General features: G+C 50.1%; 50 protein-coding genes (1 of these 50 running past the window's edge). 11 read left to right on the top strand and 39 right to left on the bottom strand.

Annotated elements, in window-relative coordinates:
• The 4 genes from NYE33_RS36380 to NYE33_RS36365 form a co-directional block, all read right to left on the bottom strand.
• A protein-coding gene (locus NYE33_RS36380) for an AAA domain-containing protein (protein ID WP_341070135.1) crosses the window boundary here: on the bottom strand, nt 1–678 show its start. It extends 4,359 nt beyond the left edge of the window; 678 of the gene's 5,037 nt are visible here — the first part of the coding sequence; it begins with the start codon at nt 676–678; its stop codon lies off the left edge, out of view.
• A gap of 334 nt (nt 679–1,012) precedes the next feature.
• The gene (locus tag NYE33_RS36375; protein WP_042133628.1) at nt 1,013–1,354 is read right to left on the bottom strand and encodes a cupin domain-containing protein; all 342 of its coding nucleotides are present in this window, start codon (nt 1,352–1,354) and stop codon (nt 1,013–1,015) included.
• 57 nt (nt 1,355–1,411) lie between these two features.
• A complete protein-coding gene (locus NYE33_RS36370; RefSeq protein WP_256704025.1) occupies nt 1,412–2,653 on the bottom strand; it encodes a PTS ascorbate transporter subunit IIC in 1,242 nt (413 codons plus the stop codon).
• A gap of 441 nt (nt 2,654–3,094) precedes the next feature.
• Entirely contained in the window at nt 3,095–4,117 is a 1,023-nt protein-coding gene (locus tag NYE33_RS36365) for a LacI family DNA-binding transcriptional regulator (RefSeq protein WP_042133626.1), read from the bottom strand.
• A gap of 281 nt (nt 4,118–4,398) precedes the next feature.
• On the opposite strand from NYE33_RS36365, the gene NYE33_RS36360 reads away from it, so the two are divergent.
• Nucleotides 4,399–4,530, top strand: a complete 132-nt coding sequence (locus NYE33_RS36360; protein ID WP_269323229.1) for a hypothetical protein — start codon at nt 4,399–4,401, stop codon at nt 4,528–4,530.
• A gap of 57 nt (nt 4,531–4,587) precedes the next feature.
• On the opposite strand, the gene NYE33_RS36355 is transcribed toward NYE33_RS36360, so the two are convergent.
• Nucleotides 4,588–5,043, bottom strand: coding sequence for a putative immunity protein (locus NYE33_RS36355; RefSeq protein WP_231575283.1), 456 nt, complete (start codon nt 5,041–5,043; stop codon nt 4,588–4,590).
• Nucleotides 5,044–5,113: 70 nt separating this feature from the next.
• Nucleotides 5,114–7,501 carry a GH36-type glycosyl hydrolase domain-containing protein gene (locus NYE33_RS36350; RefSeq protein ID WP_042133623.1) on the bottom strand — a complete coding sequence of 796 codons (2,388 nt, stop codon included), beginning with the start codon at nt 7,499–7,501 and terminating at the stop codon, nt 5,114–5,116.
• Between the two features lie 170 nt (nt 7,502–7,671).
• Between NYE33_RS36350 and NYE33_RS36345 the strand changes: the two genes are divergently transcribed.
• On the top strand, nt 7,672–8,658 hold the full coding sequence (locus NYE33_RS36345) for a DUF4003 family protein (protein ID WP_042133621.1): 987 nt from the start codon (nt 7,672–7,674) through the stop codon (nt 8,656–8,658).
• Between the two features lie 354 nt (nt 8,659–9,012).
• On the opposite strand, the gene NYE33_RS36340 is transcribed toward NYE33_RS36345, so the two are convergent.
• Nucleotides 9,013–10,392, bottom strand: a complete 1,380-nt coding sequence (locus tag NYE33_RS36340; RefSeq protein ID WP_042133619.1) for an amino acid permease — start codon at nt 10,390–10,392, stop codon at nt 9,013–9,015.
• A 233-nt stretch (nt 10,393–10,625) separates the two neighbouring features.
• On the opposite strand from NYE33_RS36340, the gene NYE33_RS36335 reads away from it, so the two are divergent.
• Together NYE33_RS36335 and NYE33_RS36330 are read left to right on the top strand one after the other, a co-directional pair.
• The gene (locus tag NYE33_RS36335) at nt 10,626–12,401 is read left to right on the top strand and encodes an ABC transporter ATP-binding protein (protein ID WP_042133617.1); all 1,776 of its coding nucleotides are present in this window, start codon (nt 10,626–10,628) and stop codon (nt 12,399–12,401) included.
• On the top strand, nt 12,388–14,163 hold the full coding sequence (locus tag NYE33_RS36330; RefSeq protein WP_042133615.1) for an ABC transporter ATP-binding protein: 1,776 nt from the start codon (nt 12,388–12,390) through the stop codon (nt 14,161–14,163). Before NYE33_RS36335 ends, NYE33_RS36330 begins: the two co-directional genes overlap by 14 nt.
• 78 nt (nt 14,164–14,241) lie before the next feature.
• Here the strand turns inward: NYE33_RS36330 and NYE33_RS36325 are convergent, their stop codons facing one another.
• On the bottom strand, nt 14,242–14,814 hold the full coding sequence (locus NYE33_RS36325; protein ID WP_341070130.1) for a GNAT family N-acetyltransferase: 573 nt from the start codon (nt 14,812–14,814) through the stop codon (nt 14,242–14,244).
• A 24-nt stretch (nt 14,815–14,838) separates the two neighbouring features.
• Nucleotides 14,839–15,756 (bottom strand): AraC family transcriptional regulator, encoded by a 918-nt coding sequence (locus NYE33_RS36320; RefSeq protein WP_341070128.1) that lies wholly within the window; start codon nt 15,754–15,756, stop codon nt 14,839–14,841.
• Between the two features lie 66 nt (nt 15,757–15,822).
• Here NYE33_RS36320 and NYE33_RS36315 point away from each other — a divergent pair, with 66 nt between their 5' ends.
• Entirely contained in the window at nt 15,823–16,383 is a 561-nt protein-coding gene (locus NYE33_RS36315) for a histidine phosphatase family protein (protein ID WP_042133609.1), read from the top strand.
• 67 nt (nt 16,384–16,450) lie between these two features.
• Nucleotides 16,451–16,978: a ClbS/DfsB family four-helix bundle protein gene (locus tag NYE33_RS36310; protein ID WP_042133608.1), complete on the top strand. Its 528-nt coding sequence runs from the start codon at nt 16,451–16,453 to the stop codon at nt 16,976–16,978.
• A 39-nt stretch (nt 16,979–17,017) separates the two neighbouring features.
• Here the strand turns inward: NYE33_RS36310 and NYE33_RS36305 are convergent, their stop codons facing one another.
• Both NYE33_RS36305 and NYE33_RS36300 read right to left on the bottom strand, forming a co-directional pair.
• Nucleotides 17,018–17,290 (bottom strand): hypothetical protein, encoded by a 273-nt coding sequence (locus NYE33_RS36305; RefSeq protein WP_341070127.1) that lies wholly within the window; start codon nt 17,288–17,290, stop codon nt 17,018–17,020.
• Complete coding sequence (locus NYE33_RS36300; RefSeq protein ID WP_341070125.1) at nt 17,277–18,848, bottom strand: glycosyltransferase family 39 protein; 1,572 nt, start codon at nt 18,846–18,848, stop codon at nt 17,277–17,279. The genes NYE33_RS36305 and NYE33_RS36300 overlap by 14 nt, the downstream gene beginning before the upstream one ends.
• A 489-nt stretch (nt 18,849–19,337) precedes the next feature.
• On the opposite strand from NYE33_RS36300, the gene NYE33_RS36295 reads away from it, so the two are divergent.
• Entirely contained in the window at nt 19,338–19,754 is a 417-nt protein-coding gene (locus NYE33_RS36295) for a VOC family protein (protein WP_341070123.1), read from the top strand.
• 236 nt (nt 19,755–19,990) lie between these two features.
• On the opposite strand, the gene NYE33_RS36290 is transcribed toward NYE33_RS36295, so the two are convergent.
• The 12 genes from NYE33_RS36290 to NYE33_RS36235 form a co-directional block, all read right to left on the bottom strand.
• Nucleotides 19,991–21,664 carry an ABC transporter substrate-binding protein gene (locus NYE33_RS36290; protein ID WP_341070121.1) on the bottom strand — a complete coding sequence of 558 codons (1,674 nt, stop codon included), beginning with the start codon at nt 21,662–21,664 and terminating at the stop codon, nt 19,991–19,993.
• A 70-nt stretch (nt 21,665–21,734) separates the two neighbouring features.
• The gene (locus NYE33_RS36285) at nt 21,735–22,607 is read right to left on the bottom strand and encodes a carbohydrate ABC transporter permease (protein WP_042210579.1); all 873 of its coding nucleotides are present in this window, start codon (nt 22,605–22,607) and stop codon (nt 21,735–21,737) included.
• Between the two features lie 15 nt (nt 22,608–22,622).
• The gene (locus tag NYE33_RS36280) at nt 22,623–23,582 is read right to left on the bottom strand and encodes an ABC transporter permease (RefSeq protein ID WP_083442369.1); all 960 of its coding nucleotides are present in this window, start codon (nt 23,580–23,582) and stop codon (nt 22,623–22,625) included.
• A gap of 299 nt (nt 23,583–23,881) precedes the next feature.
• Nucleotides 23,882–26,164 (bottom strand): helix-turn-helix domain-containing protein, encoded by a 2,283-nt coding sequence (locus NYE33_RS36275; protein WP_336103119.1) that lies wholly within the window; start codon nt 26,162–26,164, stop codon nt 23,882–23,884.
• Between the two features lie 111 nt (nt 26,165–26,275).
• Nucleotides 26,276–27,115, bottom strand: a complete 840-nt coding sequence (locus NYE33_RS36270) for a formylglycine-generating enzyme family protein (RefSeq protein ID WP_042133594.1) — start codon at nt 27,113–27,115, stop codon at nt 26,276–26,278.
• A gap of 214 nt (nt 27,116–27,329) precedes the next feature.
• Complete coding sequence (locus NYE33_RS36265) at nt 27,330–27,965, bottom strand: glycoside hydrolase family 11 protein (protein ID WP_042133591.1); 636 nt, start codon at nt 27,963–27,965, stop codon at nt 27,330–27,332.
• A 287-nt stretch (nt 27,966–28,252) separates the two neighbouring features.
• Nucleotides 28,253–29,293 carry an NAD(P)-dependent alcohol dehydrogenase gene (locus NYE33_RS36260; protein WP_336103120.1) on the bottom strand — a complete coding sequence of 347 codons (1,041 nt, stop codon included), beginning with the start codon at nt 29,291–29,293 and terminating at the stop codon, nt 28,253–28,255.
• 47 nt (nt 29,294–29,340) lie between these two features.
• Complete coding sequence (locus NYE33_RS36255; RefSeq protein WP_336103121.1) at nt 29,341–30,342, bottom strand: sugar ABC transporter substrate-binding protein; 1,002 nt, start codon at nt 30,340–30,342, stop codon at nt 29,341–29,343.
• A 78-nt stretch (nt 30,343–30,420) separates the two neighbouring features.
• Nucleotides 30,421–31,455, bottom strand: coding sequence for an ABC transporter permease (locus NYE33_RS36250; protein ID WP_341070141.1), 1,035 nt, complete (start codon nt 31,453–31,455; stop codon nt 30,421–30,423).
• A gap of 10 nt (nt 31,456–31,465) precedes the next feature.
• On the bottom strand, nt 31,466–32,977 hold the full coding sequence (locus NYE33_RS36245) for a sugar ABC transporter ATP-binding protein (RefSeq protein WP_042133586.1): 1,512 nt from the start codon (nt 32,975–32,977) through the stop codon (nt 31,466–31,468).
• A gap of 268 nt (nt 32,978–33,245) precedes the next feature.
• On the bottom strand, nt 33,246–34,373 hold the full coding sequence (locus NYE33_RS36240; protein WP_341070120.1) for an ROK family transcriptional regulator: 1,128 nt from the start codon (nt 34,371–34,373) through the stop codon (nt 33,246–33,248).
• A 481-nt stretch (nt 34,374–34,854) separates the two neighbouring features.
• Nucleotides 34,855–34,977, bottom strand: a complete 123-nt coding sequence (locus NYE33_RS36235; RefSeq protein ID WP_269323228.1) for a hypothetical protein — start codon at nt 34,975–34,977, stop codon at nt 34,855–34,857.
• 95 nt (nt 34,978–35,072) lie between these two features.
• Between NYE33_RS36235 and NYE33_RS36230 the strand changes: the two genes are divergently transcribed.
• Nucleotides 35,073–35,522: an acetyltransferase gene (locus NYE33_RS36230; protein WP_042133582.1), complete on the top strand. Its 450-nt coding sequence runs from the start codon at nt 35,073–35,075 to the stop codon at nt 35,520–35,522.
• Here NYE33_RS36230 and pcp read toward each other — a convergent pair.
• The 7 genes from pcp to NYE33_RS36195 form a co-directional block, all read right to left on the bottom strand.
• Nucleotides 35,491–36,102 (bottom strand): pyroglutamyl-peptidase I, encoded by a 612-nt coding sequence (pcp, locus tag NYE33_RS36225; RefSeq protein ID WP_042133580.1) that lies wholly within the window; start codon nt 36,100–36,102, stop codon nt 35,491–35,493. The two genes, NYE33_RS36230 and pcp, sit on opposite strands and share 32 nt — an antisense overlap.
• A 43-nt stretch (nt 36,103–36,145) precedes the next feature.
• Complete coding sequence (locus NYE33_RS36220) at nt 36,146–39,508, bottom strand: hypothetical protein (protein WP_042133578.1); 3,363 nt, start codon at nt 39,506–39,508, stop codon at nt 36,146–36,148.
• A 200-nt stretch (nt 39,509–39,708) separates the two neighbouring features.
• Entirely contained in the window at nt 39,709–40,479 is a 771-nt protein-coding gene (gene yaaA / locus NYE33_RS36215) for a peroxide stress protein YaaA (protein ID WP_042133576.1), read from the bottom strand.
• 250 nt (nt 40,480–40,729) lie between these two features.
• Entirely contained in the window at nt 40,730–41,896 is a 1,167-nt protein-coding gene (locus tag NYE33_RS36210) for a GyrI-like domain-containing protein (protein WP_341070118.1), read from the bottom strand.
• A 54-nt stretch (nt 41,897–41,950) separates the two neighbouring features.
• A complete protein-coding gene (locus NYE33_RS36205; protein WP_042133573.1) occupies nt 41,951–43,219 on the bottom strand; it encodes a helix-turn-helix domain-containing protein in 1,269 nt (422 codons plus the stop codon).
• Between the two features lie 555 nt (nt 43,220–43,774).
• Nucleotides 43,775–45,937, bottom strand: a complete 2,163-nt coding sequence (gene gnpA / locus NYE33_RS36200) for a 1,3-beta-galactosyl-N-acetylhexosamine phosphorylase (protein WP_341070116.1) — start codon at nt 45,935–45,937, stop codon at nt 43,775–43,777.
• Between the two features lie 12 nt (nt 45,938–45,949).
• Nucleotides 45,950–46,969 (bottom strand): glycoside hydrolase family 88/105 protein, encoded by a 1,020-nt coding sequence (locus NYE33_RS36195; protein ID WP_076247897.1) that lies wholly within the window; start codon nt 46,967–46,969, stop codon nt 45,950–45,952.
• Nucleotides 46,970–47,145: 176 nt separating this feature from the next.
• Between NYE33_RS36195 and NYE33_RS36190 the strand changes: the two genes are divergently transcribed.
• Genes NYE33_RS36190 through NYE33_RS36620 form a run of 3 tightly spaced genes read left to right on the top strand, consistent with a single transcriptional unit; the run spans nt 47,146 to nt 48,545 of the window.
• Nucleotides 47,146–48,087, top strand: a complete 942-nt coding sequence (locus tag NYE33_RS36190; RefSeq protein WP_039292517.1) for a helix-turn-helix domain-containing protein — start codon at nt 47,146–47,148, stop codon at nt 48,085–48,087.
• Between the two features lie 2 nt (nt 48,088–48,089).
• The gene (locus NYE33_RS36185; RefSeq protein WP_269323227.1) at nt 48,090–48,224 is read left to right on the top strand and encodes a hypothetical protein; all 135 of its coding nucleotides are present in this window, start codon (nt 48,090–48,092) and stop codon (nt 48,222–48,224) included.
• A 9-nt stretch (nt 48,225–48,233) separates the two neighbouring features.
• Nucleotides 48,234–48,545, top strand: a complete 312-nt coding sequence (locus tag NYE33_RS36620) for an IS3 family transposase (protein WP_081970402.1) — start codon at nt 48,234–48,236, stop codon at nt 48,543–48,545.
• A gap of 24 nt (nt 48,546–48,569) precedes the next feature.
• Here NYE33_RS36620 and NYE33_RS36180 read toward each other — a convergent pair whose 3' ends face one another.
• The 9 genes from NYE33_RS36180 to NYE33_RS36140 form a co-directional block, all read right to left on the bottom strand.
• A complete protein-coding gene (locus NYE33_RS36180) occupies nt 48,570–48,713 on the bottom strand; it encodes a hypothetical protein (protein WP_231575282.1) in 144 nt (47 codons plus the stop codon).
• 254 nt (nt 48,714–48,967) lie between these two features.
• The gene (locus tag NYE33_RS36175; RefSeq protein WP_341070139.1) at nt 48,968–49,033 is read right to left on the bottom strand and encodes a universal stress protein; all 66 of its coding nucleotides are present in this window, start codon (nt 49,031–49,033) and stop codon (nt 48,968–48,970) included.
• A gap of 7 nt (nt 49,034–49,040) precedes the next feature.
• Nucleotides 49,041–49,436, bottom strand: a complete 396-nt coding sequence (locus NYE33_RS36170; protein ID WP_341070115.1) for a universal stress protein — start codon at nt 49,434–49,436, stop codon at nt 49,041–49,043.
• A gap of 48 nt (nt 49,437–49,484) precedes the next feature.
• Complete coding sequence (locus tag NYE33_RS36165; protein WP_038596501.1) at nt 49,485–49,724, bottom strand: NifU family protein; 240 nt, start codon at nt 49,722–49,724, stop codon at nt 49,485–49,487.
• A gap of 286 nt (nt 49,725–50,010) precedes the next feature.
• Entirely contained in the window at nt 50,011–51,408 is a 1,398-nt protein-coding gene (gene sufB, locus NYE33_RS36160) for a Fe-S cluster assembly protein SufB (protein WP_042133564.1), read from the bottom strand.
• A gap of 53 nt (nt 51,409–51,461) precedes the next feature.
• Entirely contained in the window at nt 51,462–52,769 is a 1,308-nt protein-coding gene (gene sufD, locus NYE33_RS36155) for a Fe-S cluster assembly protein SufD (protein ID WP_341070113.1), read from the bottom strand.
• Nucleotides 52,770–52,792: 23 nt separating this feature from the next.
• Complete coding sequence (gene sufC / locus NYE33_RS36150; protein ID WP_076247889.1) at nt 52,793–53,572, bottom strand: Fe-S cluster assembly ATPase SufC; 780 nt, start codon at nt 53,570–53,572, stop codon at nt 52,793–52,795.
• Complete coding sequence (locus NYE33_RS36145; RefSeq protein ID WP_042133557.1) at nt 53,553–54,074, bottom strand: MarR family transcriptional regulator; 522 nt, start codon at nt 54,072–54,074, stop codon at nt 53,553–53,555. The genes sufC and NYE33_RS36145 overlap by 20 nt, the downstream gene beginning before the upstream one ends.
• Before the next feature lie 248 nt (nt 54,075–54,322).
• Nucleotides 54,323–57,671: S-layer homology domain-containing protein (locus NYE33_RS36140; RefSeq protein WP_341070111.1), on the bottom strand; the 3,349-nt coding region annotated here is incomplete at its 5' end.

Below are 57,671 nucleotides of genomic sequence, written 5' to 3'. Positions count from 1 at the left end.
TATAACTGTAAATTCGGGTCCCTCCGGATCGAATACAAGCTCGATCCTCTGTAGCAGCACCGGATGGTGAATCGTCTCCGGTGTAAGCTCCCAGTGCAGAATCCCATCGCCGATCATCAGCTCCACAGCGTCCCGCTCCCGCTCAATCCACGAATAGAGCATGTACAAATCCTCGAACAACTTAATCGTTCTGCGGACAGGCCACTCCCGCTCCTGCCAGGCCTCACGCTCCTGAGTCCAATTCTCCCAGAGCCGCACTCTCTCTTCGTCCTGATCGAAACGTTCAACATAAGCCTCATATTCCCCGGAATCCGCAGCTTCCCGGTAGCTGTCCATGCTCTCCAGCCGTTCCGGGCGGGTATGAATTTTCTCCCAATCCGGCTTCAGCCAGCGCTGCAGCAGCTCCGGCGGCTTCGGACAGGCGGTCCGGTCAGGCCGCTTCACGCGCAGCAGAACCTCAGGCATCTCCTCGTCTATACGTTCAGAGGGACTTATCCCCTCTGTGAAATCACAGGTCACATTAGAATGAACCGGCAGATCCGCAAGGGACTGCGACCATAACTGCCCGGATATATGCTTGATTATCGGCTGCTTCAGCTGGTGCAGAGCCTGCAGATAGGTGAATACCTGAATAAGCTTCTGTTTCGCTGCGATTCGCAGATCTTCACTAATTCCCATACAAAGCCCTTCTTCTCTGTCTTTTTGCGACAAAGATCCTGTTTTTTGAACTAATTATAATATAATCGGCCAGGTTACAATACCAGTATTTTCATACCAAGTAGAAACGGTACCGTCTTTAAAGGACGGTACCGTTTCAGCGAGAAATAGAAGGATAATTTATCATGTGAAACATATAAATTCTTATATTTTCAAATACCCCCGCAAGGTGTGGCTTTAACTGCGATGTTTAATCAGGTATTTTGTGTAGACCCCATATTATAATTATTTCCAAAAAAAGAGACGCGGATTCCCCGCGCCCCTCATCAGCTTTATCTGCTTTTCAATTACTCTTCTAGAGAAAATCCGCCCGTGCCGGTGTAAAAGCATCTAACAGAACGCCGTCATCCTCCAGCGGGATACAGCCGTGAAGCACATTGGACGGGAAGTGGATACTGTCGCCAGCCTTGACGGTCTGTACATCCTGCGTTTCACCGTCATCGATCATGAACTGAAAGCTGCCCTGCAGCACATAGGTAACCTGTTCATGCACATGCTTGTGCAGCGGGATTTCTCCTTCCTGGGCTTGGGCGAACATCACCTTCGTATACATAATCTGGTCGCTGTGAGCGAGCACCTTACGGGTAGTATTGCTGTCTACAGTTACAGCCTGAATCTCTTGATCGTGATAAAACATAAAATAATACCTCCTATTCAATAGTCACTAAATCGATTTAGTTAGTGTGCAAAAAAATTAATGGAACCAGCGGAAAATCCCCCATAGGATAACCGACAAAGAAGTGAAGTCCGGATCAGCGAATGTTACCCCTTCAGCTCCCAGGTAGGAGAACAGCGGCAACGTAAGAGCAGGCAGCAGACACAGCAGGAAACCGTTCAGACAGCTGGAAATGACAGCCCCTCTGAAGCCTCCGCTGGAATTCCCAAAGATCGCAGCAGCACCGCCGGCCAGGAAGCAGGCCATAATTCCAGGAACAATTACCGGCAATCCAACGAGCGGGAACAGGAACACGCAGGCCACACCCGTAAAGAAGCTGACCAGGAATCCGACCAAAGCGGAATTCGGCGATTTGTCGAACAGGACCAGGACATCCACACCTGGGATTGCGCCCGGAGCGAACACTTGGGAGAAGCCTTTGAAGGCAGGGACGATTTCTGTAGTAAACAGCTTAACACCGGCTTTGGCGATATACAACCCGGCGGCGAAAATTGCAGCCTGCTCCAGAATGAAGACGATATATTCCTTGCCATCCGATAATTCGTTAACAAAATCAGCACCGGCGACGAGTCCTGACACCAGCAGCAGCACCAGCATCGTTAAGGTAGTAGCCACATTGGGATCGCGCAAAAAGCTGATCCGGTCGTTAATCTTAATGTTCTCCGTATCATTCTCACGGTTGCCGAACACTTTGCCCAGGTACGTACCGATGATGTAGGAGGTCATGGAAGCATGAGCGATGGTATATTCATCCGACTTGATGATGTTCCGGCTGGCATTGCGCAGCAGATAAGGAAATACCGCCATGTAACTGCCTATGGCCAGGGAACCGACAATAACAGTCACTACTGAGCTTAGCCCCAGACCTTTCATAACCGCAGTAGCGGCGAAGCTCATGAACAGAACAAGGTGCAGAGACAGATAGATGTATTTGAACTTCGTTACCCGTGCAAGCACAATGTTCAGAATCATGGAGAACAGCAGGATCAGCGCAGCGTCTGCACCAATCTGATCAATGGTCAGCGCCATGATCGCTTCGTTACTCGGCACAACACCCTTGAGGTGGAAGGCATATGAGAACATTTTGCTGAAGTTGGTGAGCACGCCGCCCAGGATACCGCCGCCTACTTTGATCATGGTGAAGCCCATGAAGGAAAGGGTTGTGCCCGTAATAATTTCAGGAATCTTCTTACGCTGGAAGATGAGGCCGAGAAGCGTCACAATGGCAATAATAATTGATGGCTCTTTGATAATACTCATAAACATATGCATGGCGGGTCTCCAACTTCTTTCTCAAAGTTATAGTTTTAAACTCGTTACTAAATCGATTTAGTAGAATTCCAAAAAAATTTGGTCTTCCCGTAAACCATGAAACAACATGCCTTAACATTGTGCAATAAAACTACTCCGTTTGTTTGTGAACAAAATCACAACCAGAATCAAACACTTCACTCATTAACCGCCATCCGGTTCCCCCTCTTCAAAAGAACACGCTATCATTGTTAAAAACAGGAACAATCAGGAATGCAAGGGTATTCATTACTCGAATCATACGATCATTATAACGTGATATCTGCTTTTTGCAACAGAAAAAATAAAACCGTTTCCAAAGCAAAAAAAGACTTACTCTCCTTCTCCGGTTCTGTCTCCGGTCCAAAAGAAAGTAAGCTACGCGAAGCAATAATCTATGCTACTAATCATTCAATCCAGCGTGCGGACCGATTCCCTATGGTTAATCTTAGGGTTCAAACGGACCAGCTCGGGCCGCCCTGCCTGCTCCTCTTCCTTCTGGTCAATTAGATCCAGCAGCAGCCGGGCGCTCCTCTTCCCCATTTCAAAGCTTGGCTGGGATATGGTCGTAATCGGCGGATTGTAGAAGGACGCAAAGGATACATCATCGATCCCGATCAGGGAGAAATCCTCCGGTATGCTTAAGCGGTTATTCTTGGCGTAGATCAGCACCTGCTCCAGAATCATGTCATTGGTGGCGATGATAGCAGTAGGCGGATTGTCCATATGGAACAGCTGCCCGATCAGCGCCGGCATTTCGTCCAGCCTGCCGCTTTTGATATAGCTCTCATTCACCGGAAGACCATGCTTCTCCAGCGTATTTCTGTAACCGGACAAGCGCTCAACCCGCGTGGTAATTGCCTTTTTGCCAAGCGGGAAGGTGATGATTCCTATTTGGGTATGGTTATGAAGGACGAAGGCTTCGACTGCCAGCTCGCTGGCTTTTTCGTTATTGAGCAGTACGGTGTCCACGCTGATATCATCTATTTTACGGTCAACAAATACAAATGGATAACCATTCTTAACCAGCGAGGAATACATCTTCTTATTCTCTTCCGTCGGAAAAATAATCAGGCCGTCCACCTGCCGCGCAATCATCGACTGAACGTATTTCTTCTCCTTGAGCGGGTCATCATCAGTGTTGCAGACGATCACCTGCACCCCCTTCAGCTGGCATTCATCCTCGATGGCACGCACAACCTCCGTAGTGAATTTTGATAGAATGGTTGAGGAAATCACACCTACAATGAACGTCTTCTTATGCTTGAGACTGCGGGCCACCTCATTGGGAATATAGTTAAGCTCTTCAATGGCCTCTTCAATCTTCTTCTTCGTATCCACACTCATATAGTTGAATCTCTTGTTCAGAAATTGCGAAACCGTACTTTTGGATACCCCTGCAAGTTCGGCAACTTCCTTCATCGTAACTGCCATGATCCAGCCCCCTACAACACTTTCCCTTATGCAAAAAGACACTTCGCCCGTGTGCCAAAGTGTTTTCACGACGCATGTGAGTTCTACTGTATTATATACTTTCTTGGGCGGGTAGGAAATCAGGCATAAATTTGCCCAGGCGGGAACGACACAGTTTGTTCAGAGTTCATTCTTTAAACGAATCGCGGGATCTTTTGCAGCCGGCAAAGCAATAAATCATAAATGTTGTACGTTTTGCAACTTTGATTCAATCATATTTGGGTGTTTGGGAGAATTGTTGTATGAAATACAAGAATTCTACCGCTAAGCCGCCTGCAAGAGGAGAAATGTTGCCTTTTGTACAACAATTTCTGATTACGGTCGATTTAATCAAGGAATTGTTGTATTTAGTGCAGGATTTCAAGTCAGTGTAACTGACTGCCGCCAAAAGGATCGCAGGAGGACTTCTACCAGTCCTCCCCCTCAACTAATCAGTCCTCGTTAAGCTGGGCCAGATGCCGGTACTGCCATTCACGCTCCTGCGTGACGGCGAGTTCCGCTCCGTCAGGGGCCGCCGCGGCATGAACAGCCTTGACGGCATAGGTTGCGGCATGCACTGCATGGGCGGCGACATGCGCAGTTGCCGCAGCATGTCCGGCTGCGCGGGCTGCAGCGCAAGCCTCTGCCGGACCGGCGTCACGTGCCGCTGAATGAGCGGCAAACGCTGCCTGGCGGGCTGCGGCCATCTTAAGCTCACCGCGCACCCAGGCCCGCGCGGCTTCAACCGCTTGCCGGGGCCGGTTGTCTTCCGGGCATGCTGCCTCCAGATAAGGCAGCACGCGCTCGGCGCAGTCGGCAGCCCAGAGCGCTAACACTTGATGATTACTTGTGCCTGCAAGCGCGGCGATGGACTTATCCAGTCCGCCCGCGGCCAGTTTCGCTCTCACTATATTCCTCCCTTGGAAGAAGGCCGGAATCTTCCTGAGATTCCGGCCCTTCGGTTAGTATTCATTTCTATCAGGCATTGTCAGGCGGAAGCTTGACCAGCACAGTATACTCCATACCTGGTTCCAGATCCTTAAGAATACCACCCTCCGCTAACTGGCCGTCCAGATAGACTTCTGTCGCCTTAACCCCCGCTTCACGCTGCATCTTGATATGCAGCCCGGCACCTCTGAAGTTACGCTTAACCGTAACCTCCGGCCAATCGGAAGGGAGCTGCGGCTTCACCTGCAGTCCTTCGCGCATGCCCTGGAGTCCAAACAGGCCATCTATCAGGCAGCGGTATACCCACGGAACGGTGCCAGTATTAAACAGATGGCTGGAGCGTCCGGCAGTCTTCGGGAATTGCTTGTAAGCACCGCGGTAATAGTTGGGGATGAAGACAGGCAGTTGGCCCCGTCTGATGATATCCCCGATGTCAGGTCCCGGGAGCATTTTGCGCAGCAGGCGGTACGCCTGATCCTGCTCTCCTACCGCATACAGGCCATAGATATAGAACGCTGCAGCATGATTATAGACTGCCCCGTTCTCGGCAGTGCCCGGATGCTTCTGCGTGACCCGGCCTACATCCTCCCGCATGGCGGTATAGGAGGGTGCCAGCTTTTCCACTCCGTAGGGTGTCTCCAGCTGCTCCGTGACCGACTTCATCAGCTTCTCCCGCTTCTCTTCATCGGCCGCACCGCTGAGCAGCGCCCAGCCTTGCGGATTAATGAAGATCCGCCCTTCCTTATCCTCACTAATTCCGAACACGACATTGTCATCGGTGATTCCCCGTGCGTACCACTCACCATCCCAGAAATACTGATTGACGACCGCATTCGTCTCATCCGCCGCAAGGCGGAATGCCTTGCCAGCCTCCAGCCGGCCGCTGTGATCACAGATATCCGCCCAGATCATGCAGGCATAAGCCGTAGCTATCGTCAGCCATCCGGATACTCCCTTGCCCCGGTAGCCTACCATATTCATCGGGTCACACCAGTCACCCTGATTGATATAGTTCAGACCCCGTTCATCCCGCTCATGAATCAGCCAGTGCATCGCCCGGTCAATATGCTCGAAGACTGATCCGGTTTCCTCACTCCCCGCATAAGGGACAACCTCTTCCAGAATGCTGTAATCATCCGTCTCATCCAGATAGGTACTGAGGCAAATGGGCAGCCAGACACAATGGTCCGTGTGCGGGACCTGATTAATATATTTCAGTTCAGCAGCCTCATGCAAAATAATGCCATCCGGCATGGCTCCGCTTACCGCCTGCTGGCTTAGAGCAGTCAGAAAAGCCTGCCTGGCTATCTGCGGCTTAATATAACTCATGCCCATATTATCCTGCAGATAATTACGGGTCTGGGGGTCTGTCGTCAGGCGGTTCGTCTGCCCGTGATAGTACATCTGCCGGGGCAGCCAGTGGTTGACCAGATTATCAAGATCCGCATCCGGAGTCGTGATCTCAATGCAGCCTCTGCCTTCGCGGATGTATTCCGCATATTCACGTTCTGCAAGCTCGAATCCGTCTTCGCCGTCGGCATCAGCATTCTGGAACATCCGCTGGCGGATATCAGCGATCTCCTGCTCTGTCTGAGCCGGACCGAAGATGAACCGGTATTCGCGCTCTTCACTTGGCTCGAGGCCGAGCCGATATTGCAGAACTGCAACCGGCGATTCGTAACGGGATTCTCCCCGGGATAGCAGACTGCTTCTCAGCGCTGACGGCGAGCTGATCCCGCCTTCCCCTTCGAATGCTTCCTGGTTCACCTCCCAGGATGCCGGAGCGTGATCAGCCAGCAGGAAGGTCTTGTCCTTCAGGTGTTTGATTCTGTCGTATTCCTGATATTTCTGGTAAGGAGTAACGGCTGTAGCGACGATTCCCTGCAAAGCTTCCTTATACTCGCCGGACTGGTTCATCCATGACATGTAGCCGATGGTGAAGTAGGGATAGATACTTATTTTCCGTGGAGCAGAAGACAGATTGGTTACCTTCACCCGCCACAGCTCCATCGGCTCATCCTTGGGCAGGCTCAGCGTCATCTCGATGGCGATACCGCTCTTCTCTATTTTCCACACAATATTATGTTTGCCTACTGCAAAGGTATAGTGATCAGGGGGCATACGTACGGGTTCATACGGGGCAGAGAATAGCTCACCGCTCTCCTCATCCTTCACATAGACAAACCGGCCGGGATGGTGGGCATAATAGGGCTGCTCCGGCTGCATGAAGGTCTTGGCTTCCAGATTCGGGGCATAGGAGTACTTGGCAGGCTCGGGCTGCATGAACTGGGCTACCGCATACCCGCGGCAATTCATATGAATCATCATCTGCTCATTCCATAGAAATCCTGAAGCCTTGGGCAGAATTGTCGGGCTCGACAACTCATAATACTCGTTATCTTCAGATGCTCTTATCATTCTCATGCCTCTCTTCCAGGTTTATAATGCGCTGATGTACCTTCTCTATGTTCAAGAATACGCTCTCATAGGTTACACGGCAAGTCTATGAGATTAGATTCATTTTCATCATTTGGGTTTGTATAGTAGAATTAGCCCAAGTGTCCAAGTATAAATGAGAGGTGTACCCGATGAAGGAACAATACCTGGCAAGACTTGAATTGTTCGCTGAAAATGCACAGAGAATCAAGAAAGAATTCTCCTGGCAAAATGTTCAGGTGAACCGCCTGGCGGCATTGCTCTACACCGTGGAGAACAAAACAGCCGATCCTGAAGCGATCCGTGCGCACCATGCGCTGATCAAGGAGAACACCCGGATGTTCTCTTCCTTCCGCGGGACTTCCGCCATCAGTATTGCCACCCTGCTCTCTCTTTCTGCTAAACCGGAGCAGCAGCTTGCCGAAACGTTAGCCGTGTATGAGCTGATGAAGGATGTCAAATTCAGGGCTTCTGACTATCTCGTTATTGCCGCCTATCAGATTGCTGCCCACACTACATCCGAGCAATATATCCAGGTGATCGAACGCACGAAGGCATTCTTCGATGGTATGAGAGCGAAGCACCCTTTCCTGACTGGACAGGATGACTATATCTTCGCTGCCATGCTCGGAATTTCCAATATCGGAATCGAGCACGGAGTAGAGCGCCTGGAACAGCTCTATGTAGCTCTGAAGCCTGAGTTTTTCTCCGGCAACAGCGTTCAGGCTCTGACACAGGTAATGCTGCTTGGGGAGGAAGATGGCGGATCTGTAGAACGGGTGCTCAGCCTGCGTGAGGCCTTCCGTGCACAGGACATCCGGATGGACAAGGAATATACCCTTCCTTCGCTTGGCATCCTGTCGCTGCTCCCTTATGAACAGAAAGAGCTGGTAAGCGATGTCTCGGAGACGTATGAGTTACTGCGCACCCGGAAGGGCTTCGGAAATTGGTCGATTAACAAGCAGGAGCTGCTCCTGCTGTCTGCTGCACTGGTGTCCTATACGTATGTAGACGACGTGAAAAGCGGCATTATCACTTCCGCGTTATCTACCAGCCTTACCAACATCATCATTGCCCAGCAGACGGCAATTGCGGTTGCAGCCGCATCTGCTGCGGCAGCCTCGTCTGCTTCGAATTAGATTTATAGGCCTGCCGTGTGTGGCAGAGACCGGTTATGTGATGGAATTCTTGCATCAAATACAACATTTTCTTCGAAAAATCGGCCGTAAACCAGAATTGTTGCACAAAATGAAACATTTCTTCAGTTTCAGGCAGTATGACGGGAAAATTCTTGTATTATGTACAACAATACTCTCAAACACACGGGTAACTATGAGCCAAAGTCAGTTGCATTACGTACAACATTAGGCCGATACAGTGTTTACCTAAAAGTCTCAATTCTGCCGGGATGTATTCCGGCGACATTTCTATAAAAGTGGTTCCAGAAAAAGAGCCCGTCCCCAGTTTATTGGAGACAGGCTCTTTATTATCATCTAAGCTTCCCCCGCCTCCTCCGGACGCTCACGCTTGCCAATGCCGAAGGCATAATAGCCGGCAACAACAATGGCCAGGAACGAAGCCCCCACAATCAGCGACAGGTGTGTGTCCGGGTTGAACCACATGCCGACGATCACGAGCGACAGGAAGATAATGATAATGTAGTTGCTTATCGGGAACAGGCGCGACTTGAACGGATGATCTGCCATTTCGCCCTTCCACTTGTCCCGGAACCGGAACTGGCTGAAGGCCAGAGCGAACCAAGGAATCATTCCCGGAAGCACACTGGCGCTGTAAATATAGAGAAACAGCTTGGAATCCGGCATAAGGTAGTTGAACAGCACCCCGACCAGCAGCAGGGAGATGGTTGTAATAATACTGTTTCTGGGCACCCCGCTTGCCGAGACCTTCCCGAAGAACTTCGGAGCCTGCCCGTTCTGGGCTAAGGTGTACAGCATTCTGCCCGCACTGTAGATTCCGCTGTTGCAGCCCGACATGGCCGCTGTCAGCACGACAAAGTTGATGATGCCCGCAGCGCCGACAATTCCCACCTTGGCAAAGGTCATCACGAATGGACTGCCGATTCCGCCAATTTCGTTCCATGGATAGATTGTTACAATGATGAAGATTGCCCCCACATAGAAAATCAGGATACGCCAGATGATATTTTTGATCGCTTTTCGTAGCGTTTGCTTAGGATCCTCGGCTTCCCCTGCGGTAATGCCCACCAGCTCAATCCCCTGATAGGCGGCCGTGACAATACAGAGCGCAAACAGGAAGCCCTTCAGTCCTCCCGCAAAAAAGCCTCCATGGCTGTACAGGTTCGACAAGCCGAGCGGCTGTCCGCCGTTCCCCAGACCAAAGAAGATTACTCCCGTTCCAATCACCAGCATCACGACAATGGCGACCACCTTGATCATCGCGAACCAGAATTCAAACTCCCCGTACAATTTCACAGCTGCCAGATTGGCTGCCGCAATAATACCTACACCAATCAGAGCCGGAATCCACTGCGGTATGTCCGGGAACCAATATCCCACGTAAATCCCGATTGCCGTAACCTCCGCCATGCCTACAGTCACCCAGAGGAACCAATAGCTCCAGGCAGTGAGAAATCCGGCCAGCGGACTGATGTATTTGTGGGCAAAGGTGGCGAAGGAGCCGGTGACCGGTTCGAGCACCAGCATCTCCCCCATAATCCGCATCACAAAAAACATGATTATTCCCGCCAAAAGATAGGCCAGCAGCACCGACGGCCCCGCCCATTTAATCGTACTTGCAGAGCCCATGAACAACCCTACACCAATCGTACCGCCGAGTGCGATCAGCTCGATATGGCGCGGCTTAAGCCCTCTTGTTAACTGTTTCGTTTCCAAAAAAATGCTCCCCCTCATATATGTTCCTTGCCTATGTAGAACGCAAAACTATCATAGTATGTCAGAATCATTGTAAGCTGTGACATACATTAACGCAATGCAGAATTACTCCACCAAAAGTTCGGTCGATTGTAACAAGAAAATTAGCTGTAAACCTATACATTTTGTTTCATAGTGTTATAATCACTTTGATTTATTCACACGAAATAAGAAAAACAGAAGCAGGTGATCAGATGTTTGAACTTAAATGGCTGTGGCAAAACCTGGAGGGCAACCGGGCACGGTATATCGTGGCACTTTGTCTCTCGGTAGTGGGCTCAAGTCTAACGATTGTGAACCCTTACCTCAGCCAGCGTATCGTCGATACGTTTATAGCCGGCGACCATGCAGGGCAGAATCTTGCTACAGAGAGGGGTCTGCTCATCGCGCTCTGCCTGGGCATGATTGGCTTTTCCCTGCTCCGTACAGGTCTGGCTTATCTAACGACCATGCAGTACGAAATATCCTCCCAGAATATGATGTACAACATCCGCATTTATTTGTACAACAAGATTCAGGGGCAGGACCGGGAGTATTATGACCGCAACCGTACCGGTGATCTTATGACCAAGATGACAGGCGATCTGGATATGGTCCGGCATTCGATGGCGTGGATTTTCAAGACGATCATTGAATCGCTGACGATTTTTCTGGCGGCCGTTATTTATTTCCTTACGATCGATGTCCAGCTGACGCTGTGGATGCTGATCCTGTCGCCACCGATTTTTGTCGTGGCCTTTATCTTCGCCAAACGTGTCCGTCCCATGTACATTGATCTGCGCGAGCGGCTGTCCCAGCTTAACACGACGACCCAGGAGAACATTTCAGGCAACCGTGTAGTCAAAGCTTTCGCCCGTGAAGAGTTTGAGATTGCCAAATTCACGGAGAAGAACGTCAACTACTCTGTGGCGAACAAGAAGGCGGCCCTCGTCTGGCTCGATTACTTTCCTTATCTGGAGTCCTTCGCCCAAGCCTTCAACGTCATCCTGATGCTGGCCGGTGGTTACTTCCTGATGCACGGCCGGATCACCTTTGGTGAATTCGCAGCCTTCTCTTCGCTTATCTGGGCGGTATCCAACCCTATGCGCAATATCGGGATTATTATCAATGATATCCAGCGCTTTTTTGCCAGCTTATCCAAAATCGTTGATATCTATTATGCCCGCCCCGCTATTGTGAACGAGCACAATGTCACAGAGAGCCGCCGCTATGAGGGCCGGATTGAGTTCGAGCATGTCCGGTTCAAATATGACAGCGCTACCGTGCTGGATGATCTGAGCTTCACGATTGAACCCGGCGAAACGATCGCCATTATGGGCGCAACAGGCTCAGGCAAGACATCGCTGATCAACCTGATCCCCCGGTTCTACGATGTGGCCGGAGGCCGCGTGCTGGTAGACGGCAGAGATGTCCGTGAGCTTGAGCTTGATGAACTGCGCGGGAATATCGGGATGGCTACGCAGGACGTCCTCCTGTTCTCCGATACGATCGACGGCAACATCGCTTATGGCGACCCTGAGCTTACGGAAGAAGAAGCGCAGGCCTATGCCGGCCTCGCAGCAGCCCATGACTTCATCGTCAAAATGCCGGAAGGCTATGACACGGTAGTCGGCGAACGCGGTGTCGGCTTGTCCGGGGGACAGAAGCAGCGTATTGCGCTTGCCCGCGCGCTGGCAGTCCGCCGTCCAATCCTGATCCTGGATGATACGACGTCTGCGGTCGATCTGGAGACGGAGGAGCATATTCAGCGGAGTCTGCGTGAGCTGGAGTATCCCTGCACGAAGATTATCATTGCACAGCGGGTATCCACTACCGCCCAGGCAGACCGCATCCTGATCTTAGAGGGCGGCCGTCTGATTGAGGAAGGCACCCACGCCGAGCTGCTGGCCAAGCGGGGGTATTACTACGATGTATTCATGCTGCAGAACGAGGGCATTGGAAGGCAGGTGACCGAGAGTGGCCAGGAATAAATTCGATGTCGATGAGAATCTGGAATCGCCGTTTAATATTAAGCATTTCCGGCGGGCTATGGTCTATATCAGACGCAAGAAGAAACCGATGATTCTCGCATTCGTGCTTAGCGCACTGTCAGCGGCTATCGCCCTATCCGCCCCGCTGATTATGCAGCATGTGGTAGACGTAACCATTCCCGCCAAAGATATGGGCGCGCTGGTCGGCTGGTCCGCGCTGATGCTGGCGACCATTGTGGTCAGCGTAATTCTGGCTACTATCCGCTCACGGATTATGACCAGTGTCGGGCAGGATATTATCTTCGATATCCGTACCGATCTGTTCAAGCATCTGCAGGATTTGCCGTTCAAATATTACGATGACCGGCCGCAGGGCAAGATCCTGATCCGGGTTGTAAACTACGTTAATGCGGTATCCGACGTATTGTCGAACGGAATTATTAACTTTATCCTGGAAATCGTGAATCTGATTTTCATCGCTGCCTTCATGTTCGCCGTTGATGTCCGGCTCTCCTTCGTCATCCTTGCCGGATTGCCTGTATTCCTCGGTGTCATGCTGCTCATCAAAACCCGGCAGCGCCGGGCATGGCAGGCGGTATCGAACAAAAGCTCCAATCTGAACGCCTATCTGCAGGAAAGTATCAGCGGTATCGGTGTAACCCAGATGTTCTCCCGGGAACAGCGCAATGAGGGCGTCTTTACGCGCCTGGCCGGTAATTTCCGCACGGAATGGATGCGGGCGCTGCGTTACAACACGCTTATTCCGTTTACTGTCGATAACTTGTCTACCATGGTTACGGCAATGATTTTCCTGGTCGGCCTGCTGACTCTGAACCCGCAGAGCATGACGCTTGGTGTCATTCTCGCGATGAGCAGTTATGCCGCCCGCTTCTGGCAGCCGATTCTGAATCTATCCCAGCTGTACAATAACTTCATCAATGCGGTAGCCTATCTAGAGCGTATCTTCGAAACGCTGGATGAGCCGGTTACCGTCAGCGATATTCCCGGGGCGAAGGAGCTGCCGCCCGTTCAGGGCCGGGTTACCTTCGACGATGTAACCTTCGCCTACGATCCGGGGCTGAACATCCTGGAGAACATCTCCTTCGATGTCGCAGCCGGAGAGAGCATCGCCCTGGTCGGTCCGACCGGTGCAGGTAAAACTACGGTCGTCAATCTGATCTCGCGCTTCTATAACCTTACCGGCGGCAGAATCCTGATCGACGGGCAGGATATTGCCGGGATCACGCTGAAATCGCTGCGCAGCCAGATGGGGATTATGCTGCAGGACAGCTTCATCTTCTCGGGAACGATTCTGGATAATATCCGCTACGGCAGACCGGATGCCACCGAGCAAGAGGTCATCGCCGCTGCGAAGGCTGTCTGCGCCGATGATTTCATCCGTGAATTTGACCAGGGCTACCTGACGGAGGTTAATGAGCGCGGCTCCAAGCTGTCCCAGGGACAGCGGCAGCTCATCTCGTTCGCCAGAACCCTGCTGGCCAATCCGCGCATTCTCATTCTGGATGAAGCCACTTCTTCCATTGACGCGCAGACCGAGCGTCTGCTCCAGAAGGGTCTGAATGAGCTGCTTAAGGGACGTACCTCGTTCATCATCGCGCACCGGCTGTCCACCGTGAAGAACTGCGACCGCATCATGTATGTCTCGAATAAGGGCATTGCGGAAAGCGGCTCGCATGATGAGCTGATCGCCCGCCGCGGCCTCTACCACCGGCTCTATACGGCGCAGAAGATGGAAGCATAAGCCTCCCCCGCAAATTTAGTTCTTAACGCATCAAAAAGCTCAAGCCTATTAACGGGCCTGAGCTTTTTTTTCTTATTTTCACACCTGAATATAATCTTCCCTAAGCATACTGTATATCTCCAGATCGACAATTCCTTTGCCTGACCACAAGGCGGCTTGCCGCAGCATCCCCTCCTTGATGAAGCCGGTCTTCAGGAGCACCTTCTTGGACGGTTCATTCATCAGCATGACTTCGGCCTGAATTCTGTTCACCTGAACCTCCCTGAAGATATAATCCAGCAGGATTTCAACAGCCTTAGAGGCAATGCCTTGCCCCCAATGGGCTTCCGCCAGGAAGTAGCCGATCGTCACCATATTCACCTTCTGATTGAAATCACAGGCTTCAATAATTCCGAGCAGACGACCCTCCTCACCACTGGCAAAGATGCCCCACTTGATCCTTGATCTTTTGGCGTAGTCCCGTTCAAAATGTCCTATCATATTGCTGACTGTAGCCTTGTTATGCTTCGGGATGATCCCGCAATATTCAAAAACTCTATCGTTGCTGTAAATATCAAACAGCTCGTCCAGATGAGTCTCCTCAATTCTGTTCAATACAAGTTCATCTGATCTTAGTACAGGAAAACGTTCAAATACAACCTCCACATTCATTCCCGCCACTCCATTCTCCGATACTTATACGCGCTGCTTAATGGGAATATACAAATCAACCTTACACTTGCCTTCCTGATCCTTCATGGGATCATTCAGACAGAATTCGAGGCAGGGCCTGTCGTCCGCTTCATATCCGCTGCGGGGTAACCACACGCTGAACATGCTGTCATACGCGAGGACAAATTTGTCTACCGTATCGTAGTATGAATACACCGCATACATGCCGCCGGATACTGTCTTGAATTGTACCTGCGGCCGGTGTGCTTCCTGCTCAAACCCTTCCGGAAGGGTGACACAGGCATCATACCGGCACGCAGACTCCTCTACGAGATCCCCGTCATCCAACGATATTCCGATAAACTGCTGATTCCCTCCATGAATACCCCGCTGGTATGCCCAGCGGCTTAGCTTGTCCCATGCGCTATACGTATCCAGGTAACTTCCAATATGCCTGATATAAGCAACTTCAACCTCAGGGATCTGCCTGATTTCTACCATACTATCCCAAGCCCTCCTTAACAGCGGATTACTTCTTGCTCTATTGTAATCTGCCAGGGAAGCTGATTCTGCCTGCATATTGCTGAGGGATGATGCGAAATTGCTATTTCTCCGGCTGCTGTTCCTGATACTGCCCGGTGTACAGCCATAATACCGTTTGAAATGGGCATTAAAGACCGATACCGATTCGAAACCGCTTTGACCTGCAACCTCCAGAATAGTCTTATTCGTTTCGGTCAGCAGCACCAGTGAGTGCTGTATACGCTTCCTGTTTACAAAGGCCATGGGAGTCACACCGACCATAGCTGTGAATATTCTGCTGAAATGATATTTGGAGAAATGGGAGATCTCCGCCAGCGTATCGAGCTTAAGCGGCTGACTGCTGTGTTCCTCTATGTAGGCAATGACCTTATCGATCCGCTCTCTATAATCAAGATTCATCGCTGAATTCCCCGCTTCATTCATGATACAATGCATTACAAATATTAGCAGATGAGGTGATAAATAATGGTTACAAATTTGTATTTGGTAAGGCATGCGCACTCGGCTTATTCTGCCGATGAATTAAACAGACCTTTATCTGAACGCGGACAGGCAGATGCGCGGAAGGTCAGCGGACTGCTCATCCAAGAGAATATTCATGTCCTGATCTCCAGTCCCTATAAACGGGCAATACAGACCATTGAAGGACTGGCCGGCCCCCTGGGCCTTGAACCTGTAATCGAAGAGGATTTCAGAGAACGATTATTGTCCGGCGGACCCGTCAGTGACTTCGGCCAGGCCGTTGCGAAGGTATGGGAGAATCCCTCTTTTGCCTGGGAAGGCGGAGAATCTAACCTGATTGCCCAGGACAGGGGAGTTCAGGCACTCCACAAAGTATTGCAGCAATACCAAGGCAGTAACGCCGTCATCGGGACTCACGGTAACATTATGGTCTTAATCATGAATGCGCTGGATAAGCGTTATGATTACGGCTTCTGGAAGCAGCTGGATATGCCGGATATCTATAAGCTAAGCTTCAATGGAGACACACTTACCGGCGTGCAGCGGATTTGGAATAGGACCTGACTCTGGTTAAACTGGACAGACTGCTGTCACAGCTCTATGGTATAACCAATGTAAAGGAGTGAGCGCTATGGCAAGCTATGAATATTCGTCCAAACAGGAGCTGATGGAAACGATCCATACCCTCTACCTGCTCTTGGACGCCGAGTATGACGGTATTGACGATAAGTATAAGGATACGCGAATTCCTGAAGTGGATAAAACCCCCGCCGAGATCATCGCCTATCAGCTGGGATGGCTGGAGCTGGTGAGGAGCTGGGATCAGAAAGAGCTGGAAGGACAGGCCTTCCTAATGCCCGCCCAGGATTATAAGTGGAATGAGCTGGGCGGATTATATCAGTCCTTTTACAGCACATATTCTGAGTATTCACTGACTGAACTGCGCAGCCTATTCCGGCAATCAGAGCAGCAGTGGCTGGACTGGGTCAGCACATTAACGGAAGAAGAGCTGTTCATCCAGGGCTCACGTAAATGGACCGGAACCAAGGACAACTGGCCCATGGCCCGGTGGATTCACATCAACTCAGCAGCTCCGTTCAAATCCTTCCGGGGGAAGATCAGAAAGTGGAAAAAGCATTTCCCCGCCACGCTGGCATAACCTCCACTACCCGGCCGGCTCATTGCTGGCTATTGCTCTCTATTGCTGGCTGCTGCCCGTTCCCCTATCCGTCCCCTGACTGCCGCCTCTGCGCGTGCCTCCCCGATCCATCCCCCGGCCGCCGCCATTGAAATTCGTGCCGCCGTTCATGCCGGGGAACCCGCCCGACCTGGAGTTGAAATCGTCACTTGAGATCTTCTGGGCAGTAATTGCCTCACAAGAGGTGAGCACCAGCGAACAGCTAAGCACAGCAATGAGTAAGGTGATGCGAATTCTCTTAGTCTGTATCTTTAGCCGCCTATTGAACTGCATGTTCAAGCCCCCTTTTCGTGGTCAGAAGTTCATAGACATCTTTAAAGCCCATATAGGATAAAACAATCAGCAGCGGATATACCGGATAGATATACCGGGCCTTGATCTCCCAGAGCAGATAGAAGCCGATGAAGCCCAGAATCACCAGCACAAGCGGGGTTTCCGCAAACCGCCTAGCCCGTATCCCGCTGATCAGCCGGAAGAGAATGAAGCCGTACATCAGGAAATTCTGGACATACACCACCCATTGCAGTCCGCTCCGGTAATCTGAATCTCCCTTAAGCAGCTTAGATGCAGAGGTGGAATAGATATACCGGTCCATCACCAAGCCGTTTCGCCCCCCGCCGCCTATAGAGGTTCCATCATTCCCGATCCCGTACCGTTCAACCTGATACGTTCCTTCGGTCCAGATCCATACGAGCTTTTTATAATACATTCCGGCAAGCTCCCCTAGAGTAGCCTCAGAGAGCTTATTGCTGATGGACGCTTTGAACAGCTCCACGCTCTCCGCTTTATTGTAGCCGGCATCCTGCTGATAGATATTATAGCTCTCCAGGTTATCCCAGAAGCCGAGCGTCTCCAGATTGATCCCCATATTCAGCCACATATAGACCGGCGCAGCATTGCTGGACGGCGATTCGTCCACGATACCTGTGGCCTGGAGCGCAGCGTTCTGCGTCCAGCCCGGAATGTTAAATATCAGCAGTGTTATGGCTATGGAGGCGATAGCTTTTTTCAGCCCAAGATGACGCAGGTTAACTAGCAGGCAGATGAGCACGGCAATCAGAAAGATCATGCCGGTACTCCGGAAATAGTTGCCGATGGCCAGCAGGATGGCCGCGAACACGATATCCTTCATGGATCTTCTGCGGATGAACGTAACGGCAAAGTACAAAGCGCTGGTCAGCAGAGCGGTTGCAATCACATCATTATAGATAAAGTTGCTCATAAACAAGGATGGAATATAGGTCGCGGCAAATACCAGGACACCATAGTCATTCGATCGGGACTTGGTATTCAGCTCTTTGTAGAGCAGGTAGATCATTAGCGTGGTGACCAGCGAGAACAGGATATTGAAGCTTTTGATGACCAGATAATTGTCCGGGAACAGGAACAGCAGCGTCTTCAGGTACAGAACGATTGAGAAATTGAATGGGAACATATACAGATATCCGCCCTGCTGGAAGGATGAATAATCCTTGTTGTACAGCATATCCCACGCCAGCGACAGCACCGTTTGCGAATCGTCCGTCGGCATGCGGGTGAACAGGAAGATGATCACGAGTTGAATGGCGGCAGATAATAACAGGACCGCAGGGATGACTATTTGCCTGCTATATTTATTAAGCTTCAGACAGAGCCTGTACAGCACATAGCTCAGTCCCAGAACGGCTGCGATCAGCAGGATAAAGAGCAAGAGATTCTGTTTCCCCAGCACTGTTGTATCACCATAGATTGCATAGTTATATTTCGCCCTGATAAAGAAGGAGGAAGCAATAAACAGCCCTATGAAAAAGGCAAGCAGGACGTATAAAATTCGCTGGATTCCTTTTACCATGTTAACCTCCTCTACGGCAGCGTCCGTTCTCCATCCGCACATGCCTTGATTTATAAAAGTAGTATAAACACCGAACCTGAATAACAGATGAAGATGGGGTTAAGGTGGATTTCAGATGCGCCAATATACATGGATAAAGCTGAATAGCACGCTCCCCCGCCCAGCAGCAGAGTAAATCCCACAATTTCACCCTCAGAAAATAATAATGTTGTACGTATTACAACTTTGAGTCGTAGATAACCGGGTGTTTGGGAGAATTGTTGTACAAAATACAAGAATCCCCCCGCTGAACTGCCAGTAGGAGGAGAAATGTTGCATTCTGTACAACAATTTTGAAATTCGGCCAATTTATTGAGGAAAATGTTGTATTTGGTGCAGGATTATATATTACTAATCCTTCAGGTTGCCTCCTGGATCTGTTTTTCTTTTACGATTTATGATGTTAAAATATGTATAATAAAACAATTCTCTTACCAGGAGATGACCCCGATGCCAATTACCCCCACCCTGCAATTTAACGGGCAATGTGAAGAGGCGATCGCTTTATACACGCAGGCTTTTGACTTAAGAACAAACTATATCCTGCACTACTCTGACGCAGACAAACGGGACTGGGATATCCCTCTCACCAGCGAACAGCTCAGCTATGTATATCATTCAGAGGCTTATATTGGTGAGCAGCGCCTGATGCTGGCAGATGAGCTTGAACTGCAATCTGCCGGAAGCCGCTCATTCTTTCTCACGGTTACTTTTGAAGCTGAGGCTCAGGTAAAGCTGGCTTACGAGGTTCTAACGAGGGAGGGGAGTATCCTTCAGCCCTTACGCAGCACAACCTATAGTTCCTGCATGGCTTCCGTCATAGACAAATTCGGATTTCGCTGGGGGCTTATGACGGAGCAGGCATAGCCGTGCACCCTAACGACAATAATCAGCAATAACTGATCAGGAAAGTGCAATCTTTTGCCAAATATGTTGTGCTACTATGACAGCATCAATAGAGAATGGATGCTGACGATTAGGAATACACATAGAAATCCCCTCCAAGCCCTCTCCAGCCACCGCATCCTAAGATGCTGCTGCCGGAAAGTCTGCCTGAAGGGGATCTGCCGTACTTGAATCTATTTACTTAAGCGAGTTAATCATTAATACCCTAACAGACTCTTTGTCTTCGCAAAAATGTCATTGGCCATCTCCGTATACCGCGTGCTGCCGTTCGCTTCAACCTGGGCCGTATACTGGTCCCAGTTGTCCAGCTTTTCCTGGCCGGTCACGAACTTGAGCGTCATGGTCTTGACGTAATCCATCAGCGGCGTCGAGATCAGCTTCATCTGCTCATTCTCTTCAGGAGTAGCCATGATCGGCGGTGCCAGCTTGCGGGTATCCCGTGTCGACTGGACGCGGCTCACGAAGTCTTTTTCCCCATCGGTCATCTTGGACAGCTTCAGCTTCTCAGAGCCGCCGTAGGCGAACATCCCGCCGGCGAAGCCGTAATCCACATTCAGCTGCTTAGCAGCACCTTCATTAATTCCGTTATAATAGATATCCGGATTCAGCACTACATTTCCGTCTGCATCCAGGGTATACGTCTCCCCTTCTACGCCCCATAAGCTGAGCATCTGACCTTCATTAGAGTACCAGAACCAGTCGACGAAGCGGAGCATCTTAATGAACTCTTCTTCGCCCAGGTCATCCAGCGCATTCTGGCTGATCATGATTCCGTTCTCCAGACGGGAGGTTTCGACCTGCAGCTTCCCTTTCGGCCCGCCCGGCTGGGTGATCATGTAGAGCTCGCTATCCGGAACCTGCATCTTGCTCTTGAAATCGGCCATAACCTGATAGATTCCGCTGATCACGTAGGTGTCACCCTTGAAGAACTTGGCTTGTGCCGCATCATCTTCCTGAGTGAAGGATTCAGGGTCCATAATGCCTTCATTGACCAACTTGTTGAAGTAACCCAGATAGTCCTTGAAGTCATCGGAGGCATCGGCAAAAACAAACTGCTGCTTATCCTGGTCAAAGACCAGACCGTTGGATAATCCCCAGCCGGCAGTAACGCCATATTGAACCGCAGCAATGTTCAGTGCGGAATCTCCCTTGAACTGATCAGAGATGACATAATCGCTGCCTGTGAAGTCCTTGACCTTCTTCATCGCTTCATAGAAGTCTTCATAGGTCCAGTTGCCCTGCTGGCCTTCAACATCCACTCCCGCAGCCTCAAACACATCCTTGCGGATAATGTAGGAATAACCGCCGCCGGCAATCTCCCACATGCCTGGAAGCACGTAATATTTGCCGTCCTCCTTGAGCTTAGCCTTCAGATCCTCTTCCATTCCCCAATCCTTCACGGCCTTCATATAGTTCGGCATGTACTGCACCCAGTCACTGACAGGTATAATCTGGCCTGTGGCCACGAAAGCGGATTCATCATAAGTCTTAGGAATAATATAAGGAGCATCTCCGCTGTTCACGAGCAGGGATTTCTGGTTCTCATATTCGGTTCTTGCCGTAATGGCCAGATCGAAGTTTACATTCGTTTTCTCCTGGATCGCACTCCACAGCCGCCAGTCTTTATTATATGGATAATTCTCATGGTCGCTGTACATCATGGAGTAGGTTACCGGTTCATTCGAGTGGAAGGTCTGATCTGCGCCAAAGGTATAATCTTCCGCCCCGGCTGTTGCAGGTGCATTCGTACCCGCAGCATTCGGTGCTGTGGAATTACTGGTGCCTGAAGCCTCTTTATTTCCGGATGAACAAGCTGTCATAGACAACATCAACGCCAGCGATGCCATTGCAAGTGGTTTACTGAATCTCATTGTTTGCCTCCCTTTTTGTGTATAGAGCTATATATAACAGAGAGGGCCATAACCCCTCCGGTTATACCGTTTATCCTTTGACCGCGCCGATCATCATGCCCTGTACGAAATACTTCTGCACGAAAGGATACACGCAGATGATAGGCAGTGAGGTTAACACCATGGCCGTCGATTTGATGCTTGCCGCAATCTGGCTCGTCTGATCGGAGGATGCCCCGATTTCGGTCGGACTGACCGCATTGTCGATGATTTGCTTCAGATACAGGGCGACCGGCCATTTCTCTTTCGACTGCAGATAGAGTGACGGTCCGAACCAGTTATTCCACATGCCGACCATCACGAACAGCATAATGGTAACCAGAATCGGCTTTGACAAGGGCAGAATGATTTTGGTGAAAATCCCGAATACCCCCAGGCCGTCCACCCGTCCCGCTTCTTCCAGTTCATAAGGCAGGCTGGCAAAAAACGTCTTCATCAGGATGACATTGAAGGCGCTGATCGCCCCCGGAATGACAATCGCCCAGATTGTATCCCGCATGTCTAACGTCTTGGCCACCAGAATATAGTTCGGGATGAGTCCGCCTCCGAAATACATTGTGAACAGGACAAACGGAATGAAAAATTTGTTGAGCCGCAGTTTATCTTTGGATAGCGGATAAGAGATTACTGCTGTTGCCGTCACGGCGATTAAAGTGCCTGTTACGGAATATACAATGGTGTTCCAGTAGTAATGGAAGAAATCCGGTTTGCTCAAGATAACTTCATACGTCTTGGTCGTAAACTCCACCGGGAATAAGGTTACCTTGCCTGCATAGATAGCGGCTTCCGAACTGAAGGACTGGGCCACCAGATAGACGAAAGGATATAAGGTGAAGATGACAATCAGAATCATGAATATACTGTTCAAAATGTTAAACAAGTTAAAGGTTGAGGTTCGCTTCACGGGTTCGGCTCCTTTCTACCACAGGCTTGATTTCGTAGTTCTTTTGGATACGGTATTGGCAATCGTCACCAGGATCAGTCCAATAATCCCTTCAAACAAGCCTACCGCTGTCGCATAGCTGAAGTTCCCTCCGGTGATCCCCATCCGGTACACATAGGTAGAGATAACATCAGCGGTTTCGTAGGTGAGCGGATTGTACAGCAGCAGGATTTTCTCGAAATTGGAGCCCAGGATGCTGCCGATATCCAGAATCAGGAGCACCATAATCGTCGGCAGAATGCCGGGAATGGTCACATGCTTCGCCAGCTTGAAGCGGTTAGCGCCATCCATCTTCGCTGCCTCATACAGCGATGGATCGATGCCGGTCATCGCGGCCAGATAGAGAATCGTTCCCCAGCCCAGGCTCTGCCAGACGCCGGAGGCAACATAGATCACCGGAAACCACTGCGGCAGGGAGATGAAGGAGATTTTCTCCAGTCCAAAGGATGTCAGAACGCTATTCAGGGGGCCCGTTAAAGAAACCACCTCTTTAATCATCCCTGCGACGATAACCATGGAGATGAAATGCGGAAGATAGGATACCGTCTGGACGAATTTCTTCCATTTGATCCTCCGTATTTCGTTAAGCAGGAGCGCAAATGACAAAGTAACAGGGAATTTCACCAGGAGATAACTGACACTTAAGGTAAGATCATTGAAAAAAGCCCGCCAAAATGTCGGATCCTTCATAAACATCTCGAAGTACGTAAACCCGACCCATTCGGTACCCAGGATATTAGGCCCGCCTCTGTACTTCCGGAAAGCAATAATGTTCCCCAGCATCGGCGCATACTTGAAAATAATGAAGTAGATTACCGGGATGACCAGAAACGAATATAGCTTCCATTCTTGTTTAACATGCTTCCATAAGGGAATTCTGTCCGCCTTCTTGCGTGGAATCATGCCTGCTGTCTTGGCTTTAGCAGGAACTGCCATGTCATCATCACTTCCTCACGAATAATTCACTCTAGCAGGGACGGCTGCCTGACGCTTGCGGGCGGGTTCGCGGCCGTCCGGATGTAATCGCTTTCTGCTCCATCAATGTACTTGCTAACCCGGCGGCTCATCAATGTTCAATACCGGAAATGATGTACGTTAACCTGCAAATGGCGGTTGACATCTTGAAACGGATAGACGGTTTCGCGTATTTCCGCTCTGGAAACCAAAAAAGATGACCTCCGGCAACCGGAGATCATCTGTCACTCTGCTTCACTATCCTGTTTCACTATCCTGTTTCACTGGATCGCCTTGTATTTCCCCGGCGTAATCCCTTCATACTTCTTAAATACCCGGATAAACGCATGGCTACTGGCGAATCCAACCTTCTCGGCGGTATCGTCGATGCTGGCCCCTTCGAGCAGCAGAACCTTGGCTGCTTCAACCCGGCTCTGGCTGATATAATCACGCAGTCCGACCTGCCCTGTCTGTTCGCGGAACAACCGGGATACATACTGCGGCGTCAATCCGAAATGATCGCCGATCTGTGACACACTCAGGTTCTTGTCGCTGTAGTTCTCCTGCACAAACGCTGTAACCTTCTCGCCGATACCGGCACTCGTCTGCAGATTAGGCTTACTGCGGAGCACCGTGCATACCCGCTCAAAGATATCGAGCAGCTCCTGCTCGAATTCAGGCTTCGTGGTGCAGGACAGCAGCCGCTTGAGCGGCCGCCATTCATCCCAGGCGATGCTGGCCTGCTCTTGATCAGGAATGGCCTTAATCATCGTAGCCGCTACATCAAGCAGGATGCATTTCGAAATTTCATGCGACCTCTCTCTTTGGAACGCTTGCTGTAAGATACTATTAATCATCTCGTTGGCCTTATCAAATTCATCGGCCTTCAGGAAGTTGATCAGCATCATCTGGTCATTCACCGTGAAGAAATAACTGCCGGCGCTTGGCTTGATGCTTCCATACCAGATCAGCATCTCATCTCCGAGCACGCTGCGGTATTCCTGGGCTTCCAGGGCTTGAAGGAACGCGAGATTCACGCCGTTCAGACCTGTCTGCAGCTCACTGCCCACTGTGGTGAAGCGGAGCTTGTACCGGAGAGTAATGAATTCGTAGGCTTGGGCCAGATCATCCTCGATATCATCCTTCCAGTGCTCTGCACGCTCCGGAGCTACGTTCACGACCGCCGCCAGCATGCCGTCCATATCTGTGAAATTGATCGTCCAATGATTGCTGACCAGGTCGGCAACAATATTGGATACAATAAATTGGGATAACGCGAGATCCTGTATCCCATCGTCATCGCTATCGATATAGAACAGCAGCACTGCGAAATGATCAGTCGTCCAATTCAGCTTATACATCTTCGCCAGCTCCGTGAACGGGACGTTACGGTCGGCCTGACCTTTCAGGAGCCTCCCTAAATAGTAATTCTGCAGCACGCGCAGCTGTTGATCATGCTTATTGTTCGTATCATCCCGTTCCCTGATCGTCTCCAGAACATTCCTGCGGATGAAGGTATATTCATCCAGGTATTCACCGGTGCCCTGCGCCGGATTGCGGTTGAATACGCTGACCAGCTCTTTGATCGGATCATAGTTTTTGCGGGCGAAATAATAGATAACCGCACTGCCTACCGCAAAGCACAGCAATAATCCGTACATGTTCATCGTCCGCATTCCCCCGATATGCTCCCAGAAGACATCGGTCGGAAACACGCTGATATACTTCCAGCCTGTCGTATCGGACGACTCGATGGTGATCATCGATTTAACTCCCTGAAAGGTGCTCGTAAAGGTGCCGGTGCCGCGGTCATTCCATTCCTGATAAGCCGAAGGTTCGATCAGCGTATCTCCAGCATTCTGAATCATAATCCGGCCGTTTGTGTCCATAATAAATACCCGGCCCCGCTCTACCCAGTCGATATTCGCGAGCATCGTCATCATCTTCTCCACATTAAGCGGTATGATGAGTGCGCCTGTTAGTTCGGCAGTCGCCTGAATCGGCAACGAACGGATATAGAACGGGGTATACGTAACTTTTTTATCCGGATTCTTGAGCGGAAGCAGCACGTATTCACCCGAATGATGCTGGCCCATAAGCTGCTGCCAATCATCGTAAGCGAACGTATCCGTCTGAAGCTTCATCTCATAAAAAGATTGTTCTTCTATATAGGTCTCACTGGAAAGCACCGACTGCAGCGGTTTCGAATATAAGTTAATCTCCTTAATGAAGTTGTTGGCAGATAACATTTTGCCCAGCTCCTGCTTCAGCCCGTATATTTTGTAAGCGTTATCAGGTGTGGATGAAGACAGAAAGCCTTTCACTTCGGAATGAACGGCCAGCTGCGTAGCAAGGCTCTCTGTCTGCAGCAGCTCCCCGTCCACAATATATCTTACCTGCTGAAGCATCGCTCTGCTTGCCAGCTTAATCTCATTTTTCACAACTTCTCTCGTCTGACCATAGATGATCACACTAAGAATGACAGGTATGCACAGAATCACCGCATACGAGACAATTAACCGGAAAACTACACTTTGTGTGAAGTGACCCCTTTCCAAATTCAATTGCAATCCCCCTAATTCCCTTTTTTGTACATTTCAATCATAAATGAAATTGGGGTAAGCTTCATATGTACAATTTGAAATCTGATGTACAGTTTAAGCAGGTTTGGCTATTTACTCACTGCGGATCACACGAAAACCCTGGTCATTTCCCCTGCTGCTCCCCTCAAACTTGCCCCGAAAAGATACCTCTGTATTGTTAACGCCGCCGATCCACCCGCCGCCCTTCACCAGTCTGAGGGAGCCGCTGTTGCTGTCCGGGCCTTCGTACCAGTTCCAGCACCATTCCCTCACGTTACCTGACATGTCGTAAAGCCCCAGCTCATTGGGTTTCTTGAGGCCGCTAATTTTCGTCTGGTTATGGTTATTCTCGATCGCCGGCCAGTTCCAATCCCCGGTTAAGAATTGATCCCCGGAATTCCTCCAATACCAGGCTACCTCATCAGCCTTGCTGCTTCCGCTATAGCTGCTGCTCTTGCTCATCTGTCCTCCGCCTGCTGCATATTCCCACTCCGCTTCAGTCGGCAAACGGTAGCCGTTCACTCCTGCATTGACCGTTACGGTCCATTTCATGAAATCTCTGTCGCTTGTATTATTCGGATCAACAGTGTTCTTGTCTATATTGTAATAGGGCTTCAGGCCCTCTTTCATACTCCGTTGATTGCAGTACTCCACAGCATCATACCAGGTTACACTCTCTACGGGCAGATTATCCCCCTGAAACTGGGAAGGGTTATTCCCCATCACCTCCAGCCATTCTTGTTGAGTCACCTCATACTTACTGATATAAAAATCAGGGAGGGTCACATCTGTTCCGTAATAATTGGATTTTGTGTCTACAAAGGCACCGCCCTCGACCCATACAAGACGTTCTTCCCTGGCAGGCTTCTCCTGCGAGCAGGCAGCGGCAATACCCGTTAACGCTATTAAAAAGACAATCGATAGTTTTCGCATGGATATATCTCCTTTGAACCGATTGGGAAAGGTACGGACCTGCTGATAGCCTCTATATAGGAAGCACAGTAGTTATAGAGATTTCATGTGGAGTTCAGCCTATATAGCTGGCTTATTAAGGCCGCCGGCTGTGTGACCGGCAGGCCTCAGTCCTATCAATGATCAGCCGTCTTTCTGAATAGCCGGAACCCGGTTAGTGCCTGTCAGCCGCCTGTTACCACACCGTTACGTTAGAGCTGCCGCTGCTCTGATAGCCTTCTGTTGCAAGCACCTGATAGGACCAGCTGCTTCCCAGATTCATCCCTTTGCTCTTCCATGCGTTAACATGGTTACTGAAAGTGATAGCAGAATTGCTTCCCGTCGCTCTCTTCGACTGTCTTACACTCCAGTATTGAGGGAATGTGGCATTACCATCAATGGAAGGCGCGTCGTAGCGCATAGTGGTATAGATATCATAGGTGCCCCCGTCACTGGTCACGGTGCCCTTATACGTTCCGGTAGGTCTATAAGTACCCCAGCTGTCAACAACGTAATATTCGATGAGTGAATTTCTTGTCCAGCCGTACAGGGTTAAATACCCGTTGCCGGACGGCGCCCAGACGCCTGCATTGTAGTTGATTGTTCGTGTTGGCGATCCAACGTTCCAGCCTTTGCCGACCACGAAATTGCCGGTATTGGACCAGTTCACACTGTAATTCCCGCCTGTTCCGTTCGTAGCATTGACTGTACCTCCGCCATCAGTCCAGTTCTGCCAATAATCTGTTGCTGCACTTGAGGTCGCTGCAAACGCGCTGAAGCTCATTGTGGCTGCCATGAATACCGTTAGAATTTTCTTGTTTAGCTTAAACATTGAATTACCTCCTAAGAATAATTTGTTGTGTACAGCCTTTCTTCCCCGCCCTCACTTGCCCGTAGCCTCTGTCCGCAGAATCTAACTTATCCTGAGTTATCTCCCAGATATTTACTTGTCCTCCTTCACGAGTAAATTATATAAGGTAAGCGTTTACATTTCTCTCTGCAAATTAAAGGTTTAATCCCACTTTTTATAGGTCTTATGGAGACGAGGCGGCATAACTCATCAATTAAAAAAGCCGCCCCATTAAAGGACGGCTCTGCATCAGCAATCTTATGGATTCATCAGCCCATCTTGATTACGGCCTTCACCACATCTTCCTTGTTATTGATGACGAAATCAAAAGCCTTCTGGGTATCCTCGAAGTTGAATTCATGGGTCACGATACCCTTGACGTCAATTTTACCGTCGGCAATCGCTCCAATGGCGGCAGGATACAGGTTGCGGTAACGGAATACCGATTTGATATCGGCTTCTTTGAACATAATCTGCATAAAGTCGAAGTCGATGATATCCTTGGCTGCGAGTCCGACGAGCACAATCGTTCCGCCTCTTTTGACCAGATAAGGCGTTTGCTTCACGGTATGCTCGCTTCCCGCGGTTTCAATGACCTTATCTACGCCCTGACCGTCTGTCAGTGCAGCGATTACATCCAGAACATTCTCCTGCCTGGCGTTGATTACCCGGGAGGCGCCCAGCTTCTTCGCCGCTTCCAGCCGCTTCTCAATGATATCTACGACCACAATATCCGTTGCTCCGTACGCCTTGCAGGCCAGAAGTGTGACAAGCCCGATGCACCCTGCTCCGAGGATCACAACACGGTCACCCAGCTTAATTCCACCTTGTGCTGCAGCATGCAGGCCCACCGCCAGCGGCTCCACCAATGCCCCTTCTTCCGAAGATACGTTGTCCGGCAGCTTAAAGGCCATGTTCTCCGGAAAAGCCATGTAATCCATCAGGCAGCCATGGTAAGGCGGAGTCGCCAGAAACTGTACATCCGGACAGAGATTATACTTGCCGCTCTTGCAGAACTCACACTGGCCGCAGGTGACTCCAGGCTCCAGCGCAACCCGGTCACCTACCTTCAGATGCTTCACCCCCGGTCCCAGCTCCACCACTTCTCCGGCACATTCATGCCCGAGGATGAAATCTCCGTCGACCACGAAGTCACCGATCCGGCCATACTCCAGATAGTGTACATCTGAGCCGCAAATCCCGACATATTCCAGCTTTACAACAACCTCGCCCTCTTTGGCTACCGGCATATCAATTTCATTCATTTCCAGCTTCTTCAGCTCTGTCATATAAAAAGCTCTGTTCTTCACAAGTTTCTCCTCCTCAGGGGCATTAGCGTTCTGTATAACCATCTGAATTACTTCAAGGCCTCTGCCTTCTCCAGCAATTCGATATACTCATCCACATTATCCTTGGCAATCAGCGGGTTACCGATATCGGTGTCGATCTGTTTCTCCGCGCCGGTCAGCAGCTTGTTGCTGGTATCGAGCAGCTTCTCTGCCAGCTCAAAAGCATTCTGCAGACAAGTGGAGGTCATCTTGCCCTCCTTGATCAGCTGAAACGCCTCAGCCGTTCCATCCACTCCATAAGCCAACATGCTGCTGAACTTGGCATTATCCTTAACCGCTTCAATCGCGCCTGCCGCCATATTGTCGTTCATGGAAACTACCGCGTCGATCTTGTCGTTGGCCTGAACCCAGTCCTCCATATATTTCATCGCTTCATCCTTGTTCCAGTTCGCGATCTGTTCGCCGACGATCTGCACATCCGGACGTTTGTCGAAGAATTCCTTCTGCCAGCTTTCTCTCCGCTTATCGGCGTGGAAGTTCCCGGACGGGCCGTTGAGTACTACGACCTTGGCATTCTGCGGGATCTGTTCCAGCGCTGCCCGGGCATTGACTCCGGCCTGCTCGTAAGGATCGGCATCCACGGTGGAAGCTCCTTCGATGCCGGAGATGCGGGCATTAGTAGTGATGGCAAAAATACCGGCTTTGATTACCTTCTCTACGTAAGGTCTTTGGGCCTCACCGTTATTCGGCTGCACAATGACGAGGTCGAACTTGTTGGTGATGGCATTCTCGATCATGGAATTCTCTTTATCGTCACTGGCCTGCCCGTCGAAGACCTCCAGCTTGATGTTCGGATATTTCTTGGCTTCTTCCTTCACGGCGTTGGCAAGCCAGGCGGCAAAGGAGTCCGACTGCGCGCGGGCGATATAGGCAACCTTATATACTTTCTCACCGCTGTTACTTCCTTGCGCTCCTGAATCGGATGAGCTTGCCGTATTCGAGTTGCCACAGCCTGCGAGCAATCCCAGTACCAACAGCATCGAAACTAAGGTGATCCATGTTTTTCTCATTGTTTTTCCCCTTTTATTTATTTTAAACAGCGCCGCTGTTTAATCCGGTTGCCTGGACATCCTCTTACCTGTACCGGGTCACTTGGCGATTCCCGGACTCTGCTCCCTCTTGCGTCCGCTGCTCTTGCCGTTCTTGCCATTCTTGTCTTCAATTCTGCCAAGTGTGTTCTTGGTTCTGCGGTTCTTGGACCGGATATCGTAGATTACCGCCAGCGCAATGATGGCCCCGCGGATAATCTGCTGCATGTAAGAGTCGACATTGGTCAGGTTCATGATGTTATCCAGGAAGCCTACAATGAAGGCGCCAGCCAGGGTGCCGCCCGCCGAACCGATTCCGCCGGAGAAGCTGGTGCCCCCGATGATCGCCGCCGTCAGCGCCGTGAATTCATAGTTGATTGCACCGTTGGGAAGCCCGGCATTCACCCGGGACATGAAGAGAATTCCGGCAACCCCTACGAAGATACCGTTGATGATAAAAGCGGTGTATTTGACCTTGGATACGTTGATACCTGAAGCCGTAGCCGCTTCTTCATTCCCGCCCACTGCAAACAGCGAGCGTCCGAACCTGGTGTGCCGCAAGATGTACCAGGTGATAAGGGCAAAGGCAATCAGAAATAGCACGGGGATAGGAATGAAGCCGATGGAGCCTTGGCCGAGGACGGTGAAATCCCCCAGCTGCAGGATGTTCTGTCCTTTGGTGAAGAGGAGGGCAACCCCGCGGGCCATCGTCAGCATGGCCAGTGTCGCAATGAAGGGCGGCGTCTTGAAGGTGCTGACCATCACGGCATTGACAATATTGCACACCACGCCGGTCACGATGCCGACTACAATAGCGGCTGTAAAGGAACCTGTAGATTTGTAAGCGGATACAGCAAACACTCCGGAAAGGGCCAGCACAGAGCCCTGCGATAAATCCAGCATCCCGCTGATAATCAGCAGGGTCTGGCCAAACGCCAGGATGGTAGTTACCGCCAGCTGGGTGGAGATGTTGGTCAGGTTATTAATGGACAGAAAGTTCGGGTTGGCAAAAGAACAGACAATAAATAATGCCAGCAGCACCAGATAGATGCTGTACGTCTTTTTAAATGTGCTCCAGAATTGGCTCCAATTCATCTCTTTCAATTCAGTTCACCTCATTTGATGTAATCGTTCCGGTGGCGTACTTCATAATCTGCTCCTGGGTGAAATCCTCCCGGCTGATCTCCCCGGTAATCGTGCCCTTGGCCATCACGTAAATCCGGTCACACATCCCCAGCAGCTCGGGCAGCTCGGAGGAGACCATAATGACGACCTTGCCCTCCTTGACCAGATCGGTCATCAGCTTATAGATTTCGTATTTGGCACCCACGTCGATGCCCCGGGTAGGCTCATCCAGAATAAGAATATCCGGACCCAGAATCATCCATTTGGCCAGCACCACCTTCTGCTGGTTGCCTCCGCTCAGCGAGGCGATAACTGTATCCATCGAGGGTGTCTTCACCCGCATCTTCTGGAACATCTCCGACACGATATCCTGCTCGGCCTTGGCATGATGCCGGAAGCGGTAGAACACGCTCTTCAGGGAAGACAGGGTCGTATTCTCCTTCACCGACCGCATAGGAATGATCCCGTATCTGCGTCTGTCCTCGGAGAGCATGACCATACCATGCCTGATGCTCTGCTCCACGTTCTTGATTGTGACCTCGCGGCCCTTGATGTACACCTGCCCGGAGGCGATGGGATCAAGCCCGAAGAGCGAACGCATCACCTCGGTTCTCCCTGCCCCGATCAGTCCGGCGAAGCCGACCATTTCCCCCTTGCGCGCATGGAAGCTTACATTCTCATAACCGCCGTGACCGCTCAGATTCTCTACCTTCAGCAAGGTGTCGCCAATCTCTACCTCTTCTTTCGGGTAGGTATTGGTAAGCTTGCGGCCGACCATCAGCGAGATCACCGTCTCAATGTCCAGCTTCTCCTTGGGATGGCTCTCCACTACCGTTCCGTCCCGGAATACGGTAATCTCATCGGCGATCTGAAAAATCTCGTCCAGCTTATGCGAGATGTAGATAATGCTGACGCCCCGGGCCTGCAGCTCCCTGATCTTCACGAACAGCTTATCTACTTCCTCGTGGGTAATCGCAGAGGTAGGCTCATCCATGATGATGATATCTGACTTGTACGAAATCGCTTTCATAATTTCCAGCATCTGAATATCGGACACCGTCAGGTCCTTGAGCAGGGTAGTCGGGGAATACGGCAGATTCTCTGCACGCAGCAGCTCCTTGGTACGCGCTCTGACCTGCTTCCAGTCCACCTTGCCGAACCGGTTCGCCGGCAGATTCCCGAGGAAGATGTTCTCTTCCACTGTCATTTCCGGCACATAATTCAGCTCCTGGAATATCATCGAAATCCCCAGGCTCCGTGCCTGAATCGGGTTGCTGATTCTGACGGGCTTCTCGTCTATGAAGATCTGCCCGCCATCCGGCTGGTGAATGCCGTTGATGATCTTCATGAGGGTTGATTTACCTGCACCGTTCTCGCCGCACAGGACATGCACCGAACCTTTTCTTACCTTGAAATCAATCTTGTCTAACGCCTTGACCCCCGGAAAGGACTTCTCGATCTGTGACACCCTGAGTTTAATGCTCTGTTCCATTCCTTTCCCCCCAAATGATGAACTGATTTCCCGCCTGCTCCAATTGTTACTAAAGTACTTTTATAAAACCTTCTAAATAAGATTATAGCCAGTTTTGTATTGAAGTCAACAAAAACTTAAAGCGTGATGGAAACGCATTCAATTAGCGGTTTTCTGAAGGCGGACATACAAAAACGCCTCCGGCAGAGGGCGGAGCCGCAGATGCAGCACCGTCCCTCTTCCGGAGGAGCGGGAGAAGAACACGATATTCTTTTGATTAAGGGTATATCTAGATGCTGTCAATAAACTCCGTTACCAGTTCCAGCGCAGCTCCCACGGCGGTAGCCTCCAGCTTGTATTTGCAGACCCGGAGGTAGGTGCCGTCCTGCTCGAAGGTGTTCTTCCAGGCCGCGAGCGCCTGGAGACCATCAATGTATTCCTCCATGTACGCTCCGGCATAACCGCCGAGAATTACATCGCAATCGTACAGCATCCGCAGGTTGTTAATTGTAATCACCAGGTAGCCAAGGTACTCCTGCCATATAGCCTTTTGCGGCTCATTCCCCTCCCGCAACAGCCGGAAAAATTCAGAAATGCTGCCCCCGGTGCTGTCCGATAGTATTCTAGCTGAGCAATAGGCATCCACACAGCCCTTCTGCCCGCAATAGCAGGTACGGCCCTCAGGCATAATCGTCATGTGTCCGAACTCTCCGCCACGGTGGTTCTGACCGGCGTAGATCTGGTTACTAACTATAATTGAACCGCCCACGCTGTTGTTAAGGGATAAATAGACTACATTGTGAATGTCTTGCTCCCCCCACAATTCGGTGAAGCCGGCCGCATTCGCATCATTGCTGAGAATACAAGGATAAGGGATGAATTCCGCGAACCGCTGGACACTTCCCCCCTTGAAATCAATAACCGTGGCATAGCTCACCGTCTGGCGGTCATCGGACAGAATCGCGGGCAGCGCAATTCCCACGCCCAGAATCCGGCTGCGGTCAAGCTGACAATCTTCCACAAAATCCTCCACCAGCTTGCCCACCCCCTGGAAATAAACCTCGCTGTTCGCGAAGGGGAAATGGTTTCTGACATTCTTAACGATTCTGCCGCTTAGATCAATGATGACTATCCCCACATGATTCAGGGTCACATCCAGCCCGATGGCATATCTCGCCACACTGTTGCAGGCCATCGACTTGGCTTTGCGGCCGCCGGTGGATTCGAACAACCCGGTCTCCTCGATCAGCTCTCTTTCCTGCAGCTCTTTAAGATTCTGGGTAACTGTAGGCAGGCTTAGATTGAGCGCCTGCGCAATCTCTTGAATAGAAGTAGATTCACGGTGATACAGATATCGGTAAATGGCGTTCCGGTTCATCTTTTTAACTTCCATACTGTTCAAGCGATGTGTCGCCATTATATAGCCTCCGACTTTTATAAATGTACTTTAATAATGTATATAAATATAATATACAATCACATCCGTTTTTGCAATCATATGTATGTTATAATTGTGAATATTTTCACTAATATACGGTCATTGTATCAAGTATTTATTTCCCCGTCATTAGTCTTTTCACACTTGCACACCGGATTGCGTTGTTTTGTCCGAATTACGGCCCCTAGACTAGCTGGACTATTACATTCAACCGCATAAACACCCTAATGTTGTACGTATTACAACTCTGCTCCCTAAATAATAGGCACCTCGTCAGAATTGTTGTATGAATTACAAGAATTGTCCTGCTCAACCGCCTGTTGGAAGGCGAAATCCTGCCTTTTATACAACAATTCCCGAATAGGACTGATATTAATAGAGAAATGTTGTATTTCGTGCAGGATTTAGTAGGGTAGAAATGACAGCGAACGGTTGAGCCTGAATGAAGCCAGGACAACAGCTAAGCATCCGGCAGCGGGGGAGCAGGCATAGGCATCATAAACAGATACTGGGCAAAAAAGAGAATGCCGGAAAGAATGAATGTGATTCCGCCAAACTTAATCAGGTTAACCGTTGGTCTCAAGCCGCGTCATCTCGATTCAGTTATATATGAAATCAGCCTCAGAATCCATTCCTTGTCGTATGCTATAATCATAGCAAAATTGCCAGGAGGAGCCTATGAACCGGATTCAAAAAATTACAGATAGAGATCAGAATATATCACAAGAGCTGCTGGACATTTGGGAATCAGCGGTCCGTGCCACGCATCTTTTCCTAACAGAACAGGATATTGAAGGATTACGTCCCTTGGTTCATCAAGGTATCGGACATATCTCCCATTTGCTTGCCTATACCGGTCAGGAGCATTATCTCGGCTTCATCGGCGTTCAGGAGCAGAAGATTGAAATGCTGTTCGTAGACCCCGCCGTCAGAGGACAAGGCATTGGTAAGCAGCTAGTCACTTATGCCCTGCACACTCTAAACGTACTCTACGTGGATGTGAATGAGCAAAATCCCCAGGCTCTCGGATTCTACGAGCATCTGGGATTCCAGGTCTATGACCGGTCTGAACGGGATGAACAAGGCCAGCCTTGGCCTATTCTGCATATGAAGCTATCACAGATATAGCAATCCGGGTAGCCTTAACAATATCACCCAGCGCCATGCTGGCCTTGCCCGGTTTATCGAGCACCTGCTCAGGGATATAGGGCACATGGATGAAGCCGCCGCGCATAGCCGGATAATGTTGCTCAATGTGATGGAGCAGACCGTACATGGTGTTGTTGCAGACATAAGTTCCAGCGCTGTTCGAGAGGAAGGCCGGCAGGCCGTTGTCTTTGATCGTCTGAACCATTCTTTTGACAGGCAGGCTGGAAAAATAGGCATTCGGTCCGTCCGCGCAGACCGGCACATCCTCCGGCTGGCAGCCCTCGTTATCGGCAATGGAAGCATCCATCAGATTAACGGCAATCCGTTCCACCGTAATGCCGCTGACCCCGCCCGCCTGTCCGATACAGACCACCGCATCCGGCCTTTCGGCCCCGATATACCCGATCAGTGTCTCCACCGATTTCTGGAACACCACGGGCAGAGACCGCTTGATGATCTCCGCACCGCCAATGTAATTCTCCAGACGCTGTACCGCCTCCAGCGAAGGATTGACAAGCTCTCCGCCAAACGGCTCGAAGCCTGTTATAAGGATTTTCATAGCGTGTAGCCTCTCTTTCTTTCTGATCATGTCAGCTTAACCTCTACTCCCTCGCTGTCCAAATATTCAGCGCACGCGAGCGGACCGCAAGGTTCGTGTGATTTCTGAACGACCGCAAACGCTCTGCCGGTTCCGGGCTCCAATGTAGAGCCTGTCCTGCTACTTCCAGCAATGAAAGTCCCATATACGGGGATTCGTAACGCTGTTCAGCTCCTAGCACATCCACAATTTCGAGCAGAATCTCCGGATTCCAGTATCCTGCGCTGTCTTGTATACTATGGGCGATCTGGCTGTACGCTTCGCTTAACAGCTGCGGCTGATCTGACATACCATCAACCAACCGGTTCAGATACGCGGCGGATTCCACCACGTTATTCCAGTCCATGGCTGCGATATACAACTTCATCACAAGCTGCTGTAAAGTCTCATCGGGTGCGTGGCAGGCGATCAGTCCCAGGTACAAAGGGATAAGATGGATCCGTGTATTCTTCGGCAACGAGGTCAGCTGGTTAATTAATTTCTGGAGGCGCTGCCGGTGAGGCAAATCTCTTCCCGCAGCTGCATTCCAATCCCCGCTTATCCCTGTACCGGCCAGCTTCCGGCAAACACCAATTACAACCTCGTTGACCTTGCCGTCGCGGCAGGTTTCGATCAGCGTGTTCACCGCAGCTTCCCATCTCGTGCTGTCTTCCAGGTCCGTAATCGCCTGAGCAGCGGCAGCAGCAATCACATCTTCATTTACATTAGTCCACCAAATCATAGCAGCAAAAGCATACCTGCCAACGGATGTATCCGGATGATTGGCAATCTCAATGATTAAGGCCAGATAGCGCGGTCTATAGTCAAGCGGAAGAGCATTAGGCTGCTGGGATAATAAGCTTAGTGCGATATCACTTTGCGGGGAAGCAGCGATGGCCCTTAGAATCTCCCAGCTGCGTTCATCATCCAAAAGCTGCTTTGCAGCATGCCCTATGGCGATGATCACATCCTTATGGGCGCTTGGTTTGCCGAGCTCGTTCAGGAGCAGCGGAAGGCTGTCCTCACTTCTATACGCGCCCAGCAAGCGGATGGCTTCTTTCCGGACCGTAATCTTCAGCTTATCCCGGTTTAGCAGCTCCTTCAGCAAGGTAACCAATAACACCGGATTCACTCTGCGGATGCACCTTGGTATGGAGTACATCGCTACACGTGCCCGGTCTCCATCCAGATTGTCCAGCAGCACGGGGAGCACCTTCTCCGGCTCTTCCAGCAGTGACAGGGCATGAAGCGCCGCCTCTGCTACAGCGACTTCCCCATCCTGTACCAGTCCAAGCAGCCTGTCCGGGCCAAGATCAGGCATACCGGCCATAATCCTGATCACTCTTGCACGTTCGGACAGACTGCGCTTAGGATCATCCGCAATTTTCGCTAAGAGGGAACTGTAAGCTTGCTGCTGACGCGGCAGCCACCGGTAGAATCCGCTCTCCGCCGGCACGGGATAAATCGTTTTGCCTGACAGGAACCTGCCTTTGATCACAGCCCCCGAAATGAATGGATCGAGCCACTCCTGACGCTTCAAGTGCAGGTGCCGGAACACTTCATGGATCGTAATATACGATTTATCCGAGGCCAAAAGTTCCTTAACTCTGGCATCACGCATCTGATGTGGTTCAAGCCAGAGCCGGGTTGCACGCATAGCTATTGCATCTGCCGTGGACCTCGTGGCTTCCTTTAACAGATTCTGAAGTTTAATAATACCGTGACCTCTTTTGCCAAAAGAACCCGCCAGGCTCATTACCAGATAGTAGTTCTCTGTCCGGTTGGCCTGTGCAGCAAAGGCATATATGCCGTCGAAGATCATCTCTTCTACTCCCTGGGGCAGTTTCTCTAGTGATGGAAGGGATAGCTGCCCGTTCTGCTTAGCCAGCTTCCTGATTGTATCTAGCGCAAACTTGAACAGCTCACCGTGAGGCTGCCCTGCGTTATGCCGCAGAATAGCAAAGGCCAGCTGCTGGACAGAGAACTTCGTTCCATACGAGATATCTCTGGCATCGATAACACTATCAACGAGTAAAGTAAGCGCCTGCACATGGGCATCCTCGTATACAGACGCAGGACTTTCCGACAGCTCCTTGAACACTGCGCTGCGGACAGGGTCCTGGTCATTCTTAATCCGGCCCAGATATACCAGGGTTTCATTCATCCCCTGCCTCGACAGAACCGTACTTCTTATCAGCTGCATAAGCGCCGTAGCACGTTCGTCTGCACCAGATACCCGTGTGGCCAGCTCAAGCGGCTCCCTTGAATAGAGAATGGAGCGGCAGGCGGCAATACGAATGGTCCGGTCCCGGTTATCCTTGATCTCACGAAGGCCAAACATCCGGGCAGCCTCCTTATCACGCAAGGCATGCGGCAATACATACAGTAATTTTTCCGGGAAAATCCGCTCTTTGCGTCTATCCTCCTCATACACGGCATCAAAAATCACCTTGCGGTTAGACGGCGCCATATGTTCAAGCAGCTTCGCTACATGCATAGGGTAATCTGCGAGTAATTTCGCAATCCCGATCCACTGGTCTATAGACAGAACTTTCTTTCTTTTCAGCACAGCCTCAGGAACACCATGGGACAGCAGATCGCTCCGCAATTCCGTTTGTGTCAGCAGCTGAAACACCTTATCCGGATTCTGGCGTACAAGTGTGCCCAGATGTTCTTTGAGTGCAGGATGTATAATTCCCATAGGCCCGTGATTCAGTGCACACGCAAGCATCAGATCCGCCTTATGATTGCACAGATGCTCCATAGCAGACGAGAACCTCGACCAGACATGCCCTTTTTCCCTGAGTGGGGTGCTCTCCAGCGTGGCTGCGAAGTATTCCGCTACTACATCAAGATGCCGGCTGGCTAACTTCTTCCAGTCTCTGATGGCAAACCCGATATCCGCAAGCCACGTGCTAACCGTTGCCGCATGGCAGGCCTGCAGTATAATTGCTGCCTCCTCCGCACCCCACCGGGCGTATACCAAGGGTAACAGGCGTTCCGCCAGCTCCTGACGGTCTATCTGTGAAATGGTGCGAAGCAGCTTGCGGCGGCAATCATGTGATAAGTGCGGGAGCTCACGTTCTATTTCTTCATCTGAAGCTGCTTTAGCCAATAGGCCCGCAGCCGTGTTCCTGATACTTGCCAGGGGATGCCGCAGCGCAGACAGAATAACCGGGGCATCCAGTGTGGCGATGGCACCCATTAAGGCAAGGCGCGCTTCATACGCACCGCCCTCCAGTAATGAGGCCAGTAATTCGGAGTACTTGGCTGATCCAAGGTGCTCACGGCCCAATGTCGTTACTTTTCTGATTCTGTCGGAGTAACCTAGTGAATCCAGTTCTTTAAGTAAGCTCTGCTTGTCCAATGGATCTCTTCTCAAAATCATAAGTCCTCCTCGTTAACCTGTTCTGGTTCCATTCATTATAGGCTGAACTTAAGAGATACTAACTTAAACGCAATTGTCACTACGGTGAATATTTGCGCTATTGTTATTTTCTTTTATTCAGTTTAGATAATCTCCTTAACAAAAAAAAGGCAACCCCAATCCGGTTATTCAACCGTCTTCAAGATTACCCGTTGCAAGCCTTACTCTACCATTTCATTCTTATCGCGCTTCTGTTGGATAAACACATACGTCTTCTCATCCGACAAGGCTTCCGCAAATGCGAAATCAAACCCGTCGAAGCCTTTGATATCCTCCACGCGGGTAATTTGCCGCTCGGCCATGTAGCGGACCATTTCACCCCTGGCCATCTTGACCAGCGTCGCCCGCTCAACCACCTTGCCGCCGATGTCCTGCCCGAACACCACACTAATCATTCGAGCGTCCTTGCCAATGTACGGAGAGATACATTTGCTGTATTCCTTGGAAGCCAGGTTCAGAATGATGTCACTCTCCGCGAACAGCTGGTCCGCCAGTCTTCTATTCCAGAACTCATAGAGAGAACTGAAGCCCTTACCACCCAGCTTAGCCTGCATCTCCAGCCTGTACGGCACAACGCCGTCAAAAGGTCTGACGACTCCATAGAATCCGGATAAAATCCGCAAATGCTGCTGAAGATAATCCAGCTCCTCCGTCTGAAAGATTCCGGGCGCCATGTACTGGTACTGTATTCCCTCATATGAGAAGATAGCCGGCGTCAGATTCCTGGTGACATCCATCTCCCGGATCCGTTCCATATTCAGCGTGACGATGGCATCATTGCATTTCCATAGCGCTTTGGCTTCTTCATAATTCAACTTGCGTAATAAGGCCAGAAGAGTCTGCGAATCGCTGATGAACTGCGGCACTTGGCGGTAATCCAAGAAATCCGTGTCCGTCTTCATCTTCTTGGCAGGCGATATAATGATCCTCATGCTGCTCCCTTTTCTACCCCCGCGGGGAAAACTAAATGTACCTTTATACTATCATAATTTATATTATATAAGCTGAACTCAAGATACTAACTTAGTATACTAACTTAAACCTTAGTCGTCACTGCGGTGAATATTTGGACTTCCAGCCGCTGTTGTCCCCAGATTTCTTGATTATTACCGCTCCTACAGTTCCCAAAATCCCCCTTCGCTCCTTCCGCTTTTTGTTATTTCTTCTATCCATCTTATTTAGTTATTCGCTGGCAAGCGGCACAAATACGGAGGCACAGTTCGCCTGCCGGAAACGGGCGATCACATGCCTGCTCCAGTCACGCGTATATTCAGGGTGAGCATTCAGGAATAGCTCATCCAGATGATTGAACGCCACATCATACGGCATGCCGGGATTATCACCATTCACTTCGAGCTGGGTAATGTGCAGATAGATGCCTCCGGGCACCGTAATCTTTTCAACGCAGTCAGGAAGTGACTCAAAGGTGCTGACTCTGGTGCCGAAGCAGGAGTTAACCTTCCCCTCCTCCTCACTGTTCACCGGAAAACCGTAATAATCATGCAGATAATATTTAGCCGCCTCAGTGGCGAATACCTGGTCCTGCACGTCAAAATATTTCGTGATTACAAACTCCTCATCATCCGGCAGCGTCATGCTGCAGGCGATCTTCATCTCCGGCATTGTCACCGCCTTGAAGCGCAAAGAGTCAAACCGCTCCGCATCATTTCCCGGTATCTTAACAGGTTCGTATTTGGTGAGAATCTCCCCTGAGTCATCATATGTATTGAAGCTAAGGCCGGAAGGGTTATAGACGTAGCTGGTGTCATTACGGAACTGGCCGATGAAATATTCATCTGCATGCATCCGCTCATCATAGCCGATCCGTCCAGCCTCCTTTGTCTCATTGATCAGGACTTTGGCATAGCGGCATGCAGGCACTGTAAGCGTCTCAGTATATTCCGGCAAATGTGCGGGTAACCCGTCGAAGCTGCTTACCTCATATCCCACAATGATTTTATAATTGCCGTCACCCTGCACCTCTGATCGTACGGTAACAACCTCTTTACCTTTGATTTGCCGGGTGATGAGACCGGAGAGGAGCGCGATATCGCCTTCTGAAGTCAGCTTCTTGGTATAAAAGTAATCATTCAACGTACAGCTCGCATGCTCAAACCCATAAAAACCGCCATATCCCCGGCTCTCATACGAAACCGGCAGCGCGATGCCCACCACTTTCATCTCCGGCCGGTCCACAATACTGCACAGCTCCGTAATCTGTTCTACCTGAATCTCACTTGGAATCTCCATCTGCTTCATCTCCTCCACCATTCTCAGGATTACCGGCTTCACGCGGGGGCTGTAGTCTTCGGGCGCATGCTGCGGCAGTGCTTGTTTTCTTAGATTCATTTGTGTGCTCCTTTCCTATATAAATCTAGTTTATAGATGAACGCGTACTAAATATTATCCGTTCTTAACATCTTTCAGCTTGATCCACACTCTCATTGTGATAGCATCCGGGTCACCCTGACCTCCGGTCTCATAGGTAGTAAAAGCAGGCAGCTCATCCTTGCTCCATCCGTGCTCCTGTATCCATGTATCCAAAAGAGCAATAAACACTCCGCGGTCACTACAACTGTCCCTCTCGAGCATCGCATAATGGCCTTCGGCAACCCGCAATATTTTAAGCCTGCTATTCACGGGAAGCTCTATCGTCTGTTCCAGACACACACCGCAGGTGTAGCTTAAGCCGCTTTGGGCTACATAGAACTCCTTTACTGTGCTTATCACCTCAGGGGTATGAAGGGATATATAGTTCATCACCGCAGCAGATGCCTCCTCCTCTGCCTGATCCCCTTCCCGGGACGACACCAGAAACTCTAGACCTGCACAGAAATTCACACTGATCTTGTCATAATCCGTCCGCCTCTTCACTGGCAGATACAGAATCAGCTTCCTCACTTGCCCGCTTTTGCAGATATATTCTTCGAAATAACGCACATCATCCTGCACGAACATACTGGTTCGCAGCCACTTCAGATAGAGATAATCCCACGCCAGCCCGATCTCGGCCTCATCGTTCCTAACGGTTGTCTTCGCGAAGGTTGAACTGAATTCTTGAGCCACCTTTATTCCCTGAAAAGTACTGTCTGCCAGTGTGTCTAGCAAATCCGCACCATACTCCACAGCGAGCTCATAACAGAATAAGCCGTCCCGCTGCTGCCCGTCTCTGCCGAAGATTCTGCCCTGGTATTCAGGTATTAGAAAATGCAGCGCTTCTAGCGCTTGTTGCTCAATGCCGTACTGCTTGGGATGATAGAATTTCGCGCGTAAGGTCTTGGGGATCGTTTCAGCGGTGACCGTTACCTGCCGGATGGTTTCACTGTCGAATCTGGGGAAGAAGTAGCAGGCTTCACTCTTCTGGTACTCTAGCGGTGTCATATGGGTTGCGGATTTCACGTATTTGCACAAAGCCTGCTGGGAGCTATAGCCGCAGGAGTAGGCAATCTCAGCAAGCGGACGCTGCGAAGCTCGGATCAGCCCGAGCGCGGCTGACAGCCTGCGCTTGCGTATGTATTCTTTTACCGAATGTCCGGTATAGGTGTAGAAGTCACGATACAGCTGCATCAGCGACGTGTAACCGGCCTGCGCAGCTTGTCCAAGGTTGATGTCTTCGTATAAACGTTCCTCTATGAAGGCTATGGATTGTTTGAAGCGGGCGGATTTGTCCATGGGAAGTCCTCCGGGAGCCTGTCGCTGAAAGCTTCAGCGTCTTTGCTTTGTAATTCCACAAAGGTTAGGGGAATCCTTCCAGTAACACATTGTATTCGGTTTTTCGCATACATTGAGCCAATCTCCCCTATCATCGGCACATTGTATTCGGTTTTTCGCGTACATTGGGCTCATTCCCCCTATCGCTGGCACATTGTATTCGGTTTTTCGCATACATTGAGCCAATCTCCCCTATCGCCGGCACATTGTATTCGGTTTTTCGCATACATTGGGCTCATTCCCCCTATCGCTGGCACATTGTATTCGGTTTTTCGCATACATTGGGCTCATTTACCCCATCGCTGGCACATTGTATTCGATTTTTCGCATACATTGGGCCAATCTCCCCTATCGCCGGCACATTGTATTCGATTTTTCGCATACATTGGGCTCATCCCCCCCATCGCCGGCACCTTGTATTCGATTTTTCGCATACATTGGGCCCGTTTAACATCTCACACAACACAAAAAGCCCAAGCCCGGCATAACACCCCAGGCTTGAGCTTTTTCACATTCCTATTCCCCAATAGTCCGAATAATCGTATCGAACGGTTCCAATTCCAGAGTCTGCGGACCATACTCCGTCTCGATCGTAGTCTTTTGCAGCTGGTCGCTGTTATTGATCACGACAAGCATCTTGCTCTCCGGATAATACGCGCACTCGGTATAGAGGTTATCCGGAATATATTTCGTTTCCTGTAGCTCCTTACCGGCATAGCGGATCAGGTTCAGCAGCAGGCGGGTATTCTCCCAGCCGAATTCGAAGGAAGGCAGGTAGATTCCCTTACCCTTACCAAAGTTATTCGTAGACAATGTAATCTTACCGTCCAACTCACTCATCACAGCAGCGGAACCATCCGTAAGATGGACACCGTTCTTCGGTGTAATGCTGGCGCCATCAGGCACCAGACCTTGCTCAGCTTGAACCTCATACGCCCATTTGCCGTGAGCTACCCGCGCACCCGTGTCCTCATCCACACCCAGAACATGCGCCATTCTGAAGTAGCTGTCGTATCCCTCAACCGCTGAAGGCTGGTTAATCCCGATAAAGGTACCGCCCTCATACACCCATTTGGTCAGGACATCTACAGACTTGCTGTCTTTCCAGTAGTCCCCGCCGCTCCAGGCTGTACCGGCACTGCCTGCATTAATCACTACATCCACATGCTGCAGCACGCCCTGGCGGATATCCTCGAAATCAATGAACTGCACCTCAACCGGCAGACCGGATAGAGCTTCATTAATGTGAATCAGATCATGCATATACGTCTCATGGAAGTGGCCGGACAAGGTCCAAGATCTCAGCTTGCCCCAGCTATGCAGAATAGCAACCTTGGTCTTGATATGATATGGCTTGCCTTGCTCATGCAGCTCCTTAATCTCTCTGAATTCATTCGCAATCTTCTCGATATAATCACAGAAATCCGGGTAAGGCTCGACCAGATGCAGATATCCGCCCAGGCCAATCCGGTCAATCGGCTCACGCAGGAGGGCACGCCGGATGTTGATCCAGTATTTTTTGGCATCCAGTGTCGGATTCCCCCCTTCCATGAAGGTAGGCGCGCCGCCTAAACCCACCGGAAACAAGTACGGATGCAGCCGTATCTCATGCGTATCCACTTTCACCCCTGAACAGAGCCTTGCTTCATATCCGGAGAACACACATTTGATCATTCCGTCGAAACCAAACTCACCGAAGCGGTCATTGTAAGGCTCTGCGCCAACCCAGCTGTCATCGTAGAAGACATACGCCAGCTTGTCATGCTTATGCACAATATCTATTAACTGCTTGCCGAATCCGATCACGAAATCATTGATAAAAGCCATATAGTCCAGCTTGCGCTGCTCCGCCGGGATATGACTGACGCGGTATTTGCCGCCGTTCACGAAATCCTCTGCCGTCAGCGAATAGCCGTATTGCTGCGCGAACAGATCCAGACCTCTGGCACTCACCGTGAAATCATAGGAACCCCAGTCTGAGAACAGATGACGGTTACGCTCACTGCTGCCCCAGATCCAGGCGAAATTATAGAACAGGGAAGTAAAGCGGACAACCGTTGTTTCTTTATGCTTCACACACCAGTCTTCCATCCAGTCCAGCAGGTACTTCTGCGTGTCCTGATACATAGGATCAATCTGCATCAGATGCTCTTTGTTCCAGTTGTTCGTGGTGTGATTGTACATCGAGATCTCTTCCCAGATCCGGTAGGCCATGAAGCTGACGGTGTATTTATGCCAAGGTACGATTCCGGTAAGCACCACATTGCCTGATTCCCGGTCGTAATTCCATTGCTCTCGCGGTACTTCCTCACCGGTCGTCCGGTCATACACCTGCCAGTACTTGAACGCCTCACGGGAATCATTCACTCTGAACTGTTCAGCGAAGAAATCCTCCATCAGGTAGACCGATAAATAATCCTGCACAGCCACCTTCGGATTCGTAATAAGGAAGCTCTGCTGCAGCTTATCCGGGTTCTGCGACGCCCATTCATTATGGTCCCGGATGATACAGACTGTAGAATAAATGCCGTATCCGGCATTGATAATCTCATCAGATAACTGTGTACCGTCACTGTCACGGATGACATCGGCACCCCAGCGTTCAGCGAGTTCAAGCGTTAGCGCTTCGTAACCGGATTCTCCCGGCAGTGTGAAAGCGCCTGTTGATGGTTTGGACAATTCGGTTCCCTCCTATTTAAGCATATCGGACAAGAAAGCAAGCGCTAAGCCTTGGCCCCAGCCTTGAATCCAGTCTTTTGGAATATTGCGGTACCCTTCGCGGTCCTTCATTACGGCTGTGCCGCCGGATACGCCCAGGACACGTCCGTCTTCGCTGATGTTTGCAAGAATGCCTTTTAACGCTTTTTGCACGTATTTGGTGTGCAGCGGGTTGCCGTTGTTGATCATCGCCGCCGCAATGCCGCAGGATGCCGATACTTCTTCATAAGATTCCTCATCATCCAGCACCGTCCGCCACAAGCCGTTATCTGTCTGGACAAGCTTCAGCGCCGCCAGCTGATCACGGAGCGAACATTCCACGTCCATACACTGCGGATACAAATACCAGTCCTTCAAAAGCGGCTTCACCTGCGACATCGTATACGCACCCCAGGCATTCGCTCTGCCCCAGTATAATCCGGACATATGATCCTGCTTCACATTGTTATAGCCATGGAACCAGAAGCCGGTGCCAGGATCCTGCAGGTATTTGATATGCCAGTAGTATTGGTTAAGGGCATCCTGGATCAGCTCCTGATCCTTCAGCTTACTGCCCACACGCAGCAGGAAGAATGCCGCCATAAACAGCGTATCCGCCCAAGCCTGTTCCGGAAAATCATTAGAAATCGATACCGTATGCTGCAGCACATTGTCTCCGAACCGCAGTGCATTCTTCCGGATGTATTCCACCTTGCTCATCGCAATATCCCAATATTTCTGCTCTCCAGTCGCTTCATACAAGGTGATCAGCATGTGGCCCATGGCACAAGTGTTGACCGTCCAGTCCGGCAGCCCCAGCTCAATATATTCATCCGCCCACTGAACCAGCCTGTCCAGGTACTCCTTGTTCCCTGTAGTCTGATAAGCTCTGGATACCCCATAATAAGCTACGCCGCAAGGCCAGTCCCATGTTAAGTCCATCGCCAGTGTTTTGTTGGTGACCTTATCAATAATGCTTAGAATCTCTTCCCTGTTGAAATCCACTTGAATCATCTTATTACCCCTCTCTTGTATCACGCGCCTCAATAGCGCTTACTATCCGTCTCATTGCAAGCGCTTTACATACTCCATTGTAAGCAGTAAAATATTCTATATCTAAGCATATTCACAGCAAAACTGCGCATTTTCGACCATTTATCTATTTTAATATTATAGAGGAGTCCCCGGATATGCCCAGAAAAAAGAAACCCGTCATCGAGTACCGCCACTACAGCCTGCCGATCCATTTCCCTGTGCTGCTGTTAAGCGGGGAACGCTGGAAGATTTCCGATATCAAGAGCGAGCACCTGCATTTCCATAACCACCTGGAGATTGGGATTTGCTATTCGGATAGCGGCATCATGGAGATCAAAGGCGAGTCTGTACCTTTTACAGCCGGTGATGTGACCTTCCTCCCCCGGTACCTTCCGCATACGACGTATAGTTCTCCGGGTGAGGCCAGTCTGTGGTCTTATCTCTTTTTCTCGCCGGAGGACCTCTTTCAGCATTCCTTCAAGAGCGCCTATAGCAACTTCGAGCCCAATTTGTGGGCGGTGCTGGGGAAGAACTGTATCCTGAATAAGGATAAGCACCCCATGGTGTATAGTCTGGCCACGTCGATCGTGGAGGAATTGCAGCAGCAGAAGCCTTATTATCAGGAGAGCGCCTATGGCTTATTGCTGTCCCTGTATATCGAGCTGCTCCGAATCCATTCCACGAATGAGGCGCTGACCGATCAGGAAGCAGGGCATAATCTGAAGGGCGACTTCGTCATCTCCCCGGCACTGGAGTATATCACCAGAAACTATATGCTGCCGATGACCATCGACTTCCTGGCCGACCTCTGCCACCTGAGCACCACCCACTTCCGCCGCAAATTCCATGAAATGATGGGCACCGCCCCTCTCGATTTCCTGAGCAGTACCCGGATCGAAGAGGCTTGTAAGCAGCTGAAGAGCACCGAGGATTCTATTCTTGAGATTTCTGAGAAGGTGGGGTTTCATTCCATCTCCAGCTTCAACCGCTGCTTCTCTAAGCTAATGGGCACGTCACCCAAGGAATGGCGTAAGAGTGCCCAGTCCGAGACACAGTCGGCGAAGGCAAGTATTCTGGAATTTACGGGGTGGGTATGAGAATGAATAATAAGGGTGAAAAGTCTGTCCTTGCAGACAAGATTCACGAACTGAACAAGCAGGTGCTGGCAAAAGAAGAGGAGCTTGCCGTCCTAAAAAAGACCCGCGTATATCTTCCGCAATCTAAAGCACAATGATTTCAGTTCATCGAAGACCATAGCTCCGAATTTACGGTAGAGAGGCTGTGCAGCATTCTTGAAGTATCGCGGAGCGGATTTTACAAATGGAGAAGCACCGAAGTCAGCCCTCAGGCGAAGCGCAAAGCCTTACTTCTAAAGCGGGTCGCTTACCTCTTTGAGGCTAACCACGGCCAGTACGGCAGTCCAAGAATCACCCTCCTCTTAAGGGAAGAGGGCTATATTATTAGCGAACGGACAGTAGGAAAGTACATGCGGGAACTTGGTTTACGTGCGTCTTACAACAAGCAGGTGGATAAACTCGCAGAGGATCACTCCTGAATGCCCCATACCGAATCAAGCAGCTCATCCACTGACCAGCAGATTAGGCCCAACATACTGGTTCGCCTTCATTTCATCCCTTAACTGAACATCTGTATAGAAGAACTCCCCTACACTGCGCATAGTGGTTACCCCCGAATACAGTGCGGTCAGAGCATTCCGCTTCATTCTTTTCTTCAGTACACTCCGGCCAAGCTTCGTTTCAGAATATGATGATAGGCAAAATGCAGCAGCCCTTCGCTGACGGGCAACGTGAACGGCTTACCATCTGCAAACAGATGGACATGCGCATGATCAGCCCGGCATCAGATATTTCCCCGCTACATCAATCGATTGATAACATTAGTAATTGGATAAACGTATCTTAATTTGGACGTTATTATCCAACTGTTGCCCGTAAGGGAGCCGTCCCGTTATGAAATTTAGTGAACAATCAGGACGGGGCAATTTGATAACTGTGAAACTTTGTGACTGACACTACCTAACATCATTTCTTTAATACCGCTTAGCCCCCGACTTCCAATAATAATTAGTTGCTGTTTTTGCATAATTTAATATTTCATGCGCTGGGTCTCCCTTAAGATGAATCGTTTCTGCAAAGATCCCTTCAGCCGCTAATTTGAATCGGGCTTGTTGAAGCTGTTCTAAACTCATCTTTTCCATCTCATTTAACATTTCTTCCAAGTAGCTCTCTGGTATATATGGCATTCCGCTGTTTACATATGCATGGCTGACATTCACCAAAGTTACCTGAGTATTTTTGTTTTGTGCAATTTCAACGGTTGCTTCAAGGATTTTGTTAGTTATTTCAGATTTATCGATGGCCACAAAAATTTTCTCGAACATTATTAAATCAATCCTTTCCTTCGTATGTCTTAATTGATTCGGCATTTTTTCTATGCGGATTTTTGTATAACAGCCTCTTCTGTTAAAAGGAATTTAGAATACTTGTACAACTTCTTTAATATCATCGATTTCCTCTAGAATTGCGCGCTCAATAGCAGCCTTTAACGTAATCGTAGCACTTGGGCAACCGTTGCAAGCTCCCAAAAATCTTAATTTGGCTATACCGTTCTCCACCTCGACGAGTTCAGCATCTCCGCCGTCACGCAGTAAGAAAGGACGTAGTTTGAGAAGCACTTCCGATACTTCATCGAATAAAATTCCATTCTCCTCCATAATTCCAGCTCCTATCATTGTTTTACCAACAGTCAATTCTCTTTTTCAAACTAGATAGTCTGAGTGATCCTTTGCTTTTTGCCTAAGAATGGCCTCTTGATCCGAAAGTTCCCTTATAAGCGTATAAACAGAGTCTAAAGGTATCAACGCACCACAGCTTGCGCTCAATCCTGACAACATATTGTAGTAGAACTGAAGTTTCCGTATCTCCCGGGTAAGTTGAGCTAGTTCTGAATTGTCCGAATTCTTTTTCTTCATTACCAACACCTCGTACTTCCTTTATGAATCAACCGATGCTTCCTTCCATCTCAAATTGAATCAACCGATTCATTTCAACGGCATATTCCATCGGCAATTCTTTGGTAAACGGCTCAATGAAGCCCATTACAATCATTTGTGTGGCCTCTTGTTCTGTAAGTCCGCGGCTCATTAAGTAAAACAATTGCTCCTCGGACACTTTGGATACTGTTGCCTCGTGCTCCAAAGTAATCTGATCATTTTTAATTTCATTGTACGGAATCGTATCTGATGATGACAGATTGTCCAAAATCAACGTATCACACTTAATATTAGACTTGGAGCCTGCAGAATCGCGGCTGAAGCTGGACAATCCCCGGTAGTTTACTTTGCCGCCCTGCTTGCTGATGGATTTGGATATAATCGTAGATGTTGTCTCGGGAGCAAGGTGAATTACCTTCGCGCCGGCATCTTGATGCTGATCTTTACCGGCTACGGCAATAGACAGGATGGACCCCCTAGCTCCCCTTCCTTTCAATATTACAGCCGGATACTTCATGGTTACCCTGGAGCCAATGTTGCCGTCCACCCATTCCATTGTGGCATTTTCCTCTGCCACAGCCCTTTGGGTTACCAAGTTGTAGATATTAGGAGCCCAATTCTGGATTGTCGTGTAACGGACACGGGAATCTTTCCGGCAAATAATTTCAATAACTCCGCTGTGCAGAGAACTGGTACTATAAATAGGCGCTGTGCATCCTTCCACATAGTGGACAAAGCTGCCCTCTTCGGCAATAATTAATGTCCGCTCGAATTGTCCCATATTTTCAGAATTAATCCGGAAGTACCCTTGGATCGGCACCTCACACTGAACACCTCTCGGGATGTATACAAAGCTGCCACCTGACCAAACCGCGCTGTTAAGCGCAGCAAATTTATTGTCGGCGGGAGGGATGATCGTTCCGAAATATTGCTTGAACACTTCAGGATATTGCTTTAAAGCAGTATCCGTATCAAGGAAAACAACACCTTGATCCTCCAGTTCCTTCCGCATACTGTGATAGACTACTTCCGACTCGTATTGAGCGGATACGCCTGCCAGAAACTTTTGCTCCGCTTCAGGAATACCTAGCTTGTCAAAGGTTGCTTTAATCTCGGAGGGAACCTCCTCCCAGGTCTTTCCCTGTTTTTCGGATGGCCGAACGTAATATTGGATGTTATCAAGATTTAGCCCGGACAAATCCGCTCCCCACTCAGGCATCGGCATTTTGTAGAATTGCTTCAAGGCTTTCAGCCGAAAATCGAGCATCCACTCCGGCTCTTCCTTAATTCGGGAAATTTCCCGGACAATCTCTTCAGTCAGACCTTTTCCAGATTGAAAAATAGACTGGTGCTCATCGCGAAACCCGTATTTATATTCACCCATATCCGGCGCTTTTTTAGCCATTAGTGTCGCTCCTTTTAACCTTCATAAGAATCACTTTGATTGGCTCTAATTCCCTATGATCTGCCAAGCTTTTTCTCCACTACATCCTGCAGGCGGCTACGCACTCCCTCCAGCGGGATCTCCGAAATGACAGGAGCGAGGAATCCGAAAATAACAAGATATTCGGCTTCACTCCGTGAGATGCCGCGCGACATCAGATAATAGATTTGTTCCGCGTTTACTTGCCCCACGGATGCAGCATGACCGGCGGTTACATCATCCTCATCTATCAGCAGGATCGGATTGGCATCGCCGCGCGCATTTGGACTTAACATCAGTACACGTTCTGTTTGCTGACCATCACAATGGGTTGCACCTTTTTCGATTTTTGTAATCCCGTTGATAATGGCTGTAGCTTCTTCACGCATTACTGCGCGTGTGATCATTTGGCTCACCGAGCTTCTGCCAAAATGCTGGGCTTGCGTAGTAAAACTCAATTTCTGGTCCCCAGAGCCTATCGCAATCACCTTAGCGTCAGAGATGGACCCGTTGCCTTGGAGTAATGTCTTGGTATCACTGGCGGTATAGCCATTATTCATCTCGCCGACAATCCATTCTACACCGCCATCCGCAAGCACAACCGCAAGCCGCTGGGTGAAATCCGTTGTTGCTGCAGCAAGCTGATGAACAGAAGCAACCTGCACCTTGGAGCCTGCCCCTGCAAACACCTCTACCACACCGTTATGCAAAACCTTGATATCATCTCTGCTCGATATATAATGATCCACATAGCTGATCTTGCTGTTGTTACCAGTCACAATCAAGATATGAGGAGCAAAACGAACCCCGCTCGTATCGCTATAAAAGATCGCTTGAATGGGAACTTCAATCTCTATACCGTCTGGGACATATAGAAAAACGCCACCACTCCATAAGGCACTGTGCACAGCTGACAATCTGTGCTCTTCCGGCTTCACTGCCTGAAAGAGATAACGTTGAACCATCTGCTCATACTCTTTTGCCGCAGTATGCAGATCCGTTAAAATTACTCCCTGGGCGGCTAAGCTCTCGGACAATTTCGTATATACTACATCCGAATTGAACTGAACGATTAGTCCGCCTGTCACTGGAGAAGCAACCAAACCTCGAACAATCTCCGGCGCATCTTCCAAACCTGACCACGCATTCTCAGCTTTGTAATCTCCACTCTCGTAGATATCCCATTTTTCGAGTTTGATTTTCTCCACGCTTGGCAGATCCAGTGTCCCTGCCAGCTCAAGTGCCCGAATCCGGCGTTCAAGCAGCCAACGAGGTTCATCCTTAGCGCTTGACCATGCGCGTAATTCATCCACATTCATTGAATTTCTGGCTTGTATAGCCATTTGCTATTCCTCCTCTCCGGCTCTTAAACTTCCCCGCCTACCGCCTTATCCGTAATCCCAAGCTCCTCCTTCACCCAATCGTACCCTTCTGCCTCTAAACGGTGGGCAAGCTCCGGACCGCCAGATTTAACTATCCGGCCTTGCATCATGACATGTACAAAATCCGGGGTAATATAATTCAACAGCCGTTGATAATGGGTGATGATTAAAAAGCCTCTATCCGCGCTGCGCATCTCATTTACACCATTGGCCACAATACGCAGTGCATCAATATCAAGCCCGGAGTCCACTTCATCCAGGATCACAAACTTGGGTTCAAGCAGCATCATTTGCAAAATCTCATTCCGCTTTTTTTCACCGCCGGAGAAACCCTCATTCAAATAACGATGCGCAAATTCCGGGTTCATCTCCAGCCCCTTCATTTTGCTCTCCATTTCACGGATGAAACGGATTAAGGATATTTCTTCTCCTTCTTCACGCCGTGAATTGATGGCACTTCTGAGAAAATCCGAATTGGTTACGCCGGCAATTTCACTTGGGTACTGCATAGCGAGGAACAAGCCTGCACGGGCACGCTCATCCACCTCCATCTCCAGAAGATCTTCATTGTCTAGTGTCACCTTGCCGCCAGTAACCTCATATTTGGGATGGCCCATTAAAGCTGAAGCCAACGTACTTTTTCCCGTCCCGTTAGGCCCCATAATCGCATGAATCTCTCCGCCCTGAAGCTCCAGTGAGAGCCCTTTTAAAATTTCTTTCCCTTCAATCTTGGATCTTAATTCCTCAATCCTTAATGTCGTCATTTATCGTAAACTTCCCTTCGGAGTATTCTTCGGCACGCGCCACCAAATCGCTCATAAATTTTCCAATAGTCTGCAGTTCAGCCTCTGTATAGGATTCAATGAATTGGTAAAACCTTTCTTCTTTTTCTTTGTGCAGCTCTTTATGCAAATCATAAACGTGTCTTCCCTTATCCGTTAAACTAAAGTAAATCTCCTTACGATTGTTGTTCAGCTGACTTCTCATAATGAAGCCCATTTCCAGCAGCTTTGAACAAATTTTATTAATGCCAGCTTTGGACAACCCCATCTTCTCCACAATCCCGGTATGATTTATCGGTTCATAATCACCAATGCAATCAATAACGTGTACACTAGTAATATTGTTGGAGAGCATGTCAATCTGGTACTTTCTGGCCTGTTCCCGAAACGAATTAAATTCTTGTTCTGTATACAACTCATTCAGATGCAGCATTCTAATATATTGCTCGTAAAGGTGACCTTTAAAATTATTTTGAAACTCCAATTTCGCTATCTCCCCTCTCTTGTAGTAGTTGCAGACCAAGTTCAGTATCAGCAATAGACTTTTTTATTTTTGTTCCCTAGTGAACAAAATTATATTAACATAATTGATATTGATAATCAATATCAATTAGCATTAGGAAGCCAAACGAATGCCCGGATCCACATTTCTGGAAATTGTATAATTTTCTATACAATAAAGAAGCGAAATCAGCACAGTGTCTGAATTCGCTTCTCCTATAATTAACTTAATTAATCAATCAAATCCGACTTCTGCAGCAGCCGCTGAATCAGTACTGCCACTTCCGCGCGGGTAACATTAGCCTTTGCCTCCAGCTTGCTGTCTCCACGGCCGGTGATTAAGCCAGCCTTAGCAGCAAGCGCCAGGCTATCCCCGGCCCAGGCACCTATGCTGCCTGCATCTGTAAAGGCTGCAAGTACACTTGCTGTATCCACTGTGCCAGTCTGGTCTGCCAGGCCTGTCAGCTTCATCGCTTTGGCGATAATGCTCATGGCCTGTTCACGTGTGATTCGGGCTTCGGGACGGAAGGTTCCGTCCTCGAAGCCGGTGATCAGCCCGTATTCGGATGCTGTTTCCACCGCTGCTGCATACCAGCTATCCGCTGCAACATCTGCAAACGCCGATGTTCCTTCCCCAGGCTTCAATCCCAGGCCGCGTACGATAATAGCTGCGAACTCTGCACGGGTGATGTCTGCGTTCGGGTTGAAGGTCGTTTCGTTCACACCGTTAATGACCAGACGCGATCCCATATCGTTCACTGCGTTCTTCGCCCAGTGATTGTCCACATCTGCAAAAGTCAGCGGATGCCAGACCACCGCATACGAGCTGTTCGTCAAGCTCTTGATATCTGCGTAATATCTGCCGTCATTCCGGACGAGTCTGGTCGGCACATGGCGCACTGTACCATCCGGATCTACGACGATGCCCGTCGTAATCCGGTTAGGGTCAATACCATCCGGAAGAGCTACTGTCCGCTCCACGTAAGCATTGAACCGGCTCACTTCCACTGTCAATGTACCGTAAGTTGCGGTAACGGTGAAATCTATTGGCGGTGCAACAAGGGTAAAGCCCCCTCTGCCTGCAGCAGCTGTCACTACCTGGTTCATGGATGCCGGGGTTTCGCCAATCGTAATCCTCAGCGTAATGTCCTCCAGCTTAATCCCGTTTCCGAGTCTCTCGGCCAACGCACCGATGTTGATCTCGGAGGCCGGCAAAGTATAAGTCCCTTTGGTTGTCTGAAGCACCAGGGTAGCCGATACATTCTCCATGTTCTTGATCATCTGGCCGTTCAACTCCGCGATGATGATATTGGAATCCAGCATCATCGGAATTGTAACTACAGCGCCATTCCCTTCCGCATCCAGCTTCGCTTGAAGCTTCGCCGGATCAACAGCGATAGTAGTTATCTTCAAGTTTCCGGAGGTCGTTGTTGTGGCTTTGCCCGCGTTCTCTTCCTTGCCGTTAACAAGGACAACCACATCGGTAACATTGCTTGCCGCGTTACCGGTACTGGTTCCGCTGCCCGGATTGCTTCCGGTTCCCGGACTGACGGGATCGGGATCTGGTGTTACGGTATTAGCCGCCACAACAACCGCTGTTGCGCTGCCGTACTTCACTACCTTGCCGTCAGCATCCACTTCTGCTATTCCAATCCTATCGCCGTTAGCTGCAGGAATTAGACCATCGATTCCTACAAGGGTGTATCCCGTCAGGGTTTCCCCCGCATTAGGTGCAACAACGCTGCCAGAGCCAAAATTCTTGTACAGCAGCTTATGTCCTGCAGTTGGCTCCGGTGTAACACTGATCTGCGTATATCCGTTATTCCCTGCACCACTTGGATCGCTGGCGCTCACCGACAAGCCCCCCGCAGGGATAAGCTCATTAGTTGTAAAGGCCAGTGTAGTTGCCGGCCCTGCCGGAACCGATCCGCTGGCCGCAACCCTCACCTTAACGGTGTGTTCACCGCTCAAGTCCGGCAGGTTGGTTCCGTCGTAGCGTACGAAATTTCCATCGTCCACTGAGAATTCCATGCTGGTGTCCAGACCAACAATCGTATTGTTCTGGTCATCCGCTGCCACTTCAGGTGCAGCCGGGATGACTGCATCCGAATCATGAACGGTAACCTGAGCAATATTAGAAGCGAATGCTGTTGACGTGGCCTTCTCCCGTACATAATACGTGTCCGGTGCAAGACCAATAATGATTGTGTCTGTAACTTCTGACCAAAGACCTGTACTGCCAATCTTGTACTCCATTTGTACTGTCAGATTCTGCAGGGTACCGTCATTCGCCCCGTTGTACGTCACATCTGTAACAGTGACACCAACCGGAGCTGCCGGACGGGCTGGAAGACTCACAGTCTGCGACGCACTGTCTATAGTCGTCGAACCGTTACCCTTCTTCACAATGTTCAGTGACGTTCCCAGCCAGCTGCTATCTATAGCCAGCTTACCATCCGCTGCCGCTGTTACTGGTGTACCGTTCACTGTGTATGACGCGTCCGGTGTCAGACCTGTCAGCTGCTCAGCCGCATAGTCAATGTCCGCTGCCGGAGTCGCTTCCGGCGTTGCCGTGAACGACAATACTGTCAGTTGCACAGAAGCCGAAGTGAATGCCGATGCTGTAGCTTTCGTCCGGACGTAATACGTGTCCGGCACAAGCGCTGTTACAGTTGTGCCCGCTACATCGGTCCACTCACCTGCTGTCCCCTTTTTGTACTCCATCGCTGTGGTTACGCCAGTCAATGAGCCATCTTCGGCATCTATTGCTGTCTCATCCGTCGCCGCCACACCAGTAGGTGCCGCCGGACGAACAGGGATGCTCACCGTCTGCGCCACGCTATCTATAGTCGTCGAACCGTTGCCTTTCTTCACAATGCTTAGTGACGTGCCCAGCCAGCTGCTATCTATAGCCAGCTTACCATCTGCTGTCGCCGTTACTGCCAGCGTACCGTTTATCGTATACGAACCGCTTGTCGCCAGTCCCGTCAGCTGCTCAGCCGCATAGTCAATTTCTGCTGCCGGGGTCGATTCCGATGTTGGCACAAAAACATTCACTGTCACGCTTTGTGCTTCCGACACAAATGCTGTCGATGTCGCCTTCGTCCGTACGTAATACGTGTCCGGTGCAAGTCCTGTCACGGTTACGCCTGTAACATTCTCCCAGACACCTAACATCCCCTTCTTGTATTCCATCGCGGAAGTCACATTCGTGAGCGTACCGTCGTTCCCATTAATTTTCGTTTCATCCGTCGCCGCCACACCAGTAGGTGCTGCCGGACGACTAGGAATACTCAACGTCTGCGCCGCACTGTCTAAAGTCGTCGAACCGTTACCTTTCTTCACAATGTTCAGTGACGTTCCCAGCCAGCTGCTATCTATAGCCAGCCTACCATCTGCGGCCGCTGTTACTGTCAGTGTAGCGTTTATTGTGTACGACCCGTTTGGCGTCAGACCCGTCAGCTGCTCAGCCGCATAGTCAATCTCTGCGGCCGGAATTGCTTCCGATGTTGGCACAAAAGCATTTACTGTCATGCTCTGTGCTTCCGACACAAATGCTGTCGATGTCGCCTTCGTCCGG

Origin of the sequence: Paenibacillus sp. FSL R10-2199, from assembly GCF_038000235.1 — a bacterium.
GTDB classification, from domain to species: Bacteria; Bacillota; Bacilli; order Paenibacillales; family Paenibacillaceae; genus Paenibacillus_AQ; species Paenibacillus_AQ phytohabitans.
This window is presented reverse-complemented; position numbering and strand designations above follow the sequence as displayed.

What these genes read in the sequence shown, in the direction of transcription:
- NYE33_RS36375 (WP_042133628.1), bottom strand. Translation starts at nt 1,354, where the DNA reads ATGTTTTATCACGATCAAGAGATTCAGGCTGTAACTGTAGACAGCAAT.
- NYE33_RS36370 (WP_256704025.1), bottom strand. Translation starts at nt 2,653, where the DNA reads ATGAGTATTATCAAAGAGCCATCAATTATTATTGCCATTGTGACGCTT.
- NYE33_RS36365 (WP_042133626.1), bottom strand. Translation starts at nt 4,117, where the DNA reads ATGGCAGTTACGATGAAGGAAGTTGCCGAACTTGCAGGGGTATCCAAA.
- NYE33_RS36360 (WP_269323229.1), top strand. Translation starts at nt 4,399, where the DNA reads ATGAAATACAAGAATTCTACCGCTAAGCCGCCTGCAAGAGGAGAAATG.
- NYE33_RS36350 (WP_042133623.1), bottom strand. Translation starts at nt 7,501, where the DNA reads ATGATAAGAGCATCTGAAGATAACGAGTATTATGAGTTGTCGAGCCCG.
- NYE33_RS36345 (WP_042133621.1), top strand. Translation starts at nt 7,672, where the DNA reads ATGAAGGAACAATACCTGGCAAGACTTGAATTGTTCGCTGAAAATGCA.
- NYE33_RS36335 (WP_042133617.1), top strand. Translation starts at nt 10,626, where the DNA reads ATGTTTGAACTTAAATGGCTGTGGCAAAACCTGGAGGGCAACCGGGCA.
- NYE33_RS36325 (WP_341070130.1), bottom strand. Translation starts at nt 14,814, where the DNA reads ATGAATGTGGAGGTTGTATTTGAACGTTTTCCTGTACTAAGATCAGAT.
- NYE33_RS36320 (WP_341070128.1), bottom strand. Translation starts at nt 15,756, where the DNA reads ATGAATCTTGATTATAGAGAGCGGATCGATAAGGTCATTGCCTACATA.
- NYE33_RS36315 (WP_042133609.1), top strand. Translation starts at nt 15,823, where the DNA reads ATGGTTACAAATTTGTATTTGGTAAGGCATGCGCACTCGGCTTATTCT.
- NYE33_RS36310 (WP_042133608.1), top strand. Translation starts at nt 16,451, where the DNA reads ATGGCAAGCTATGAATATTCGTCCAAACAGGAGCTGATGGAAACGATC.
- NYE33_RS36305 (WP_341070127.1), bottom strand. Translation starts at nt 17,290, where the DNA reads ATGCAGTTCAATAGGCGGCTAAAGATACAGACTAAGAGAATTCGCATC.
- NYE33_RS36300 (WP_341070125.1), bottom strand. Translation starts at nt 18,848, where the DNA reads ATGGTAAAAGGAATCCAGCGAATTTTATACGTCCTGCTTGCCTTTTTC.
- NYE33_RS36295 (WP_341070123.1), top strand. Translation starts at nt 19,338, where the DNA reads ATGCCAATTACCCCCACCCTGCAATTTAACGGGCAATGTGAAGAGGCG.
- NYE33_RS36290 (WP_341070121.1), bottom strand. Translation starts at nt 21,664, where the DNA reads ATGAGATTCAGTAAACCACTTGCAATGGCATCGCTGGCGTTGATGTTG.
- NYE33_RS36280 (WP_083442369.1), bottom strand. Translation starts at nt 23,582, where the DNA reads ATGGCAGTTCCTGCTAAAGCCAAGACAGCAGGCATGATTCCACGCAAG.
- NYE33_RS36270 (WP_042133594.1), bottom strand. Translation starts at nt 27,115, where the DNA reads ATGCGAAAACTATCGATTGTCTTTTTAATAGCGTTAACGGGTATTGCC.
- NYE33_RS36265 (WP_042133591.1), bottom strand. Translation starts at nt 27,965, where the DNA reads ATGTTTAAGCTAAACAAGAAAATTCTAACGGTATTCATGGCAGCCACA.
- NYE33_RS36255 (WP_336103121.1), bottom strand. Translation starts at nt 30,342, where the DNA reads ATGAGAAAAACATGGATCACCTTAGTTTCGATGCTGTTGGTACTGGGA.
- NYE33_RS36250 (WP_341070141.1), bottom strand. Translation starts at nt 31,455, where the DNA reads ATGAATTGGAGCCAATTCTGGAGCACATTTAAAAAGACGTACAGCATC.
- NYE33_RS36245 (WP_042133586.1), bottom strand. Translation starts at nt 32,977, where the DNA reads ATGGAACAGAGCATTAAACTCAGGGTGTCACAGATCGAGAAGTCCTTT.
- NYE33_RS36240 (WP_341070120.1), bottom strand. Translation starts at nt 34,373, where the DNA reads ATGGCGACACATCGCTTGAACAGTATGGAAGTTAAAAAGATGAACCGG.
- NYE33_RS36230 (WP_042133582.1), top strand. Translation starts at nt 35,073, where the DNA reads ATGAACCGGATTCAAAAAATTACAGATAGAGATCAGAATATATCACAA.
- pcp (WP_042133580.1), bottom strand. Translation starts at nt 36,102, where the DNA reads ATGAAAATCCTTATAACAGGCTTCGAGCCGTTTGGCGGAGAGCTTGTC.
- NYE33_RS36220 (WP_042133578.1), bottom strand. Translation starts at nt 39,508, where the DNA reads ATGATTTTGAGAAGAGATCCATTGGACAAGCAGAGCTTACTTAAAGAA.
- yaaA (WP_042133576.1), bottom strand. Translation starts at nt 40,479, where the DNA reads ATGAGGATCATTATATCGCCTGCCAAGAAGATGAAGACGGACACGGAT.
- NYE33_RS36210 (WP_341070118.1), bottom strand. Translation starts at nt 41,896, where the DNA reads ATGAATCTAAGAAAACAAGCACTGCCGCAGCATGCGCCCGAAGACTAC.
- NYE33_RS36205 (WP_042133573.1), bottom strand. Translation starts at nt 43,219, where the DNA reads ATGGACAAATCCGCCCGCTTCAAACAATCCATAGCCTTCATAGAGGAA.
- NYE33_RS36195 (WP_076247897.1), bottom strand. Translation starts at nt 46,969, where the DNA reads ATGATTCAAGTGGATTTCAACAGGGAAGAGATTCTAAGCATTATTGAT.
- NYE33_RS36190 (WP_039292517.1), top strand. Translation starts at nt 47,146, where the DNA reads ATGCCCAGAAAAAAGAAACCCGTCATCGAGTACCGCCACTACAGCCTG.
- NYE33_RS36185 (WP_269323227.1), top strand. Translation starts at nt 48,090, where the DNA reads ATGAATAATAAGGGTGAAAAGTCTGTCCTTGCAGACAAGATTCACGAA.
- NYE33_RS36180 (WP_231575282.1), bottom strand. Translation starts at nt 48,713, where the DNA reads ATGAAGCGGAATGCTCTGACCGCACTGTATTCGGGGGTAACCACTATG.
- NYE33_RS36170 (WP_341070115.1), bottom strand. Translation starts at nt 49,436, where the DNA reads ATGCCGAATCAATTAAGACATACGAAGGAAAGGATTGATTTAATAATG.
- NYE33_RS36165 (WP_038596501.1), bottom strand. Translation starts at nt 49,724, where the DNA reads ATGGAGGAGAATGGAATTTTATTCGATGAAGTATCGGAAGTGCTTCTC.
- sufB (WP_042133564.1), bottom strand. Translation starts at nt 51,408, where the DNA reads ATGGCTAAAAAAGCGCCGGATATGGGTGAATATAAATACGGGTTTCGC.
- sufD (WP_341070113.1), bottom strand. Translation starts at nt 52,769, where the DNA reads ATGGCTATACAAGCCAGAAATTCAATGAATGTGGATGAATTACGCGCA.
- sufC (WP_076247889.1), bottom strand. Translation starts at nt 53,572, where the DNA reads ATGACGACATTAAGGATTGAGGAATTAAGATCCAAGATTGAAGGGAAA.